Annotated in this window: 35 protein-coding genes and 1 pseudogene; 16 read left to right on the top strand and 20 right to left on the bottom strand. The window is 44.9% G+C overall.

Annotation, left to right across the window (positions count from 1 at the left end):
• On the bottom strand, positions 1-4,612 hold a 4,612-nt coding region (locus tag AB4493_RS14160), incomplete at its 3' end, for a tandem-95 repeat protein (protein ID WP_372155220.1).
• A 402-nt stretch (positions 4,613-5,014) separates the two neighbouring features.
• On the opposite strand from AB4493_RS14160, the gene AB4493_RS14155 reads away from it, so the two are divergent.
• From AB4493_RS14155 to AB4493_RS14140, 4 genes are all read left to right on the top strand, one after another.
• Positions 5,015-6,322, top strand: a complete 1,308-nt coding sequence (locus AB4493_RS14155) for a TolC family outer membrane protein (RefSeq protein ID WP_017062307.1) — start codon at positions 5,015-5,017, stop codon at positions 6,320-6,322.
• On the top strand, positions 6,322-6,939 hold the full coding sequence (locus AB4493_RS14150; protein ID WP_136982597.1) for an OmpA family protein: 618 nt from the start codon (positions 6,322-6,324) through the stop codon (positions 6,937-6,939). The genes AB4493_RS14155 and AB4493_RS14150 overlap by 1 nt, the downstream gene beginning before the upstream one ends.
• A 135-nt stretch (positions 6,940-7,074) precedes the next feature.
• Positions 7,075-7,425 (top strand): DUF2750 domain-containing protein, encoded by a 351-nt coding sequence (locus AB4493_RS14145; protein WP_017062305.1) that lies wholly within the window; start codon positions 7,075-7,077, stop codon positions 7,423-7,425.
• Between the two features lie 162 nt (positions 7,426-7,587).
• Positions 7,588-9,615, top strand: coding sequence for a diguanylate cyclase (locus tag AB4493_RS14140; protein WP_017062304.1), 2,028 nt, complete (start codon positions 7,588-7,590; stop codon positions 9,613-9,615).
• On the opposite strand, the gene queC is transcribed toward AB4493_RS14140, so the two are convergent.
• Together queC and queE are read right to left on the bottom strand one after the other, a co-directional pair.
• The gene (gene queC / locus AB4493_RS14135) at positions 9,575-10,270 is read right to left on the bottom strand and encodes a 7-cyano-7-deazaguanine synthase QueC (protein ID WP_017063822.1); all 696 of its coding nucleotides are present in this window, start codon (positions 10,268-10,270) and stop codon (positions 9,575-9,577) included. The two genes, AB4493_RS14140 and queC, sit on opposite strands and share 41 nt — an antisense overlap.
• Before the next feature lie 58 nt (positions 10,271-10,328).
• Positions 10,329-10,997, bottom strand: a complete 669-nt coding sequence (queE, locus tag AB4493_RS14130) for a 7-carboxy-7-deazaguanine synthase QueE (protein WP_346762947.1) — start codon at positions 10,995-10,997, stop codon at positions 10,329-10,331.
• 184 nt (positions 10,998-11,181) lie between these two features.
• Between queE and AB4493_RS14125 the strand changes: the two genes are divergently transcribed.
• Positions 11,182-11,991, top strand: a complete 810-nt coding sequence (locus tag AB4493_RS14125; RefSeq protein ID WP_017062301.1) for a Cof-type HAD-IIB family hydrolase — start codon at positions 11,182-11,184, stop codon at positions 11,989-11,991.
• Positions 11,992-12,091: 100 nt separating this feature from the next.
• Here the strand turns inward: AB4493_RS14125 and AB4493_RS14120 are convergent, their stop codons facing one another.
• The 11 genes from AB4493_RS14120 to AB4493_RS14070 form a co-directional block, all read right to left on the bottom strand.
• The gene (locus AB4493_RS14120; protein ID WP_372155218.1) at positions 12,092-13,504 is read right to left on the bottom strand and encodes an NUDIX domain-containing protein; all 1,413 of its coding nucleotides are present in this window, start codon (positions 13,502-13,504) and stop codon (positions 12,092-12,094) included.
• 72 nt (positions 13,505-13,576) lie between these two features.
• Entirely contained in the window at positions 13,577-14,056 is a 480-nt protein-coding gene (locus AB4493_RS14115) for a GNAT family N-acetyltransferase (protein ID WP_009846623.1), read from the bottom strand.
• A gap of 215 nt (positions 14,057-14,271) precedes the next feature.
• A complete protein-coding gene (locus AB4493_RS14110; RefSeq protein WP_017062298.1) occupies positions 14,272-14,673 on the bottom strand; it encodes a glycine zipper domain-containing protein in 402 nt (133 codons plus the stop codon).
• 236 nt (positions 14,674-14,909) lie between these two features.
• Positions 14,910-15,356 (bottom strand): hypothetical protein, encoded by a 447-nt coding sequence (locus AB4493_RS14105; RefSeq protein WP_050648228.1) that lies wholly within the window; start codon positions 15,354-15,356, stop codon positions 14,910-14,912.
• Positions 15,357-15,503: 147 nt separating this feature from the next.
• The gene (locus tag AB4493_RS14100) at positions 15,504-17,408 is read right to left on the bottom strand and encodes a propionyl-CoA synthetase (RefSeq protein WP_372155216.1); all 1,905 of its coding nucleotides are present in this window, start codon (positions 17,406-17,408) and stop codon (positions 15,504-15,506) included.
• A 118-nt stretch (positions 17,409-17,526) separates the two neighbouring features.
• Positions 17,527-18,699 carry a 2-methylaconitate cis-trans isomerase PrpF gene (gene prpF, locus AB4493_RS14095; protein ID WP_372155238.1) on the bottom strand — a complete coding sequence of 391 codons (1,173 nt, stop codon included), beginning with the start codon at positions 18,697-18,699 and terminating at the stop codon, positions 17,527-17,529.
• Positions 18,700-18,708: 9 nt separating this feature from the next.
• Complete coding sequence (gene acnD, locus AB4493_RS14090; protein WP_372155214.1) at positions 18,709-21,345, bottom strand: Fe/S-dependent 2-methylisocitrate dehydratase AcnD; 2,637 nt, start codon at positions 21,343-21,345, stop codon at positions 18,709-18,711.
• 101 nt (positions 21,346-21,446) lie between these two features.
• Positions 21,447-22,661, bottom strand: a complete 1,215-nt coding sequence (gene prpC, locus AB4493_RS14085; protein ID WP_372155213.1) for a 2-methylcitrate synthase — start codon at positions 22,659-22,661, stop codon at positions 21,447-21,449.
• A 146-nt stretch (positions 22,662-22,807) separates the two neighbouring features.
• Positions 22,808-23,704 (bottom strand): methylisocitrate lyase, encoded by an 897-nt coding sequence (gene prpB, locus AB4493_RS14080; RefSeq protein WP_017062292.1) that lies wholly within the window; start codon positions 23,702-23,704, stop codon positions 22,808-22,810.
• A gap of 96 nt (positions 23,705-23,800) precedes the next feature.
• The gene (locus tag AB4493_RS14075) at positions 23,801-24,520 is read right to left on the bottom strand and encodes a GntR family transcriptional regulator (RefSeq protein WP_372155236.1); all 720 of its coding nucleotides are present in this window, start codon (positions 24,518-24,520) and stop codon (positions 23,801-23,803) included.
• 393 nt (positions 24,521-24,913) lie between these two features.
• Positions 24,914-28,087: an HD domain-containing phosphohydrolase gene (locus tag AB4493_RS14070; RefSeq protein WP_372155211.1), complete on the bottom strand. Its 3,174-nt coding sequence runs from the start codon at positions 28,085-28,087 to the stop codon at positions 24,914-24,916.
• Between the two features lie 499 nt (positions 28,088-28,586).
• Between AB4493_RS14070 and AB4493_RS14065 the strand changes: the two genes are divergently transcribed.
• The 5 genes from AB4493_RS14065 to AB4493_RS14045 all read left to right on the top strand — a co-directional run bounded on the left by AB4493_RS14065 (position 28,587) and on the right by AB4493_RS14045 (position 33,204).
• Complete coding sequence (locus AB4493_RS14065; protein ID WP_017062289.1) at positions 28,587-29,558, top strand: tripartite tricarboxylate transporter substrate binding protein; 972 nt, start codon at positions 28,587-28,589, stop codon at positions 29,556-29,558.
• A 245-nt stretch (positions 29,559-29,803) separates the two neighbouring features.
• Positions 29,804-30,304 carry a tripartite tricarboxylate transporter TctB family protein gene (locus tag AB4493_RS14060; RefSeq protein WP_004733594.1) on the top strand — a complete coding sequence of 167 codons (501 nt, stop codon included), beginning with the start codon at positions 29,804-29,806 and terminating at the stop codon, positions 30,302-30,304.
• Positions 30,305-30,314: 10 nt separating this feature from the next.
• Entirely contained in the window at positions 30,315-31,835 is a 1,521-nt protein-coding gene (locus AB4493_RS14055; protein ID WP_012603793.1) for a tripartite tricarboxylate transporter permease, read from the top strand.
• Positions 31,836-32,027: 192 nt separating this feature from the next.
• A complete protein-coding gene (locus AB4493_RS14050; protein WP_372155209.1) occupies positions 32,028-32,786 on the top strand; it encodes a sulfite exporter TauE/SafE family protein in 759 nt (252 codons plus the stop codon).
• A 226-nt stretch (positions 32,787-33,012) separates the two neighbouring features.
• Positions 33,013-33,204, top strand: coding sequence for a hypothetical protein (locus AB4493_RS14045; protein ID WP_017059711.1), 192 nt, complete (start codon positions 33,013-33,015; stop codon positions 33,202-33,204).
• A gap of 117 nt (positions 33,205-33,321) precedes the next feature.
• On the opposite strand, the gene AB4493_RS14040 is transcribed toward AB4493_RS14045, so the two are convergent.
• Positions 33,322-33,735, bottom strand: a complete 414-nt coding sequence (locus AB4493_RS14040) for a VF530 family DNA-binding protein (protein WP_010438513.1) — start codon at positions 33,733-33,735, stop codon at positions 33,322-33,324.
• Between the two features lie 428 nt (positions 33,736-34,163).
• On the opposite strand from AB4493_RS14040, the pseudogene AB4493_RS14035 reads away from it, so the two are divergent.
• Positions 34,164-35,324, top strand: a pseudogene (locus tag AB4493_RS14035) (HD-GYP domain-containing protein).
• A 132-nt stretch (positions 35,325-35,456) separates the two neighbouring features.
• Here the strand turns inward: AB4493_RS14035 and gnd are convergent.
• The 5 genes from gnd to AB4493_RS14010 all read right to left on the bottom strand — a co-directional run bounded on the left by gnd (position 35,457) and on the right by AB4493_RS14010 (position 41,995).
• A complete protein-coding gene (gene gnd, locus AB4493_RS14030) occupies positions 35,457-36,905 on the bottom strand; it encodes a decarboxylating NADP(+)-dependent phosphogluconate dehydrogenase (protein ID WP_017059712.1) in 1,449 nt (482 codons plus the stop codon).
• A gap of 28 nt (positions 36,906-36,933) precedes the next feature.
• Positions 36,934-37,668 (bottom strand): 6-phosphogluconolactonase, encoded by a 735-nt coding sequence (gene pgl, locus AB4493_RS14025; RefSeq protein WP_372155235.1) that lies wholly within the window; start codon positions 37,666-37,668, stop codon positions 36,934-36,936.
• Entirely contained in the window at positions 37,665-39,167 is a 1,503-nt protein-coding gene (gene zwf, locus AB4493_RS14020) for a glucose-6-phosphate dehydrogenase (RefSeq protein ID WP_017059714.1), read from the bottom strand. The genes pgl and zwf overlap by 4 nt, the downstream gene beginning before the upstream one ends.
• Before the next feature lie 410 nt (positions 39,168-39,577).
• Positions 39,578-40,273, bottom strand: coding sequence for a response regulator (locus AB4493_RS14015; protein ID WP_065583602.1), 696 nt, complete (start codon positions 40,271-40,273; stop codon positions 39,578-39,580).
• Positions 40,274-40,342: 69 nt separating this feature from the next.
• Positions 40,343-41,995 (bottom strand): sensor histidine kinase, encoded by a 1,653-nt coding sequence (locus tag AB4493_RS14010; RefSeq protein WP_032546322.1) that lies wholly within the window; start codon positions 41,993-41,995, stop codon positions 40,343-40,345.
• A gap of 617 nt (positions 41,996-42,612) precedes the next feature.
• Between AB4493_RS14010 and AB4493_RS14005 the strand changes: the two genes are divergently transcribed.
• The 5 genes from AB4493_RS14005 to AB4493_RS13985 all read left to right on the top strand — a co-directional run bounded on the left by AB4493_RS14005 (position 42,613) and on the right by AB4493_RS13985 (position 47,951).
• Positions 42,613-42,840, top strand: coding sequence for a hypothetical protein (locus tag AB4493_RS14005; protein ID WP_009846577.1), 228 nt, complete (start codon positions 42,613-42,615; stop codon positions 42,838-42,840).
• A 215-nt stretch (positions 42,841-43,055) separates the two neighbouring features.
• Complete coding sequence (locus AB4493_RS14000; RefSeq protein ID WP_017063805.1) at positions 43,056-44,495, top strand: TolC family protein; 1,440 nt, start codon at positions 43,056-43,058, stop codon at positions 44,493-44,495.
• Between the two features lie 3 nt (positions 44,496-44,498).
• Positions 44,499-45,473 carry an HlyD family secretion protein gene (locus tag AB4493_RS13995; protein ID WP_017070946.1) on the top strand — a complete coding sequence of 325 codons (975 nt, stop codon included), beginning with the start codon at positions 44,499-44,501 and terminating at the stop codon, positions 45,471-45,473.
• A 7-nt stretch (positions 45,474-45,480) separates the two neighbouring features.
• Positions 45,481-46,782 carry an ABC transporter permease gene (locus AB4493_RS13990; RefSeq protein WP_372155207.1) on the top strand — a complete coding sequence of 434 codons (1,302 nt, stop codon included), beginning with the start codon at positions 45,481-45,483 and terminating at the stop codon, positions 46,780-46,782.
• Positions 46,779-47,951, top strand: a complete 1,173-nt coding sequence (locus tag AB4493_RS13985; protein ID WP_017059721.1) for an ABC transporter permease — start codon at positions 46,779-46,781, stop codon at positions 47,949-47,951. Before AB4493_RS13990 ends, AB4493_RS13985 begins: the two co-directional genes overlap by 4 nt.
• The last annotated feature ends 19 nt before the right edge of the window (positions 47,952-47,970 follow it).

The following is a 47,970-nucleotide window of genomic DNA, read 5'->3' as shown; positions in this document are numbered from 1 at the left end:
CCGCCAACTGCGCCACCGTGAAGCTGCTTGACGCGACGCCGTTCACTAAGATTGTGCCGTTGCTCGCGTTGCCGACCGTGAAGGTCACGCCTGTGTCTGTATCGTCAACGTCTGTATAACCCAAGTCAGCTGCCGAGATCGTGTAGCTGCCTGCCTCGTCCACTTCCGCCGCCAGATCGCCTGTCAGCTCCGGCGCATCATTCACTGGCGTCACCGTCAAGTTGAAAGTGCTGTCTACCGGTGTGCTGCCATCTTCGTTACCGTCTTCAACGTTAATATTGAAAGACGCCGACGTGGTTTCGCTGCCGTCATGTTTAAACGTCACTTTACCCGCCGCCAACTGCGCCACCGTGAAGCTGCTTGACGCGACGCCGTTCACTAAGATTGTGCCGTTGCTCGCGTTGCCGACCGTGAAGGTCACGCCTGTGTCTGTATCGTCAACGTCCGTGTAGCCTAAGTCCTCAGCCGTAATGGTGTAGCTGCCTTCTTCATCCACTTCACCCAACAAATCACCTATCAGCACTGGTGTATCGTTCACAGGAGTAATATTAAGCGTAACTTCTGCTTCGTCTTCCCCACCGTTCCCATCGGTCACTTTATATTTAAAAGTTGCCTCCCCGTTATAGTCGGTATCCGGTGTGAATATAATTGTATTGTTTGTGTAGTCGACAAACAGCTCACCATTAGTCGCGGAGGTAATTGAACCCACAACAATTGAGAGCTCATCACCATCAATGTCAGTATCATTCGCCAACAATTCATCAAAAGAAATCGTGATAGACGTGTCTTCAGCAGTAACAAGTTTAGATTGATTAATACCTGTCACTGTAATGTTATCTAACAACGCACCGTAGCTATCTGAAGCTCCAGCGCCTGCAAATGTAAGGTCCGTAACGTCCCCTTGGACTTCGAACTCAGCCGTGATCTTATACCAACCATTTGCGTCAGGTTGCCCTATTTGGACATTAAGTCCGTCGGCACCCGATAGAGATCCATCTGCGTGAACAGTAACTAACGTGTCACCGACTTTAAACGTCATGTCAGAAGATGAATTACCGTCTCGTCGAGGGTTGTAATCAAATTCAACACGCACGCTATCTTGGTCTGACGTATTAATATTTGTTGTGATCGCGGTGTTTTGATGAGCATCAAGCTCAGCGAGGTAGTCACCGTCTGTCGCTTCAGCTATGAGACCGTCACGCTGAATCTCTAGACCATTTGTTGCTTCCCAATCATCTAGTTCGTCGCCAGTTACTACAGTCCAACGACCTGTGTTTGTCATGTTTTCAAAGGACTCAGAGAAGAGCAGCGTCTCACTATGAGTTTCATATGTGTCATCAATCGCTACTGGACCGTCGTTGGTGCCTGTCACGGTAATGGTTAAGGTATTGGTTTGGTTGACCGTGCCATCGCTTGCGGTGTAGCTGAACACCACGTCCGCGGTCGCTCCTGTGGCCAACGCTTGAGAATCGCTGCCGTCCGCCACAAAGCTGTAGCTGCCATCGCCACGAATGGTCAATGTGCCGTAATCATTGCTTATCACTGTGTCGCCACTCTCTGCCACTGCGGTTGCGGTGCCCGTAGTACCGTTCAAAATACCCGTGACGTTCAATGAGTCGCCATCGACATCGCTGTCATTGGCCAACACGCCGTCTTCTGCACTGACCGTTAAGGTCGCGTCTTCATTCACCTCGCCCACATCGGCGGTTAACTGAGGCGCATCGTTGGTGCCTGTCACGGTAATGGTTAAGGTATTGGTTTGGTTGACCGTGCCGTCGCTCGCGGTGTAGGTGAACACCACTTCCGCGGTCGCTTCTGTTGCCAACGCTTGAGAATCACTGCCGTCCGCCACAAAGCTGTAACTACCGTCAGCACGAATGGTCAATGTGCCGTAATCATTGCTGATCACCGTGTCGCCACTCTCTGCCACGGCGGTCGCGGTGCCCGTGATGCCGTTCAAAATGCCCGTGACGTTCAATGAGTCGCCATCGACATCGGAGTCATTGGATAGTAAACCGTTACCAGCACCAACGGTTAAAGTTGCGTCTTCACCAACCTCGCCGGTATCGACATTGAGTTCGGGCGCGTCGTTTACAGGTGTGATATTTAATGTCACTGTCGCTTGGTCTTCGCCACCATTTCCATCAGTGACTGTATATTGGAATGTGGCCTCACCGTTGTAGTCTTGATCTGGTGTGAATGTGATCGTTTCGTTTACATAGTCAACCGATAATGTGCCATTGACCTCAGACGTTATTGAACCAACAACAATTGAAAGAACATCACCATCGATATCAGTATCATTCGCTAACAACTCTGCGAATGGGATCGTAATAGGCTCATCTTCACGCGTAACGAGCTCAGGTTGGTTGATCCCCGTTACAATAACGTTGTCAATCAAAGCCCCAAGACTATCTGAAGCACCATCTCCTGCAAATGCTAACTCCGTACTATCAGCTTGCACCTCCAGCTCGGCGGTAACACGGTACCAACCATTAGCATCTGGTAGGCTTATTTGAATATCAAGTCCATTAGCACCGGAAAGGGTCCCATCCGCATGTACCGTGACCGAGGTGTCACCGATTTTAAAGACCATATCAGAAGACGAGTTACCATCTTGGCGAGGGTTATAGTCAAATTCAACCCGAATACTATCTTGACCTGAAGTGTCTATAATCGTTGAAATTTCAGTGTTTTTGTGAGCGTCGAGTTCAGCAAGATAGTCACCATGAGTTGCATCAGCAATTAGACCATCACGCTGAACCTCTAGCCCGTTGGTCGCATTCCAGTCGCCAAGATCATCACCAGTCACAACTGTCCATCTGCCAGTGTTTATCATTTGTTCAAATGACTCGGAGAAAAGTAACGTCTCGCTACTTTCGTTGTAACTATCATCAGTTGCTTTTGGTCCATCATTTGTGCCAGTGACCGTAATAGTTAAGGCCGCAGTATCCATCCCCCCCTTACCATCACTTATCGTATAAGTGAACGTTTCAGACACCTGCTCACCAGCTTTTAAGCTATCCGCATTATCAGCAACGTAGTTGTAACTACCGTCTTCGTTAACAATCAGAGTACCAAAGCTACCGGTTAATCCAGATCCTACAGTTCCAGCTGTGCTATTTGATGCATTTTCGGCACCTGTCCGAATACCAATGACTTCGAGGTTATCGCCATCAATATCGCTATCATTTTTCAGTAACCCTATTGATGCATCTACTGCTAAAGTCGCATCCTCGTTAATAGACCCACTGTCATTGCGAGCGATTGGCCTGTCGTTAGTACCGGTGACAGTAATAGTCGCGGTCGATGTGATCGGCTCGCCACTTTCATCGCTCATCGTGTACGTCACCACGACTTGCTCTGTTACACCTACTGGCAGGTGATCAAAATCTTCGCCAGTCGCTTCAAACACTAGTTTATTATCAACGATGGTCACCAGACCTTTGTCCGAGCTCACATTGTCTAAGGTAAAGGTCGCACCATCGTCTAAATCGGTGTCGTTAGCCAACACATCTACGGTTACTGTGCTGTTTTCTTCCACTGCACTAGTGTCGGCGTTTGCGATTGGAAGGTCATTAGTGCCTGTGACTGTGATAATTAACGTTGTTGTATCAGTTGCACCTTGGTCATCAGTTACTGTGACTGGTACTTCAATCTTTAGTTCTTCACCTTCGGATAGATAACCATAAGAAGACGCATCGAATTCATAACTACCGTCTTCGTTTAAAGTTAGACCTTCAACTAAGGTGTCCGTAGTAAACACTAGTGGTTCACCTACAGGTTGATCTACATCCGTAGCATTGATGCTACCGCTAATAACCTGGTCCTCTAATAAGGAACGGTCCTTAGGCTCTGCTACTGGCGCATCATTCACTGGCGTAACATCAATTGTGACAGTTAACGTGTCTGTCAGACCAGTTTCATCCGTCACGATAACTTGGAAGCTATCTGGACCGTTATAGTTTGCATCTGGAGTGTATTGCCAAGAGCCATCTTCATTTAGGGTAAGGCTACCGTTAGAAGGGCCCGATTCAACTGAGAAGGTAAGAAGGTCATTATTTGCATCGGTCGCAGTTAACTGGCCGCTTAACAAAGTATCTTCTGGAACAGATGCACTTAGTGCATCTTCAAGCGCGCTAAAAGAAAGGTCTACAAAGATTGGCTCTTGTTGTGCGAAACGGAATTGCTCTAGAAGGCTCAGGCTTTGAGTTCGCGACATGCCCAGCGCTTCAAATCCCGTTGTTATAAATTCGGTTGCTGGGATCGTTTCTTCACCGTCTCGCTCTACAGTCCCACTAGTTGCCAAGCTAGAACCATTTTGACCAGCAGCGGTAGCGAACTCATCTCCTAACTCAGTAGGGTCTTCACCTTCTTCTAATGCGGCAAAAATATTTGCGATATCCTGGTCTAGTTCAACTTCACCGTCTTCAGGTGAAAAACGCTTAACTGATACCTGAGGTTCATTAGGTCCATTTTGAGATTCAAGAGTTACATCTCCAGCCTGTAGAGGCTCTCCATCTTCGAGTACTCTAACCGTGCCATCAACTGAAATAACCATGCGCTGACCCAATGCAAGAGCACCGGTCAAATTCAATGCTGTAATGTCCATATCAACCCCTAAAAACCATTTTCGCTTGTCACGTCAACTTTGTGACATCTTATTTATAATATTAGCCGAAATATAACATTTAACATCACATAATTCCTAGTTATGAATCGTGCATTTAACATACCGAGTGACAAGGTAATGACGCTGATCACATCACACAATAATGAAAGTGCTCACACTATCAATATAAGTTATTGTGTTTGCGAAAAATAACAGAGCTAAAAACGTAAAATTGACGTTCTAAAAATCATCATAAAACGCACAGCAAACTGTTAACAACTTTACAACCATTTACGGTAGCTTCTCGAGCGAACGTTATTTTTTTGGCGGTTCATCTAAATTTCGTATCTAGCACATTAAAAAGCGTAGGTTTAGATGCAGTCCAATTTGGAGAGATGGAAATTGAATTACATTCAAACGACAACATTAGGGTTAGCTATAGCGCTAAGTTTGCCGACAACAGCACAAACCTTAGAGCAAGCCGTTGCGTTTACATTAGAAAGCAACCCTGAAATCAAAAGTGCTTATAACGAATATATCAGTAAGCGTTATCTTAACGACGCTTCTGGTGGTGCTTATCGACCAAGTATAGACTTAGATGGTGGGATTGGTTATGAACATACTGATCTAGCAACCAACCAAGACACTACCGATCTGACTAGAAAAGAAGCAACGATCACCTTGACCCAGTTAATATGGGATGGCGCTAATACATCCAATGATATTGACCGTACTGCGGCTGATGCAGAGTCCGTGCGCTATCAACTACTATCTAACGCGCAAGACATCGCTTTAGAAGTAACAAAGGTTTATCTTGATGCAGTGAAAGCCTATGAAGTGCTTTCTCTTTCGGAAAGTAACTTAGCGACGCACAAAGAGATATATAACGATATTCGTAAGCGCGTGGAATCAGGTATTGGTTCAACCGCAGATATGTCACAAGTTGAAGCTCGTATTGCGAAAGCGCACGGGAATTTGCTTGCTGCTCAAAACAACCTTTTTGATACGCATACTCAGTTTAAAAGACTTGTTGGTCAATCTCCTTTAGGGTTAACTTTCCCTCGCGCAGATGCGGGTGCAATTCCTTATACCGTTGATGGTGCGTTGGCAAAAGCGTTTAACCAGCATCCAGTCATTAAGATTGCACAAGCCGATGTTGACTCAGCGAAGTTCCAATACAAACAATCTAAGAGTACCAACTACCCGACTGTTTCTTTTGAAGCCGCTCAAACTTGGCGTGATGACGCCGGTGGTACAGAAGGCAGCAGCGATGAGTTTTCTGCCATGGTTCGTTTAAGATACAACCTTTACAATGGTGGTTCGGATCAAGACCGCACAGAAAGTGCAGCCTACCAACTCAACAAAGCCAAGGACCTTCGCGAAAGTACTTACCGCAATGTAGAAGAGAGTCTACGTCTATCATGGAGCGCACTTGATTTAACGGTTCAGCAAAAAGAGTTCCTATCTGACCACGTAGACTCGGCATCAGACACGGTAATCTCATATGAGAAACAATACCGTATCGGTAAACGTACCCTTCTCGACTTACTTAACACTGAGAATGAATTATTCGAAGCTCGTAAAGGCTATTTAGATGCTAAGTATGACGAGCAATACGCAAAATATCGCGTAATGAACGCAACTGGTAACCTACTCATCGGTTTACGAGTTGAGATCCCAGAAGAATGGAATGAAAAGGTGGAATATTAATGAAGCTTACCAACACAGTATTATCGCTTTGCTTCATGGTTGTATCTGCCAATGTTTTAGCTGAAAACAACGAAGATGAATTCGAATATCGCGCTCTACCACCGGCCACTCAAATTTACGATCTTCAAGATGATGACAATGACGGTGTAATAAACGCGCGAGATTTATGTCCCGATACACAAATTGGTGCCGAGATCGATAACGACGGTTGTGGATCATATTTCGAGTCATCGGAAAAGAAAGAGCTGCATATACTCTTCGCTAATAATTCAACGGAAATAAACCCTGTCTTTCTAGGGCAGATACGCCAAATGGCGGCATTTTTAAAGCGCTACGAAAGTACCAGCATTGAATTGCAAGGTTATGCCAGCAAAGTAGGTAACGCGGAACATAACCTAAAGCTTTCGAAAGAACGTGCATCACATGTAAGACGAGCGCTAATTAGCAACGGTATTCAGCCATCTAGAGTCAGCATCGTAGGTCATGGTGATTCTGAATTCAGCAGTGATGACACCCAAATCAATCACGCACTACATCGAAAAGTTGTTGCTTCCGTTGTTGGATTTAAGGGTAATATCAAAGAAGAATGGCACATCTTCACCAAAATTAAAAAGTAGGCGTACCCAGCTTTTACCATACTGAAACGTTATCTTAAGTTAACGTTTCAGTATGGTGATAATTCCTTGAATAGCATATACCTAAGCCGTCTATAATGTTAATCTTGCCACGTTATCAACATAGAGAATTAATCCATGAGCAAACTAACAGCTGATACTCAAGCAAATCTAGAACTTTTCGTTTCTGAAACACAAGAAACTAAACTGGTATGGGGCCTTCGCAACGAAGAAGGTTGGCTAGCATGTGACTCAAGTGAATTCGAAAACAGCGAAGTGATGCCATTCTGGTCTTCAAAAGAAGATGCTCAAACTCACAACGTTGAAGAGTGGGCTGACTTCGAAGTATTAGAAATTCCACTAGATATCTTTGTAGAAGATTGGTTACTGACTCTTGCTGAAGACGGCGTTCTTGTTGGTACTAACTGGAATGCAACATTAGAAGGCAAAGAACTTGAGCCTTCTGACCTAGCGAAATTATACATCTAATTTCCGATATCGGTCGCACGATTCGCGCGACCGATATACCTCTGATTAGTATCAATAAATTAGAGACCTACCTCGCATAACCACGTAGTCGCACCATTCAAAATTTGAAGCAACATCAAACTAATAATAGAATATCGTTCTTTATCTGATTGATCGTCTCTTGTGAATCACTTCGTTTTTGTTACCTTTCTACTATTCATTAGCTTTTGTTCTTATAGCCAAGTATCAACATCAGATCGTGACCACAATTCACCAGTCTATACCTCCAATCTAAGCTCTACTCCAAATGCTGATTGGAACGCGCTTTATCTCTCTACTTTAAACCACTCTCCTGAGCGCGCATTAAACATGCTGCAAACACGCTACATCGGCTCAACGGTTTATGGAGATAAGCTTTACCTTGCGTCTCTTCTGTATCAATACATGAGCCACCGAGATCAGCCGTTCTACGGAATCGCTTCAAACGACAATGACTACCAAGCGATAGAAACAGCGTTTATTTCTGCTCTGAGGAAAGACGGCAAAGGCCAATATGAACAAGCACAACAAGGCTTTCTAACACTTTTGGCGAAAATGCAATCTCGCAGTGATTTAACTGGTAAAGCCTTACTAAAGTACCAGCTATGCCGATCGCTTAACGAGCAAGCTAAATACCATCAAGCGAACTATTACTGCTCTGCCCTTCAGTCAGATTTACATGACATCGCTGACCCTGTATTACCAAAATTCGGGACTTATCGAGTCATCGCGAACAATCATCATTTCCGCAGTGACTATCAAGCTGCACTAGACACCTACCTATCACTAATAAACGTGTTTCCACAAGGGCATGATATTTCAGGGGTTTACAACGATGTGGGTAACTTGCTCAAAGAATTAAAGCAATATGAAAAATCGGCGGAGTATCTAGAGCAAGCTCTCATTCTCAGAGTAAACGCTTCAGATTTAATGAAAGCACAAGTGCATCACAGCCTTGCGGATCTCTACCTTAACCAAGAGCAAAGTGAACTAGCAATTCACCACTTTCAGACAGCAAGAACACTGCTGAGCTCAACGTCGCATAGCTACGGTATTGCACTCACAAGTCTTGGCTTAGGAAAAGCGTACACTCAAACGAAAAACTATGATGTGGCGAGAACCTACCTAATTGAGTCTCTTTCAGCTTCGAGCGAACTGAGCAATGATGTCATTCGCATCAATGCTTACTTGGCGATCAGCGATATGTTCGAAGAACAGAAACTGCCAACGGAAGCACTCAACTATGCTCAACAAGCGCTAGAATTAGCTGAACAAGTCACAAGGCATAAATACATCGCGCAGTCACTTCTTCAGCTTTCTGATATTCATCAATCACTCAGCGATTACCAACAAGCTTTCTATTTCTACCAGCGATACTCGTCAATACAAATGGAAGCTAGAGATATCGACAATCGACTCGCACTCGAAGCGCTCGGCCTGACGCACGCCAAATATGAACAAGAACTAGAAAGCTCTTTCCTGACACATCAGACGAAACTCGACCGCGTTCAAATTGAAAAAATGGAACATCAAAGATGGATGTACAACATCGTTGTTATTCTGTTGCTTTGCGCTGCAAGCTTCACGGTATTGATAAACAAAACGGTTCGCGCAAAAGCAGCAATTGATGGCTTAACGAAAGCATATAGCCGAACTGAGATAATTCGAAGAATCAAAAGAGTGAAACGCTGTAAAGGGACGGACAAACAGCATGTGCTCGTGCTGCTCGATCTAGATAAGTTTAAGAAGATTAATGATGAGCATGGGCACCCTACTGGTGATCGGGCACTGGTCCATATTAGTGATCAAATTAGAAAACACTTAGTGAATGGTGAATTGTTTGGTCGCTTAGGGGGTGAAGAATTTGTCATCATGTTAACCGATACCCCACCAGCAGAGGTACGAGAACGCGTTGAAGAGTTGCACTACGCCATTTCAAGCACTGTCTTTTTATCAGAAAGCAAAAAGTCACTTAATGTGACCGCGAGTTTTGCTTATCTAGCAACCTCAAACGCATTAAGTGACTTTGATGACTTGTATTCAGTGCTCGACCAAGCACTCTATCAAGCCAAAAGCAACGGCCGAAACTGCATTATTGATGCATATAACGAACCGATTGATTTACCTGAAATTATTTATTCTCAGCCTGTTTGCGAACCAACTCAGCCATGATGCTTTCGCGATCACCGAGGTAATCGTTAAGGCCAACTTTACGCAGTTCACATGCCGGACAATCGCCACAGCCATCACCAACAATGCCGTTGTAACAAGTCAGTGTTTTGTTTCTAACAAGTTCAAGTGCTGAGTACTGGTCTGCTAGCGCCCATGTCTCAGCCTTGTTTAACCACATTAGCGGTGTTTTGATATCAAGCTGCTTGTCCATACCTTGTACAAGTGCAGAGTTCATCGCCTTCACAAAGTCATTACGACAATCAGGGTAACCAGAAAAGTCTGTTTCACACACACCTGTAATCACGGTTTCAGCACCGATTTGGTAAGCGTAAATACCCGCTAGAGTCAGAAATAGAATATTACGACCAGGAACGAATGAATTCGGCAGCCCATTCTCTTGCAGCTCATGAGACACAGGAATATCGTCACGAGTCAAAGAGCTGATAGCCAGTTCATTCAACAGAGTCACATCCATCACTTTGTGCGCTTTCACACCAAGCTCTTTCGACAATGACTCAGCAACTTCAATCTCGAGTCTATGGCGCTGACCATAATCAAACGTAATCGCATGAACTTCATCATACTCTTTTAATGCTTGAACAAGACACGTTGTTGAGTCTTGACCACCACTGAATACTACCACTGCTTTTTTCATCTTAAATCCTTACGAGAACCTTCTACTAGCGACTTATCTTGCCCAGTAAAAATACAACCTATGCGATGCTCAAATATTTGTGAGTTTGTATTGATAAGCGCCAATTGCGCTCAATGCAGGTATCAATACAAAGCTGAGTAGCGCGGTCTTTTTGGCTGATTGGTTGCAGAGCTATAACAGTGTCGTTAGGAACTGCTGCTCGCTCCAATAAACCGTCAAGTTGTTCGATGTCTTTGCTTGTACCTACTGGATGCTTAATTTCGTTAGCACGTTGCAAGGCGCTATCTAAGATTTCCAGTTTCGCTTTCATCGCCACTTTCGGTGACACCGTAACCCAAGTGTCCGGTGTGGCTTTAACTTCTGATGTTCCGCTAGTCTCAATCTGACAGCGACAACCGTGCTGCTCAAACGCTTCAGTAAGAGGAACAAGATCATAAATGCATGGCTCACCACCAGTAATCACAATGTGCTTAGCAGTGTAACCTTGCTTGATATATTCATTCACGATTCCTTGAGCATCGATTGCTGACCAAGTAGGTGAATCTTCTGTCTTAACCATAATATCGCCAAGGCTGGTTTCCTCTTCTGGCAACGCTTCCCAGGTCTGCTTGGTATCACACCAAGAACAGCCCACTGGGCAAATTTGCAGACGAACAAAAACAGCGGGAACGCCAGTAAACACGCCCTCACCCTGAATGGTTTCAAACATTTCATTAATCTTGTACAACTTTCCCTCAGCTCAATCATTTGATGAAATTAATCAACCGCAGACCTTAAAGCACTTCCCCCTTTTGGTCAAACAAATGAGTACTGATAAATGAGTTGATCAAAGCCCTAGCCTGAACTTTCAAGTTCCCTTATCCTTTCGCCCATAGATTTCGTTAGCTTTTAATTTTTTAGTAAGGAACAACATGTACAAACTGATTGCTCTTGATATGGATGGCACACTACTCAACAGTGAAAAAGTGATTTCTCAAGAGAACAAAGACGCAATCGCCAAAGCACGAGCTGCAGGTGTGAAAGTAGTTCTCGCTTCTGGTCGCCCTTTAGAAGGCATGCAAAGCAAATTAGATGAGCTTTCGATTGACGGCGAAGATGACTTTGTACTCTTCTACAACGGCTCTATGGTTCAGAACGTATCGACAAAAGAGATCATTCACAGTGAGATCAGCAACGGTAAAGCCGCAAAAGAGATTGCTGCCCTCGCTGAACAGCTTGGTGGTTATGTCCATGCTTTCAGCAAGATCCACGGCTTAATCACACCTGAGAACAATGAGTACACTGGTATTGAAGCGCGTATTAATTGCTTAGATATAACCGAGTTCGACTTTTCTCAACTAGAAGATGACCACGAAATCATCAAAACTATGATTGTCGCTGAACCAAGCAAGCTGACTGAAATCATCGGTAAGTTGCCACAAGAGCTTAAGACTCAGTTTACTATCGTACAAAGTGCACCATTCTTCTTAGAGTTCCTAAACCCGAAATCAAACAAGGGTGTCGGTATTGAAGCGATAGCGAAACACTTAGGCATTAAAGCGGAAGAAGTCATCTGCATGGGTGATGCTGAAAACGATCACCATATGCTTGAATACGCAGGCCTTGGCATTGCAATGGAAAACGCAATGGAAGAAACCAAGAAACTGGCGGATCACATCACAGCTAGCAACGACGACCATGGTGTAGCGGTCGCGATTGAGAAGTTTATCTTCAACTCATAAACGCTCAACAGGTTCTAATAAGAATTACTTTTTGCTTGTTTCAGAAATGACAAAGGCTGTGCACTGCACAGCCTTTTTGATTTTGTGTTAGTCGAGTCGCTTACTCTCTTTTCCATGGCAGACGAAATGCCACCACACCAAACAGAATCAAGATTGGGAAACGTAACGTTTCAACAATAAATAAAGCAATACCGCTGAAAGAGACAAAGCTTCCAGCCCAGCTAATCAGCAGATTTCCCGCTAACAACATCGCCATCACTCCAAGAACGATCTTGAATGAGAACTGACCAACCAAAGGTTTCGAGTCTGTTAACGTCACTAGGCATGCAATCGTCATCAAAATCGCCACCCAGAATGAGAATGTTGGCAGTGGCCATATCACCGTCAGAACAATCGACAGTAAGCACAATGCCCACCAAACACCTTTAGAACTCAATAAGGCGCTAATATCAACATCCGGTTTCGCGTCTAATCTCACGATATGCCACGTCGTTAAAGCGCCTAATACGCCACCCATTAATACATCACTAAAAAACGCACTACCTGAATAAGACTTAAATAGCATGATCCACAGCAGGCCAGCGAGCACTACCAGAATGGCTTTTTGCTCCAAGAGGCGCTTTAGTTTCCAAAAGACTAACAAGGTTAAACTGACCCACAAGGCAGCCAACAGACTTGGAAAACTATACCCACTGCTCATCACCAGTTTCAATGTTGGCATGTAAGCGTGTGGACGTGGAAAACCAAAACCTTGGTGCGCGATTAAAGTAAGTAGTGTCACCGAGATCAAAGTGAAGCCAAACTTCAACGCGAAGTTACGGCCAAAGTACCAAGCAATTAACGGCAATATCACAATGAAGACCCATGGCTTGGCCAACAAGTCAGTCAAAAGCACAGTATTCGCAAATACGCTTGGCATCTTATCGAACGTGTTTTGAAGTGACACAATCCAATTTAATTCAACTTGATGGACTTTGGGTGCCGCGCCCACCAGCTCAGTCACATACGTCACCGGTTGATCTGTCGCAGATAAAAACAGCTCGTTAATCTCAGACCACTGTTCTGGGTAGCGGTATTGGTGATCTTGCAATTCAGTAGGAGGAAGTAACATCGCTCGGCTGACTTCCACGCCATAATGAGGAGCAAACCAAATCGGCAGCTCAAAGCCACCTAACTCATTTCGAGCCTTGTAACTGATCACTTCAGAGTCAGAAATACAATCAAACACGACGGCACTGTCGGTATAACCTAGCACATCACCGACCGTTACCGACAAACCAGCCTCTTCCCACGTTTCACGTTGCGCCGCGACGGCTGGCGGCTCACCTGAAACAACAGTGCCTCCCGGTAGAGACAATTGACCGGTGATCAATTCATCAACCAATACGATTTGGTTATCGGCACGTACTACACACAAGGCGCCCGCGATATGATCGGGCAAAGTGTTGCTTGCCCAAGCGGAAGTAGTACTCAAAAGAGATAATATGAAAACTAATAAATGTCGAATAGCCAACGAGTTTACCTAAAAATAAGAGAAAAAGTTAAAGACTACTCTAGTGTAATCAAACACGCACAAAATCGCTGTCTACGTTTTGTGCAAAGCCTTCCTCATCCATTGAATGTGAGGTGTGAACCCCATTTTTTGGTAGAAGTCCTTGGCAGGTGAATTAAAGTCCCAAACTTCTACAAAGACTTGTTCAACCCCATAATCATCAAAAGTACTTTCAACTTTGTTAAACAACTTTTCAGCAATCGATTCTTTTCGATAATCAGGCAAGACAAACAGTTCATCGACACTTCCCATCGGCACTGGTTTGCTGACCGTTGAGATAAGCTCACAAAAATGCCCAGAGATAAAGCCAACAATGAGCTCTCCTTTTAATGCCACATAAACCAAACATTCAGGGTCATCCAAGTATCGTGCAATGCTTTTTTCCTGCTCAATCTCTTCTGCCGTTTTAAAGTGCTCTGGGCTAGCAAGGTGGTGGTGATGGTGGAGATCGAACATTAACTCGTTAAGTTGTTCTAAATCCGCGTGCTTTGCGGCCCTTAAGGTGACATTCATGACTATTGCGCTTCTCAAACCAAATTAATATCTAAACTGAGTCTAGTTTACTTGGCGTGAGTATCTATACAAGTTATTGAATTAATTCATTGTTTGAAGTGTGTATTTTAGATACAAAAACGGCCACATTACGTGGCCATTCTGTTTGAATGATTTTGAATTAAACGAATATCGAAGCTATGGTTTTTGCTGTGGCTTTTGCTGTAGCTTCAGCTTTATGCACCGTTATCTTCTTTCTCTTCTTTGAGATCAGCAAGCTGTTGTTCCAGTTCAATAAGCTTAATTTCCGCCTCTACTTCCGCAACTCGCTTTTCTGCATCAGTGCGATTGTCTTGCGCTAGACCATCAGCAGTAACTTGGGTTCGTTGTGCGTTTCTTGCATCGTCCGTATCTTTCATTGAACCCGCAACACCACCGGTCACACCACCTAATGCAGCGCCCTTAACGGCTAAACTCGCATCTCCAGTTAGAGCGCCGGCTGTTGCTCCTAATAAAGCACCACCTACCGCACCACGATTACGTGCGGCATTCTCATTTTCGTTATCCATTGCTGGTGATGCGCAACCAGAAAGAGTCACAATCAGTGTCGCTAAAAGAAAAGGTTTAGTGAATTTCATAGGAGTCTCGCTTAGTTCTTCGTTTTGAGTAGAACCATCTTAAGCAGAGCCGTTAATAAGATAAATAAAGCCACGTTTAGACGATACATCATGTTCAGCTATGTATTATTCAGCCATCGCATAACTGATTAATGATATATAGCTTTGAGCTCGCTTTATCCTCACCAACAAAAAAGGCGACCAATAAGGTCGCCTCAATCGCGCTTTCTCTATAATTCTTGCCTTTCACATATCTCTTAGCCTTTAGACCAAAAGTTTTGCATGTTTGCTACGCTAGGTGGTGGCCTAACACCACAATCTCGATAATGATTTTTATCGCCGATCCCCAGTATCTTGCCATTTTCGTCATCAATCATAGCCGCAACTTTAACACCGTCTCCCACATGGCGAGTTAACACGACAATTTCACCAGCTCTTTCAGACCTTACTGCGCCTAAGATTTGATATTCGTAGCGGCCTTTCCTTGAATTAACGATCATCTTCGAGTTAATAGGGTCGGCTTCATATCCCACACCAATATCAAAAACCGCTTGATAGAGATCGACGCCAGTCTTTGATACACATTTAAATACCTTGGGATGACTCAAAGGTTCTAACAACGCTCTACTCGCTTCATCCTTTGAAATACTGGCACTAGCAGCACCACTGACCAATAAAGCAATCAACAAAAAGTACGCTCGCATAAAAAGACCTCAATATGTGGGATTCATAATGAGGTCATAGTAAACGCAATGGATAAGCGGATGAATAAAGTAGAGTTTAGGTAAACCATCACGCCGGATTATGTATAAATCAACAAGCCGAAGGTGAGATTACCTAAACTGCGACGTCTATTTGCCGAGCTTTTCAGCAATTTCAGTTAAGCTGGTAGGGTCGTCAATAGTTGAAGGCACCACATATTGTTCACCTTCTGCGATCTGCCGGATCGTTCTACGTAAGATCTTACCTGAGCGTGTCTTAGGTAACCTCTCAACAACCAAGGCTTGCTTAAAACAAGCTACCGCGCCGATCTCATTACGAACCTTGCCAACCAATTCCCTTTGCAACTCAATGCCATCGACTTTTACGCCATCTTTTAACACAACTAGACCTAAAGGAAGTTGTCCTTTCAAGTCATCGTGAATCCCGACTACCGCACATTCTGCAATGGCTGGGTGACCACCCACGATCTCTTCCATTTCTCCAGTCGACAGACGGTGTCCCGCTACGTTTATCACATCGTCGATACGGCCCATAATAAATAGATACCCATCTTCATCGAGATAGCCACCGTCCCCAGAAACATAATAGCCTGGGAATTGGCTCAGATAGCCAGATTCAAATCGATCATGATTACGCCAAACCGTTGGCAGACAACCGGGTGGTAGTGGACGTTTGAGTGCAACAAAGCCTTGCTGATTTGGCTGTGCCGTTTCACCCAATTCATTGAGGATCTCCACTTGGTAACCGGGTACTGGCTTGGTTGAAGAACCCGCTTTTACAGGCAAAGATTCAAGCCCTGTCGGATTGGCAGAAATAGCCCAACCCGTTTCGGTTTGCCACCAGTGGTCGATAACCGGTTTATTGGTATGAGACTCGACCCAATCCAATGTTGGCGGGTCTAAGCGCTCGCCAGCCATGAAAATCGACTTGAGCGATGATAAGTCATACTTGGTGAGCAACTCGCCTTCAGGATCTTCTTTCTTAATGGCCCTAAACGCTGTTGGCGCAGAAAACAATACATCGACGTTGTACTCTTCACACACTCGCCAGAATGCGCCGGGATCTGGCGTTCTGACTGGCTTACCTTCAAACAGAATCGTAGTACAACCATGAATCAATGGTGCATAAACAATATAAGAATGCCCCACTACCCAGCCGACATCAGAAGCCGCCCAAAATACGCCATCTTGCGGCATATCGTAGATAGTGCTCATCGAGTATTTCATCGCGACCGCGTGACCACCATTATCGCGCACCACGCCTTTTGGCTTACCCGTCGTCCCTGATGTATACAATATATATAGTGGGTCAGTCGCTAGAACAGGCACACACACATGAGGCAAAGCATCATCAACAGCTTGTTGCCAAAGTACATCGCGTTCATTGTTCAACTCGGCTAGAGATTGCTCTCTTTGGAATACCACCACTTTTTCGGGCTTCCAGCGGCTGTCCATGATCGCCCTGTCGACCATCGGCTTATATGGCAGAACTTTATTTATCTCGACACCGCAGGAGGCAGTAATCAAGACCTTCGGTTCAGCATCTTCGATACGAACGGCAAGCTCATGAGGAGCAAAACCACCAAACACCACCGAATGCACCGCGCCTAGTCGAGCACAAGCCAGCATTGCCATTGCCGCTTCAGGAATCATTGGCATGTAGATCACCACACGATCGCCTTTGGTCACGCCTTGCGTGGCTAACATACCTGCGACTTTTGCCACTTGGTCACGCAATTGATTGTAAGTGTATGAGGATTGATTTCCTGTAACTGGAGAATCGTAAATCAGCGCGGTATTGCCACCTCGCCCATTTTCACAATGGTAATCAAGCGCGAGCCAGCAGGTGTTCATCACCCCATCAGGAAACCAACGTTCAATACCGTTATCGTCAGTTTGTAATATCGTTTTTGGTGGTTCAAACCAATCTATCGCTTGTGCTTGTGTTTCCCAGAACGAATTGGGGTCTTCCCTAGCCCATTGATACTCGGTGATATAATCGGTTTTTCTTTTCATTCGATTCGTAGCAGACATAGTGCCTCCTCCATGATTTATCCATTAGTCCAAGCGCCTAGCTTTTGGCAGTGTCACTTGGGTGCACTCTTTTCTCAGCGTTGTGTTCGTGAACATTTGACCGTTCACGACAATCGCTTTACTTAGGAAAAGGCACACGGATGGCACCTTCCATGATCACTCGGGCACTACGACTCATAATCGCCCGTTCTATTTGCCAACCGCTTTCCGTCTGCAAAGCTTTAGCTCCGACCTTTAAGGTTCCTGATGGATGACCAAAGGTCACAAAATCTCGGGAACCCTCACCGACTGCCAAGTTCACTAACGTACCTGGCACACTCGCCGCTGAAGCAATCGCGACCGCTGCCGTGCCCATCATGGCGTGGTGCAGTTGTCCCATAGACAAAGCACGTACTAGAAGGTCAGTATCTTCGACAGCAACCGATTTACCACTGGAAGCTTGGTACGCTTGAGGCTTAGCAACAAACGCGACTTTAGGTGTATGTTGACGTGATTCAGCTTGTTCTAAAGAATCAATAAGACCCATTGCTACTGCACCATGTGCTCGTATGGATTCAAACAGAGCCAAGGCTTTGGTATCACTATTGATATCTGATTGAAGTTCAGTGCCTTGGTAGCCAACCGATTCAGCATCAACAAAAATGGTGGGTATCCCAGCATTAATGTATGTCGCTTTGATGCAACCCAGATCGGGAACATCTAAAAAATCGACAACATTCCCTGTTGGGAACATAGAGCCACTCGCATCGGCGGGGTCTAGGAAATCAACTTGGATCTCAGCGGCGGGGAAAGTCACACCGTCGAGTTCAAAATCACCTAACTCTTGAACTTCGCCACCAGCGATAGGTACATGAACAATAATGGTTTTCTCTATGTTCACTTGCCATACTCGCACCTCGACCACACCGTTTTCTGGAATACGATTCGAGTCGACTAGGCCACTATGAATAGCAAATGGGCCCACTGCAGCAGACAGATTGCCGCAGTTACCGCTCCAATCAACGAACGGCTTGTCTATTGCTACTTGGCCGAATAGGTAATCAACATCGTGATCGGCTTTACTACTTTTCGAAACAATAACGGTTTTACTGGTACTGGATGTTGCACCACCCATGCCATCGGTTTGTTTGCCATAAGGATCTGGACTACCAATCACGCGCAGAAGTAATGCGTCTCGAGCTTCTCCGGCAACTTGCGCAGCCTCAGGTAAGTCACTTAAGTTGAAGAAAACGCCTTTGCTTGTTCCGCCCCGCATGTAGGTAGCAGGTACTTTTATCTGTTTATTTGTCATCATAAGCTCCTACTGTGCGAGAAAGTCTTTAGCGAAACGTTGCAATACGCCACCAGCGCTGTACACATTCACTTCGTCTGCCGTGTCTAGTCGGCAGGTCACAGGAACATCCAGCTTGTCACCGTTTTTACGAGTGATGACTAGAGCCAAATCAGACCCTGCTTCAATGTCGCCGTACACGTCGTAAAGCTCGGTGCCGTCCAGTTCTAAGGTATTGCGATTGGTTCCCGCTTTAAACTGCAAAGGCAACACACCCATTCCAACTAAGTTGGTTCTGTGGATTCGTTCAAAGCCTTCGGCAACAATCACTTCAACACCCGCCAAGCGCACCCCTTTGGCTGCCCAGTCACGTGATGAACCTTGTCCATAATCGGCACCCGCCACGACAATCAAAGGCTGTTTACGGTTCATGTAGGTTTCTATCGCTTCCCACATTCGCGTAACTTGACCTTCTGGTTCAACTCTTGCTAGTGAACCTTGCACAACTTCTCCAGCGTCCTTAACCATTTCGTTATACAGCTTAGGGTTGGCGAATGTTGCTCGTTGCGCGGTTAAGTGATCGCCTCGATGGGTCGCGTAAGAGTTAAAGTCCTCTTCCGGCACTTCCATTTTGGTGAGATATTCCCCCGCAGCGCTCGAAGCGAGAATCGCATTTGAAGGGGATAAGTGATCTGTAGTGATATTGTCACCCAGAATCGCTAAAGGTCTCATACCAGATAGGCTTCGTTCTCCCGCAAGAGCACCTTCCCAATAAGGTGGTCTTCGGATATAAGTACTTTGAGGTCGCCAGTCATAAAGCGGTTCAGTCGTCACCTGCTCCTCGTCTGGCTGGAACATTTTTACGTAGATCTGTTGGAATTGCTGAGGCTTAACGTGCTCACCGACAACAGCATCGATCTCGGCATCACTCGGCCATAAATCACTTAAGTAGATTGGCTTACCATTGTTGTCGGTACCTAAGCTGTCTTTCTCGATATCAAAGCGAATCGTGCCAGCCAACGCGTAAGCAACCACCAATGGCGGTGAGGCTAAATACGCTTGTTTGGCATAGGGATGGATTCGACCATCAAAGTTTCGATTCCCTGACAACACAGCGGTTGAATACAGGTCGCGGTCGATGATCTCTTGTTGGATAGCAGGATCTAGGGCTCCGCTCATACCATTACAGGTAGTACACGCATAGCCGACGATACCGAAGCCTAGCTTTTCCAGCTCAGGTAGCAAACCTGCCGACTCAAGATAGAGCTTGGCAACTTTAGAGCCCGGCGCAAATGATGTTTTCACCCACGGCTTACGAACTAATCCAAGTTGATTGGCTTTCTTAGCCACCAATGCTGCGGCGACCACATTTCTTGGATTACTGGTGTTAGTACAAGAGGTAATCGCTGCGATGATTACGGCACCATCAGGCATCTGATCATCCCTGTACTGCTTAGCATGCTGCTCTTTCCAAGATGTTTGACTGATACCTTGTTCAGCCAGCTCTCTGGTTGGCAAACGGCGATGAGGGTTAGACGGCCCTGCAAGATTGCGCTCAACCTTCGATAAATCAAACTCAAGTACACGCTCATATTGAGCAGAATCGAGATCGTCAGCCCATAGCCCAGTTTGCTTGGCGTAGCGTTCAACTAGTTCAACCTGCTCAGGCTCTCGACCAGTGAGTTTCAGGTATTGAATAGTCTGCTCATCGATATAGAACATACCCGCTGTCGCACCATATTCTGGCGTCATGTTAGATATCGTTGCGCGGTCACCAATAGTCAGAGCACGAGCCCCTTCACCGAAGAATTCCAAATAGCTTGAGACCACTCTCTCATTGCGAAGGAACTCAGTAATCGCAAGCACAATATCCGTTGCGGTTATCCCTTCTTGTCGTTGACCCGTCAGTTTAACGCCTACAATATCAGGCAATCGCATCATCGACGGACGACCGAGCATCACAGTCTCAGCTTCCAAACCACCTACACCTATTGCAATAACACCCAGAGCGTCAACATGAGGAGTATGACTGTCGGTGCCGACACAGGTATCAGGAAACGCGATTCCTACTTTAGATTGAATCACTGGAGACATTTTCTCCAAGTTAATCTGGTGCATAATTCCATTACCCGCAGGAATCACACTCACGTTTTTAAACGCGATTTTACACCAGTCAATAAAATGAAAACGATCTTCGTTTCTGCGTTCTTCAATCGCACGGTTTTTATCAAAGGCTTCACTATCAAAGCCTGCATGTTCCACAGCTAAAGAGTGATCAACAATCAGTTGGGTTTCGACAACGGGGTTCACCTTGGCAGGGTCTCCGCCTTGGTCGGCAATCGCGTCTCTTAATCCAGCCAAATCTACTAGGGCTGTTTGACCAAGAATGTCATGACACACCACACGCGCAGGATACCAAGGGAAATCAAGGTCACTCTTGCGTTCAATGATCTGTTTTAAGCTGTCTTCAAGGGTTTCAGGATCACAGCGTCTTACTAATTGCTCTGCCAATACTCTCGACGTATAAGGCAAGGTTTTATAACTGCCCGGAGATATCGCTTCTACCGCTTCGCAAGCATCGTAATATTCTAAATGAGTTCCGGGTAAAAGTTTTCGGTACTGATTTTTATCAAGGTACTGAGCTTGTTCAAGTTTCACATCAGACATACATCCACCATTATCTGTTAAATTCTATTCGTTGGTTCTTGAGGCCTTGTCGTATGAAGACGGAAGTCACCTCAAGACATAAGTCGGCTCGATATAGAGGACTAACGTAAATGGATTGGCAGCCAGTCTTGATGCTCTGGCCCAGTGTAGTCTGCGCTTGGGCGAATGATGCGATTGTTTTCTCTTTGCTCGAACACGTGTGCCGTCCAACCCGTAAGGCGGCTCATCACGAAGATAGGAGTAAACAATTTGGTTGGGATGTCCATGAAGTGGTAAGCAGAGGCGTGGAAAAAGTCCGCATTACAGAACAGTCCTTTCTCGCGCTTCATTACCGCTTCAACACGCTCAGAAACGGCGTAAAGCTGTTCATCTCCCACCTCTTGAGCTAGCTCTTTTGACCAGCGCTTGATTAGAGCATTTCGTGGGTCGCTTTCGCGATAAATCGCATGACCGAAGCCCATGATTTTGTCTTTGTTAGCAAGCATCTGCATGATGTTAGTTTCTGCTTCATCAGCGGTTTTCCAATCTTGGATCATTTCCATTGCCGCTTCATTCGCACCACCATGCAGCGGGCCTCTTAGTGTGCCAATTGCTGCTGTAACGCACGAATGAATATCAGACAGGGTTGATGCACAAACCCGAGCCGCAAAGGTTGAAGCATTAAACTCGTGTTCCGCGTATAGGGTGAGCGAGCAATGCATCACCTTCTTATGAAGTTCACTTGGAGTTTTGTCTGTTAGCATTTTCAAGAAGTAGCCACCCAGACATGCTTCGCTTTGATCTTCAGTGTCAATGCGCACGCCATCATGACTAAAGCGGTACCAGTAACAAATAATCGCAGGGAAAAGCGCAAGCATTCGCTCAGTCGCAGACAGTTGCTCAGAAAAATCTGACTCTTGCTCTAGATTACCTAGCATTGAACAACCCGTTCTCATCACATCCATTGGATGAGCGTCTACAGGGATAAGCTCTAGTGCTGCTTTCAAAGGTTGAGGCAAGCCGCGCAAACCAATCAACAACGTTTTGTAATCGTCTAACTCTTTTTCACTGGGCAAATGACCTCTTAGTAACAGATGCGCCACTTCTTCGAACTGAGCATGATTAGCAAGGTCGGTTATGTCATAGCCACGGTAGGTCAAACCCGTTCCTGACTGGCCTACCGTACATAGCGCCGTGGTTCCCGCACTCTGCCCACGCAGACCAGCACCACCGATGGCAGGTGCGCTGGCTGAGTTGCTTGCTGTTTTTTCGCTTTGTTGTAGATTTTCTGTTGAAGCCTTATCGACAGCTGCTTTATCACTCAAAGATACAGACATGGTGAACTCCTTTTCTGTGTTAGTCGCCTGCACTCTTTGGTGCTGCCTGTTTATGTATCCGATGATCTTTATCATCGGTACTGGATATGGCGACTAACCATTTCACGTTATTGGATTAAGTTGATTTTTGATTAATTGAAACCGGTTTACCCTTCGCTTGAAAACAACTGATCAAGCTTGTTCTCGTAGTCGTGGTAATTCAGGTGTTCGTAAAGCTCTTTACGGGTTTGCATTGAATCCAACAAAGCTTCTTGATTACCTTCAACTAACAAGTGTTTGTAAACATTCTCCGCCGCTTTGTTCATCGCACGGAACGCACTCAATGGATAAAGCACCATGTCGACACTTGATTGGGCTAACTCGTTACAGCTGTAGAGTGGTGTTTGGCCAAATTCAGTGATGTTCGCAAGAATAGGCACGTGCTTGCCCGTTGCTGATTTCAGCGCTGCCGAGAACTTCACGTATTGATCGAGTTGATTCATCGCCTCAGGGAAGATCATGTCTGCGCCCGCTTCAACACAAGCTATCGCTCGCTCAATTGCGCTATCAATGCCTTCAACCGCCAATGCATCCGTACGTGCCATAATCACAAAGCTTTCATCGGTTCTAGCATCGGTTGCCGCTTTGACTCTATCGACCATCTCTTGCTGACTTACAATCGCTTTATTTGGTCGATGACCACAGCGTTTCTGGGCCACTTGGTCTTCCATATGGATTGCTGCTGCGCCTGCCTTCTCCATAGCGCGAATCGTACGTGCAATATTGAATGCGCCACCAAATCCCGTATCGATATCCACCAGCAATGGCAGATCACACGCGTTGGTAATACGTTCAACATCTACCAACACATCGTTCAATGTGGTGATGCCTAAATCAGGCAACCCATAAGACGCATTGGCGATGCCTCCGCCAGACAAATAGATCGCCTGATGCCCCAAGTTCTTTGCCATCATCGCGCAATACGGATTCACCGTACCGACGATCTGCAATGGGTCGTTGTCTTGCACAGCTTGTCGGAACTTAGCTCCTGCTGATAACTTCATAATGACGCTCCCTGTTAATTGTTAATTTCTAATCTTTATGACTACTGATGTTTAGCTCTCGCCAGCGAAGAACCGCTAGCAAATACCAGTCGCCAATTAATCAAGACCTTTGGATTGAATTTGTTGCTCTATAAGTAATCGGCTTCCCGAGATGTGTCTTCGCATTAGTATTTCTGCTAGCTCTTCATCACGGTTGCGAATCGCTTGTAGGATGTATTTGTGTTCATCGAGCGCCTCTTTGGGCCGAGACTGAGCCCTAGGCGATTGATAGCGGTACATGCGTAATAGGTGATAAAGCTCATCACACAGCAGCGAAATCAGTTTGCTGTTACGACTCGCTTTAATAATGCGGTAATGGAAATCGAAATCCCCATGTTGATGAAAGTAAGAAGAACCTTCGACTTCATCGATGTATTTTGAGTGTGTCGACAATAATCCTTCAAGCCCGACAAGCTCTTCTTGTGTGATATGTCTTGCTGCTAAGCGAGCCGCCATGCCTTCCAATGCCTCTCGCACCGCGTACAACTCGAGTAGTTTGTCTGCCGAAAAAGTAATAACTCGAGCCCCTACATGAGGAATGCGTTCAATCAAGCCAAGCCCTTCAACACGCATTATCGCTTCACGTAATGGGCCTCGGCTTACCTCAAAGCGTTTAGCCAGTTCAGGCTCCGAGATCTTACTGCCCGGTGCTAATTCACCGTTAACAATCGCCTCAACGAGGTACTCAGTGAGGTTTTCTGATTTAGTGTTCTCTTTATCGTTCACACGTGTCTTCGTGTTTGCATTTAAGCTGAGATCTTTTATCGCAGTATTCATATTCACGCTGCTCACTTCTGATTGCTGAACCCTAATTGTCAACAATTTCATAACATGAACATAAAATACACGATTGAATTGTCGACAATCAAGCAAATTGTCGACAATTTAGACTAAGGTAGTATTTTTCATAGACGATTAAAACTAATCCAAAAGGACACTACAAACAACTCAACCATCTGTTATTTATCGATTTAATCAGAGTAAGAGTCACTAACCCCCTATCTACCCTAAAATCATTTGAAATCGATATGTCGACAACTTATAGCCGAAACTTGTCAAAAGCAGCCCCCTTCGTATCTATCCACCAGCTCACCGATAAACAGATATAAAAAAGGCGCACTCATGTGCGCCTTTCATTCATCGAACCCGTTCTAACAAGCCAACCTTTAATCAAGCTATCTGACGAGTAACTTCTAGGTATTTGTTGATATCAACGAAATCAATTTGTTCCGGTTTGAGATACTCTTCTGCATAACGCAGGTGAGTACCGCTGGTTAAGAACAATCTAAACAGTTCGATATCGAGATGCTCGTCCAACGCCATTTTGTACATGATGTCGACAGCAACACTGATTGGCTTCGCCTTCTTATAAGGCCTATCCGCAGCAGTTAACGCCTCAAAAATATCGGAGATCACCAGAATACGTTCTGGGATTGAAAGGTCATCACCAGTCAGCTTCCTTGGATATCCCGTACCTTTGAGTGTTTCATGATGCGTCGAAGCATAGCGAGGAACACGGCTTAGCTCTTTCGGGAATGGCAGATTCTCAAGCATCTTAATCGTGCCAAGCATGTGCTCGTTTATCTTGAATCTGTCTTCTGCAGTCAACGTGCCGCGTGCAATACTCAGATTGTAGACTTCGCCTAGGTTATATAAGTGCTCAGGTACATCCATTTTGATTTTATGTTTCGGGTCAAACTCTAACGGCCTATCTCTTCTCACTATATGTTCAGGTTTATCACTTAACAGTGGCTCTGTCGCAGGTAAACTTGCACTCGGTTCTCGGTTCAACGCCTCTATCGGTGATAAACCAAGTTGATCATCAAAGTTACGCGTCCAAGTCGTCTCAGCTATCGCGTGAATACGAGCGACTTTGTCTTCACTCATGAATTCACCACCAACGTTCGATGTCGCGATAAAAGTAAAGTCATCTTGTAGCTGTTGTTTGGTTGTCGCAAACTCATCTGCAATTTGCTGCGTTGATAGCGTACCTTCAAGTTGCTTTCTCAAAGCGGTGATTTCCGCATCACGCCAAAGTACTTCAAATCGAGTTCTCACCTCGTGAATTCGGTTGTAGTTCGCTTCTAGCTTCGTACCTTTATCGACGATGTGTTCGGGTATCGTGATCTTGCCACAATCGTGAAGCCAAGCCGCAATTCTGAATTCACGACGTTCATCATCATTTTTAAACTCAAAATCTTTGAAATGATCGGACTGTGATTTCTCAACTGCATCAGCCAACATCAAGCCGAGTTTTGGTACACGATTACAGTGCCCTGCCGTATAAGCAGATTTATCATCGATAGCTTGGGCGATAAGCTTGATAAACGACTCCACAAACGCCTCTTGTGTCTGTTCATGCTGCTTAATCTCTGCCGCCATGCCTTTCACTGCCACAGACAGCTCCCATACTTCTTTGATTCGAGTGTCAACAAGCTCGACACTATCATAATCACGCATCTTGATCTTATGAGTCTCCTCCTCTAATTGACGAATAGGACGCACTATCGGTGCACCAAAACCCCAAGCAATAGGCAACGTCAAACTCATCAGTAACATCGTTATACCAACAGAGGTTGCTAGACGTTTATTGACTGTACTAAAGATTTCAGATTCGGGAATCAATACCGCAAAATATTCAGAGTAGTGTTCGCCCGTGTCTATTTTCTTTAAATAGAGATGCTTGATCTCGCCATTCAACTCTACCCTTACCATACTGCCTTCAACCGTTGCTTCCTTAGTCAAATCATAAAGTTCAATATAAGGAACCGTCGTATTCGTATTAAAGCCGGTATCATGGAGCCACTTTTTCGCTAAGGTATCAAGTTGTTCATCACTTAACCTGCCGATAGCTTTGTCAATAATTGGAAGCAATTGCTTATGCTTGCTCTGCAACACCAAATGGAATTGATTTGAGTAGTTCTGTTTTAGATCTTCTAGAGCCCCATTTACAACAAGGCCTGGTTGGAAAAACCTATCTAATGCAAACGAGAGTACGGGTTCAGCGTCTAAGAATGCAAAGTTCTCTCCGCTTTCAATTGAATCAAATGCGGACTCTAGGTTTTCAAACTCAACTAAATCAATATTCGGAAAGTCTTCCCTTAGCTTAGGAATAATTGACCACCCAGATAAAATGGCCACTTTTTTATCCTCAAGCTCGGCATAATTAGTAATAATCTTCGCGTCTTCTCTGGTCACGATAGCAAACGGTAAATCATAGATTGGAGTGGTGTAGAGGCCGCTTATGCCATTATTTTTATAATTTTGCACCGATTGCAGCCCATCTATAGTTCCTTCTTGAAACTTATTAACAAGCTCTCCCCAAGAAAAACCATTCACAAATTCAAACCTGATCCCAGTCATACCACCAATCATTTTGAGAAGGTCTATCGCATAGCCGTCTGGTCTTCCCGCCACTGAAAAGTCCATCGGCCCCCAATCATTTTGATTAGACACTAAAAGCGGAGGAGTATCATTAACCAAGGCTTTTTGCTCAGATGATAGCATCAGTTTTGATACATCAAACTCCGATTCCTGATTATTAACCTTGAGGTTAGACGCAATAATGTTACCCGATTTCGAATATAAGAAAGACTCAACCTTACTATCTTCTGCTAATCCAAGCGCCGTACCTGATAATTTGTTAGCCAAAGAAGACAGCACAATATCAATACCAATCACATGTTGAATTTCAGATTCGATTTTCGACTCAAACGCTAAAGAATAAGTTTGTCCGGTAATTTGTAAATGCTGAAAAAGATATGGCTGAGTTTTTTCGACCGACAGAACATTGGCAGCAACATACCAAGGCCTGGTCGTTGGAAAGTAGTTGCTCTGCTCCGTAGTTGAGCTTCTGAGGGAAAACTCTTGGTCAAAGTATTTCGTTGTCCGGACTCGCTCCTGCCCTATATTTTGAATCTCAACCACAACCCAACGATCCGTTTGTTGTGCTCCTATTTTTTCTCTAACGACAGGGGCAGATTCTAGGTTAATAATTTGGAAGAAATTTTCATCGGATGAGCCAATGTAAATACTATAAAAGAGAGGGTTATCTTTAATGGCTTCAGAAAGAATACTACGCGACTCTTCTTTCGATATTTTGTTACTGATAGATAGTTTCACTGTAGCAAGTAAACGCGCGGTGTTGGCTGCGTCAGAGTCAATCGCGCCGATATAATCACTCAGGTCATGAGATACCATCGTCAACTTTGACAGAGTATTCTCCGTCGCCATTTTTTTACTGAAGTAGTATTGAAGAGAGACCGCAACCACAGCCGTTAGCACAGTCGCGAGTATGAACATTGTTCCAACGGTAAAGCGTAACGAAATTTTTTTTAATGCCATTATTTCATCCTTGAATAATCGCCAACTCCAAAGTTAACAGCCTAGCGCAATCAATACCGCTTAAGTTGCATATCAACTATAGTAACTCATTATTCCACATCTAAAATCTAACACCTCTATACACCTGACTCTTTTGCAGAAATAGTTATCGTAGTCACATCTAACAATATAGACCAACAACCAATGCACTCGAGTAGAAAACGCTAGTTAAATCCAACCTTTGTCAATGAATTCAATCATTCTGAGACAATAACTACGATTTTAGAATCCAGATATCATTCAACAGTAAATGGACAAAAACACGTTACCGTGAACTTTATGAACAATATTAATCCAATGTTCTTTATTCTCAATATCGCCGCATTACAGACATTTCATTAACACACCGTTAACTTTAGCTTCATCTGCTAAGCAATATCCTACTCATCTGTTTAGTAGCTGGAAATAAAACATAAGTTTCTCTCCATTGAAGAGATCCCCTACATAAGGAACGTGAACCATGTTCAAGGCACTGAAACCTACTCTTGCGGCTTCTATCATCGCAGCAACCTTTTCTTTCAACACTTTTGCTGCTGACGTAGAAAAAATCCACTTCCTAATCCCTGGCGGCGCTGGTGGTGGTTGGGATATGACAGCTCGTGGTACGGGTGATGTATTGGTGAAATCAGACATCGTAGAAAATGTCTCTTTCCAAAACCTGTCTGGTGGCGGTGGCGGTAAAGCGATTGCTCACCTAATCGAAACAGCACAACGCCAAGAAGACACGCTAATGGTGAACTCAACGCCTATCGTTGTTCGTTCACTAACAGGTATCTTCCCTCAATCTTTCCGTGACCTAACTCCGGTAGCAGCAACCATTGCCGATTACGGCGCAATCGTCGCTCCTGCGGATTCTAAGTACGACACTTGGGAAGACGTCGTTAAAGAGTTCGAAACCAACCCACGTAAAGTGAAAATTGCTGGCGGTTCAGCCCGTGGCAGCATGGATCACCTTGTGGTTGCGGCAGCGTTCAAAGGCGAAGGTTTTGATGCGAAGAAAGTGCGTTACATTGCCTACGATGCTGGCGGTAAAGCGATGGCGGCACTGCTTTCTGGCGAAACACAGCTGCTTTCAACGGGCCTTGGTGAAGTACTAGAGATGTCTAAGTCTGGCCAAGTAAAAGTGCTTGCTGTGACGGCTCCAAAGCGTCTTGACGCTGCGCCTAACATCCCAACACTGACTGAATACGGCAACGAGACAGTATTTGCTAACTGGCGTGGTTTCTTTGCGGCACCGGGGACAAGCCAAGCAAAAATCGACGAGTGGAATGTAGCGCTTGGCAAAATGTACAAAACCGATGAGTGGCAAGTGGTTCGTGACCGTAACGGTTGGATCGACAACTACAAAGCTGACAAAGATTTTTACGCCTTCCTAGAAGATCAAGAAAAACAGATGGGCGACCTAATGCGAGAGCTTGGTTTCTTGAAATAACCAACAACCATAGAGGGCCTATGTGCCCTCTTACTCTTTCCTTGTTTCGCCGTGCATGAGTTAACTTCAAACTCCTTTGTTTATTCGTAGACGTATTACTAACGCTTGCCGATTCGTTGTAAACGCAAGTGGCTGATAAACCAGTACCGTAATTCGCTTACCTTTGGTTAGTGATCCCAGACATTTCATTGACTCGCTCATGTACGGCTTTTTTACTTTTTATACCACCCCAAATGGAGTTGGATATGTCGGACTTACCAACCAAATTTCTGAGTAAGGAATCTTTGCTTTCGAAGGATCGCATCGGAGCCATGCTCTTTATGCTTGCATGTTTATGCTATGGCTACCAAACCACGCTGATTCCTTTGTTCCCCGGTGACGAGTACGAACCCTTCACAGCAAGAACCTTACCTATCCTGCTAACGTTTATCGGCATTGGCCTTTCGTTGATCCTGCTTATAACCGGACAGCCGGATAAAAAAGTTACATGCGACACTACGCCGCTGAACTGGAAACTGCTTATTGGCTTCTTGGTGTTAATGGCTCTGTACGGTGTTGGACTGACTTATCTTGGCTTTGTTTTAGCAACCAGCTTCTTCTTACTTGCAGGCTTTTACCTACTGGGTGAGCGCCGCAAAGCTGTCTTATTTGGCGCGTCGTTTCCTTTCGTTATCGCGTTCTTTCTTTTATTAACTCAAGGCTTAGATATCTACCTAGAGCCTGGTTTAATCTTCACTCTTTGGTAGGGATAACATTATGTTAGACGGAATTTTACAAGGACTTTCTACCGCCGTGATGCCAATGAACATCATGATGGTAATTGTTGGCTGTTTTGTTGGTACCTTTATTGGAATGCTACCGGGACTCGGTCCAATTTCAGCAATCGCGTTGATGATCCCGATTACATACGGCCTAGATCCTTCTTCTGGCTTAATCTTGATGGCTGGTGTGTACTACGGCGCTGTATTTGGTGGCTCGACGTCATCCATCTTAATCAATGCTCCGGGTTGTTCTTCAACGGTAGTAACCGCGTTTGACGGCTACCCGATGGCTCAAAAAGGCCAAGCAGGTAAAGCACTTGCTCTCGCGGCTTACTCTTCTTTCACAGGCGGTACGCTTTCAGCAATCATGCTTTTGATTGCCGCACCGGCTCTAGCAAGCGTGTCACTGAGCTTCCAGTCTTCAGACTACTTTGCGTTGATGCTATTAGGTTTGTCCGCTGTAGCGGCGTTTGCAGGCCCAGGTCAGGTAATCAAAGCGTGGATGATGACTATTCTTGGTTTGATGCTATCAACTGTAGGTATCGACAAAGGTGTTGGCGTTGAACGGTTCACTTTTGGCCTTACGGATCTGATGGATGGCTTTAGCTTCCTATTATTAGCGATGGCAACATTCGCACTGGGTGAAACCTTGATGGGTATTCTAAAACCAGAGCAAGACACCAGCGCGGAAGAAAGCCAAAAGATGTCGGATATTGGTAGCATGAAGGTCACCAAAGAAGAGTTCAAAGAAGTGGCACCAGTTTCAATTCGATCTTCTATTCTCGGTTTCTTTACCGGTGTTCTACCGGGCGCAGGTGCCACTATTGCGGCATTCCTAAGCTACGGTATGGAGCGTAGCCTCGCGCCAAAAGACAAGCAGAAAGAGTTCGGTAAAGGCAGTATCCGTGGTCTTGTTGCTCCTGAATCAGCAAACAACGCCGCTTCAAGTGGTTCATTCGTTCCGCTACTAACGCTGGGTATTCCGGGCTCTGGTACAACTGCGATTATGCTTGGTGCATTGATTGCCTACGGTATTCAGCCTGGTCCTCGCTTGTTCGTTGAACACCCAGACGTATTTTGGTCAGTCATCATCTCTATGTACTTTGGCAACATCGTACTGGTTATCTTGAACCTGCCTTTAATCCCTTATATTTCTAAACTGCTAGCGGTACCTAGAACGGTTCTACTGCCAATGATTATCTTCTTCTCAATCACTGGCGTGTACTTGGTGTCATTCAACACGATGGACGTATTTGTGATGCTACTGGTAGCGATGGCTGCGATAGCATTAAGGCTAGCCAACTTCCCATTGGCACCATTACTGTTAGGCTTCATATTGGGCGGCTTGATGGAAGAGAACTTAAGACGAGCATTGATGATCAGCGATGGTGAGTTGAACTTCTTATGGGAACGCCCTATTACGATGACCTTCACTATTCTGGCGGTATTGGTGCTGTCTAGCCCGATTCTAGTGAAACTATTTAAGAGTTTTAGAGCGAAGCCAGTAGAAGTGTAAAGCTTTATCGAATCAACTAAACCTCAACGAAAGGAGCCATTGGCTCCTTTTTTCATTTAAAGCCTCAATTAAAACCAGCGGTTAAAGATGGTAGCAAACTCACAAACCTATCTTTACAACACACATGGCGCTGATATTCATAACAAATTCAAGTAAGGTAACCAGTTAGTTAACGTATTGGATTCTAAAACTATGGATTGGTTGATTCTATTCTTATCAGGGGTGGTTGGCGGTGTGCTTAACTCCATTGCGGGTGGCGGCAGCTTCATCACTTTCCCTGCTTTGTTATTTGCTGGCGTTCCACCAATAGCAGCCAACGCGACCAATACCTTTGCTTCGTGTGCTGGATACATTAGCGGAGCCTACGCTCTGCGCCACGAAATTCAATCTGGTACTAAGCAGCTAAAACTGACTATAGCTTTATGTGTGATTGGCGGTGGTATCGGGGCATTTTTACTGCTGCACACACCAGAAGCTCTGTTCACTCAATCTGTCCCTTGGCTGTTGCTGTATGCTGCTCTGCTTTTCACGTTTGGCGGCACGCTCAATAAATGGCTTAAACAAGCTACAGCAAAACATAAGCACGCCACTAGCGCAGGCGCATTCTTTTCCGCTTTATTACTTTTGATTGTCTGTATCTACGGTGGGTATTTTAATGCAGGTTTGGGCATTGTGACATTGAGCTATTTGGCGCTGGCTGGTTACACCAACATCAACGTGATGAATGGCATCAAACTGCTCGTGTCCGCGTGTGCTTCCCTCGCAGCGATCGTGTTTTTTATCGTAAATGGTTCGATTAATTGGCCGTCTGGCATGGCTGTATTATTGGGTACATTGGTTGGTGGTTATTATTCAGCAAAAATCTCTCGCCGCATCCCTCAACACTATGTTCGAACCACAGTGATCATCGCGAGCTTTATGATCACCGCTTACTTTTTCTATGCTAATTAGACGTTCGGTTTAATAAGACTTGCAACTGAAAAGATAAAGCCAAAAGACTCCACCCTGCTCATACCGATTTGGCTATTTTATTACTTATAAAATAGCCAAGCCAAAATGTGTGAGACGAGTCCTTCAATTAGCAAATTTGATAACAATTTAGACTGTTTTTTAGCCTTTATTTTGCCAAAGGTAGGATAATTCTCCTGTCGAAAGTGAGACTTCATTAGGAGGCGTTATGAACACTAAACTCGGTCATGTCATGTCATCAAGTCGACTCATTTGCTTTGTCGCTTTTCTTGCTGCCACATTCGCGTGGATCTTAAAAATGCCCGCTCTGTTTTCTGTGTCAGCGCTATTCTTACTGGTCAGTGCGATCGTTTATGTCACCGATCTTTGGAAGAATCAAAGAAAGAACCGCGAAGCTTAGCCAATTACGGTTTAATCGAACGAATTAAAAAAAGGAGCTCATAGGCTCCTTTTGTGTTTTTCGCTTATCTAATTAGGCGTACTAATCGTCGACGCCTTATCTAACGACGCCTTCTTATTAACGACGGAAGTTACGACCGTTACCGCCGCGGCGCTCTTTAAATGCAGACGCAGCTTTAGCTTGAGAAGCGTGGATAGACTCAACCGTTAGTTCCATTGGCTCACGAGGCTCTAGCCCATGGCGGAATGTACGTGAACGCGGAGGCATCTGGTATTCGATGTCCGATGCTTTAGGCATGCGCTTGAAACGGTAAAGGTAGAAGTTTTCAACCTTCTCACGAGCCCATTCGGTTTTCTTCAGGTATTTAACTGCGCTTGCCACTGTAGGCTTAGTGTTAAAGCAGTTCATACGCATTGCCGCATCTAAAATTTCCCAACCATAATGATCCACTAATTCAGTGATCATGGTTTCAAGCTTTAAGCCGTGTAGCGGGTTATTTTGTTGCAGTTCGATTCTTTCTTCTTCAGTCATAACATTACCTTTTTCAAGGCAACTAAAGGCCTTGAATTTACTCTAGAACACCGTCATCACTGACCATTTCTAGCTCAATCACTTGGGCATTACATCCATTGCCCTTATTTATGCCTTTATGATGGCATAAAGCATACTCGTTATCCTATTTATCTTTGAAATTAATTTCGAATTGGTCACTTAACACCCTACCTTAGCTCGCTATACGGACTAAGACATTCTGTGAACAAAATTTCCCCTTAAAGATTATGAGACTGGTTTAACTTAACAAAACCTACGGTAACCGTATGCAAAAGCCATATATTTAGTGATGATATTAAAGTTTTTCAGTACGCAGTATTACATTTTAATAACACAGTGCTATGGTTTTATTGAATATCGAAACGGTAAAAAACCCGATTAAACAGTGGCATAATTATAATTAAAGGTTGGCTTGCCACATGTTTGACTACTCCCATTTCAGTAGAGCAGCGGCCCAAGACAAAGACATCGTCGCCATAGTCGATGCTCTCTTCCAGCTAGCTCGTGAACACTACCCCATATTATCTCGGCTATCCGTGGTGCTGTGCAGTGAAAATAAAGCATCGAATTATTTTGTATCGGATTCACTGTGCCAAAACGCCAAGCATCATTACATCGAACAGGAGATCAAACCCAACTCTGCGTTGAGTCGTCTGGCTGAATCATTGGAAACAAGAATTGTTGATGACCTCTCTTTGATGAATCCGACTAAACAAATCTCTCATCTACTCGAGCTTGGTCACCAAAGTAGCTACACCACTCCAATCCACTACCAAGAGAGTAACCTTGGGTTCGTTTTCATCAACGCCTCATGCACTGACTTTTTTGCTAAGCAGACAATACAAAGCGACATCGCCTACCTCACCCAAGCGATTTCGAACCTGTTTGTGCAACTCTTCGAACGCCAGAGACATTTTCAGTCCTCATTAGCCATCGCCCTAAACATGGGGCACGCACGCGATCCTGAAACCAAAGAGCATCTGATTCGCATGGGAAAATACAGCGAACAGCTCGCACGTACGCTTTCGCACAGTAACAATGAGATTACCCACCAATTCGTTCACCGCATTCGCTTGTATGCCCCGTTTCACGACATAGGGAAGTACCGAATCCCAGACAAAGTGCTCTTCAGTACTGAGCGTTTTTAGGAAGAAGAAAGAAACATCATGAACAATCACACGATATATGGCGAAGAGATGATTGATGACGTGGTTGCCCTTTCCCACCACAGCTCAATGTGTAGCGAAGAAGTTCAGTTCATCAAGAATATTGTACGTCACCATCATGAACGGTTTGATGGCTCAGGGTTGCCAGATGCGCTCGTTGGAGAAGCGATTCCACTGGAGGCAAGAATTGTAACGCTAGCGGATGTGTTCGATGCTTTACTGAGTAAACGAGCTTACAAACACGCATGGTCAGCATCTAAGGTAATGGACTACATTGAAGCGCATACAGGGTTGATGTTTGATCCAGAGTGCGTCTCTGCGCTGAAGCAAAACCTTGATTACTTCATGTCGATACGAGAGCAATACAGTGATATGCAAAGTCCACAAGCTGCACTCGCTTAACGGGTTGTATTAAATTTGCTGTCTGTGACTCTCTTGCAGAACCAACAAAAAAGGATGCCAGTTGGCATCCTTTTGTTTTCTAGTTTACAGCTAATAAGAACAACAAGGTTCTTAACTGATTCTAACTAACGATTATACGTCGTAAGTTGTAGAAGCAGTATCGCCGCCTGTACCAGTCCAGTTTGTGTGGAAGAATTCACCACGTGGACGGTCAGTACGCTCGTAAGTGTGAGCACCGAAGTAGTCACGTTGAGCTTGAAGCAGGTTCGCTGGTAGACGTGCAGTTGTGTAACCGTCTAGGAAAGATAGCGCAGAAATCGTACATGGCATTGGGATACCAGACTCTAGAGATTTCGCTGCTACTTTACGCCATGCCACTAGGCTGCCTTGTAGGATGTTTTTGAAGTACTCGTCAGAACCTAGGAACGCGATGTCTGGGTTTGCTTCGTACGCATCACGTATGTTGCCTAGGAATGCAGAACGGATGATACAACCACCACGCCACATTAGCGCTACGTTACCGTAGTTTAGGTCCCAGCCGTTTTCGTTCGACGCTTCACGCATTAGCATGAAACCTTGAGCGTAAGAGATGATCTTAGAAGCCAGTAGAGCTTGACGTAGTGCATCAACCCACTCTTGCTTGTCGCCTTCAACTGGAGTGATTGTCTTCTCAAACAAAGCTTCAGCTTCAACACGTTGGTCTTTAAGAGCAGACAGGCAACGAGAGAATACAGACTCAGAGATCAGTGTTAGTGGGATACCTAGGTCTAGTGCGTTGATACCCGTCCACTTACCCGTACCTTTTTGGCCTGCAGTGTCTAGGATCTTCTCAACTAGCGCTTCACCGTCTTCATCTTTGTAGCCAAGGATGTCAGCAGTGATTTCAACTAGGTAGCTGTCTAGCTCAGTCTTGTTCCAGTCAGCGAATACTGCTTGCATCTCGTCAGCAGACATACCTAGGCCATCTTTCATGAACTGGTATGCTTCAGTGATAAGCTGCATGTCACCGTATTCGATGCCGTTGTGTACCATCTTAACGAAGTGACCAGCACCGTCGTTACCAACCCAGTCACAGCAAGGCTCACCAGCGTCAGTTTTTGCCGAGATACCTTGGAAGATTGGCTTAACCGCTTCCCAAGCTTCAGCCGCACCACCTGGCATGATTGAAGGACCGAAACGAGCACCTTCTTCACCACCAGATACACCAGTACCGATGAAGTGGATGCCTTTCTCACGACAATGCGCTACTCGACGGTTAGTGTCTGGGTAGTTAGTGTTACCACCATCAATGATGATGTCGCCTTCGTCTAGAAGTGGGATTAGATTTTCGATGAACGTGTCTACAACGTCACCAGCACGAACCATAAGCATCACTTTACGTGGCGCTTCTAGCTTCTCAACTAGCTCTTCTAGAGAGTAAGCACCAACAATGTTAGTACCTTTAGCTGGGCCTTCTAGGAACTCGTCTACTTTAGCAGCAGTACGGTTATGAGCCACAACTTTGAAGCCGTGGTCGTTCATGTTTAGGATAAGGTTCTGACCCATTACTGCTAGGCCAATTACACCGATATCACCTTTCATTATTTTATCTCCTTGCGGCTATTCGCACTTATGCGATAGCACTTGCTGCATTTGAATCTAGGAACCACTCTGTTTCGCCAGTTTTAGACTGGATTTTCGCTGCCGGGTAAGGCAGTTCTGAAGCAGGAGTTGTATGAATTTCTTTAACGATCTCAACTTTACCTGCACCCAGTACTAGGTAGCTGATTCGTTTTGCTGCTTCTAAAACTTTCGCTGTTTTAGAAACACGGATTTGACCAGACTCAGGGTGAGAAGCTAATACAGATAGGTTCTCATCTTGGTAGTTGGTTGCACCTGGGAATAGTGAAGCTGTGTGGCCGTCTGCGCCAACACCAAGCAGAATCCAATCGAATACAGGCGTGCCGTTTTCTGTTGGGATTACGTCTGCCATCTCTTTTGCGAAACGCTCTGCTTCTGCTTTTGGTTCATCTTCACCACGGATGCGGTGGATGTTTTCAGCAGGAAGGTTTACTTGAGTAAACTCTTTTAGTTTTGAAAATAAGATCGCGTTTGCTTCACCGAAATTGCTTTCAGCGTCGTCTGGTACAACGCAACGTTCGTCGCCCCACCAGAAGTGAAGGTTATTCCATTGAATACCTTCCGCGTATGGCGCCTGTGCTAAAAGTTTGAAAAGCATTTTTGGCGTGCTGCCACCAGACAGTGAAATGTGAACAGGTTTGCCCTGCTCGCTGTATGCTTTCATTTCATTTGCTAGGTTTTCAACAACCAGTTCAGGCGTTGCAAAGATCTTGTGATTGATCATAGTTCGCAGTAATCCGTGTCTGTTAAGTTTTTGCATGGGAAACGCCATGCGCGGCCATCACGTTGCAGAAGTTCATCTGCTTCCTGTGGGCCCCAAGTACCACAAGCATAGCCAAACAGTGCTTGAGGATCTTGCTTGAAGTCTAAGATTGGTTGAACGTACTTCCAACATGCTTCTACCGCATCGGTACGTGCAAACAGAGTCGCATCACCGTTCAGTGCATCAAGAAGAAGACGCTCATAAGCCGTCAGCATCTGAGTTTCAGGCAAGTCAGAGTAAGAGAAGTTCATTTTCACTTCTTTTGCTTTGAAGCCTGCGCCTGGCTCTTTCAAACCAAAGCTCATCTGAATACCTTCATCCGGTTGGATGCGGATAATCAGCTTGTTCTCTGGTGCATCTTGACCAAATACTGGGTGTGGCGTGTTCTTAAAGTGAATCACGATTTCAGTCACACGTGTTGGTAAGCGTTTACCTGTACGTACGTAGAAAGGAACACCATTCCAACGCCAGTTATTGATGTGAGCTTTCAAGCCGATGTAAGTCTCGGTACGAGAATCATCCGCTACACCATGCTCTTCACGGTAACCTAGTAGGTGCTGACCACGAACATCTGATGCTGTGTACTGACCTAATACTAAGTCTTTACGCAGATCATCTTCTTCTAATGGTTTCAGACACTGAAGCACTTTAACCACTTCATCACGAATAGAATCAGCGTTAATTTGTGCAGGCGGCTCCATACCTACCATCGCTAGCACTTGCAGCAGGTGGTTTTGGAACATGTCGCGAACTGCGCCAGAACCGTCGTAGTATCCGCCACGCTCTTCAACGCCAAGGAACTCAGCACCTGTGATTTCAACGTATTCAATGAAGTTACGGTTCCACAGTGGTTCAAACATCGCGTTTGAGAAACGAAGCACTAGAAGGTTTTGAACCGTCTCTTTACCAAGGTAATGGTCGATACGGTAGATCTGGTGTTCTTGGAAGTGATGATGGATCTCTTCATCCAACGCTTGAGCTGATGCTAAGTCGTAACCAAATGGTTTTTCGATGATCAGACGACGCCAGCCGTTCGATTCATCGTTAAGGCCATGCGCAGCAAGGTTTGCTGGAATCACACCGTATAGGCTTGGCGGGGTTGCCAAGTAGAACAATGTGTTATGGTTTTCGAATTGGTAGTCTTGCTCAAGCTTGTCTAGACGTTGTGCTAAGCGAGCATAGTCGTCTACATCTGAAGTATTGATCGCTTGGTAATGCAGATGTTCAATAAATGCATTCAGCGTCTCTGGTTCAGTTTTTTCCATTTCCTGAAGAGACTTCTTCAGCTTCTCACGGTAAGACTCATCGCTGTACTCAGTACGGCTCACTCCAAGAATCGCAAAGGATTCTGGTAGTTGATTGCTAGCATACAGGTGGTATAGAGCAGGAATTAACTTGCGGTAAGTTAGATCTCCCGACGCACCAAAAATAACGATGCTGCTGTTTTCAGGTATTACCATCATCTTTCCTATAAAAACAAGGTTTTTAGTATTCGCCAAAGGTATCAGCGACATACGAAAATAGATAATAGGTCTTAACTATTACATCAATAGTAAGCGCCTATTAAATTTGAGAATGCGTTTGGTAAACGAGGGTGAAAGCTATCACCTCTATTCGGGACAGTATTGTCTATGACTATTTGATTTACATCAACCACTGTGAAAGCAATCGATTAAATATTGACTCATTTCGAACAAATTCTAATCGATAGTTCCGTTCATTTAACCCACGGGTGAAGCAAATCGGCATTCTCAAACAGTGTAGTCAAGAAAGAACGGTATCTGGTCGGTGGAGTGAGCAATAGGAAGGGGAGAAAAAGGTAAAACCAGCTTATTCAACTGGCTTTATATTTATTTTGATGGTGTCGTGTTTATCTTTGCGCTTTGTTGTAGCAGCGCTCCGGGCGACCTACGGTACCGTAATTTAAGTCTGCGACTAACTCACCAGTGGTAATCAAAAATTCTAAATAGCGTCTGGCGGTGGTTCGGCTAGCACCAATTCGTTCTCCGGCTTCATCGGCGGTAATATTAACGGCATCAGCTTGCTGAAAAATGGCTCTGATCTTATCCAACGTTACGCCATCAATTCCTTTGGGCAAGGTTGATACTTTTCCTGAGTCCGCTTTGGCATTGGCTTGCAGCATCTTATCAACCAAACCTTGGTTCAAATCAGACACGCTTTCGAACTCTTGTAACTGTGACTGATACTTCTTCAGTGCTGCTTCCAAACGAGGGAACATTACTGGTTTCAATAGATAATCGACCACCCCACCACGCATTGCTTGCTGCAGCGTATCGACATCCCGAGCAGCAGTAATCAAGATAACGTCGCAGCCTTGATTGCTCCCTCTTACGTGATTAAGAATATCGAGCCCACACCCGTCCGGCAGATACACATCCAATAACACCAAATTCGGTTTTAAGATGTCCAGTTGCATCAGCGCTTCAGACTGTGTAGTGGCAATGCCGACCACGTCAAAGCCGCCCATCTGTTCTAAATAACGATGGTGTAGCTCTGCAATCGCAATATCATCTTCAATGACCATGACTCTCGTGATTGCGTTCATTTATGTTCTTCCTTTAACCATGTTTTTTCCGTCACGATGATCTTCACAAGATCGCTTCGTGCTTAATTATTATTGTTCTTCTTTTGGCAAATAAACCGTCATTCGCGTGCCAAAATCTTGGTTGTCGACCATTTCAAGCTGCCCTTGATATCGGTCTGCCAGCTGCTTTATCAGATACAAACCCACACCACGATTTTGCTTCGCTTTGCTCGATACGCCTTTTTCGGTGAGTGCTTTGGTCGCCAACTCTTTCGGCAAACCGCACCCTTTGTCTTCTACTTCTACGATAATTTCATTACCAAAATCACTGATTGAAACTTCAATAACCCGACGCGCTGGCGCAATTTGACCCTCTTGCTTAATCGCCGTCATGGTGGCGTCAAAGGCGTTATCAATCAGGTTGCCAAGAATTGTGACAACGTCATCCGCGTTTAACCAGCTAGGCAGAGCTTCAAGCCTTGATCCCTCTTCCACTTTAAGCTCTAACCCAATCTCTCGAGCTCGCTCTGTTTTGCCTAAAAGCATGCCTGCAATAAGAGGGTCTTTCACCGTCTCTCTTAAGAACTCAATTAAGCTCTGGTAATGAGCGGTTTCTTGACCAATCAATTGTTGAACAGAATCCAACTCGCCCATCTGAATCAAGCCACTAATAGTGTTAAGCTTGTTTTGATGCTCGTGGGTTTGTGAACGCAGTAGATCAGCATATTCTTTGGTTTGTGAGAGCTGGTCTGTTAAATCGTTGATTTCATCTCGTAATCGGAAACTCGATACCGCCCCGACCACCTCACCTGCCACTATAATCGGGCTTCGGTTAGCAATGATTCGCTTATTGTTTAAATACAACTCAACATCGTGGTCGGTGTCGCCGGTTGATAGCAGTTGTTCTAAATCACTGCCTGGCAATACATCAGAAAGGCGCTGTTGATTGAGTGCTTTATCCCTGTCTATCGATAAAATATCGCAGGCACTCTTATTAATTGAACGTAAAATGCCGTGCTTATCGATGCTCAGAATGCCCTCTTTCACGGTACTCATGGTTACATCTAGCTCAACATACAACCGGCCTATCTCTTCAGGCTCAAAGCCCAAAATAGCGCGTTGAAAACGGCGAGATACATAACTCGAAATCAAAGCGTTGACCGCAACCACCAGCAACGCCATCACAATCAAAAAGGCTAAGTAAGGTTCGATTCGATCTTGCAACGAATCCAATAAGTAACCAACTGACACCACACCAATAACGGTACCTTGGGTGTCTTTTACCGCGGATTTACCACGAACTGAAAAACCCAGCGATCCTTTGGCTGTCGACACATAAGACTCGCCCAATACCAATGCTTTTTGGTTATCGCCACCACGCATGGGTTTACCGAGCCTGTCATCATAAGGGTGAATCAGGCGGATACCTTTATCATCTCCAACAACGATGAACGCCGCGCCAATGAGCTGAGTAAGGTTACGAAATTTAACTTGGGTTTCTTCAGACAAAACGTAGGGAACGCCATTAGGGTCCAACGTTCCATTTTCTTGAATAATGCTGGTGACAAGCGGCGATTCAGATAGAAATTCAGCAACACCTAACGCTTTCAAACCCATCTCTTGTTCTTGAGATTGTTTGATGTAGTAAAAACCAGCAGCTGCAAGAATCAAAAGTTCAACGAGGCCAGTGACCGTCATGATAATCAGTAACCTTTTACGGAAACTGATACTGCTCCATTTCATATTCCACCGTCCCTAGTGTTAGACGATCAATGTTAACACCAAGTTAATCGCATGACCTTTCTAGGGGCGTGAATTTGTGACTGCTACTCAACTAAATAATTGAGCAGATTGTTAATTGATAATCCTTTACGTTGTTCATCTCGATTAATCGTTCATTTTTAGGACTGATTAGCTTAAAAACCAAAATAAACGAATAAATATTGAGCTAGATCACTAAGCTTTTAGGTGTTTTTTAGGTTGTTTAAAATAAATACAATTATAATGGTTGCATATGAAGAAGTTTATTGTTGCTAAGCCATAGGTCATGATTTTCAGACCGCGCTTTGAATCGAAACTTCGATTAACAAAATAGCAACAACCCTTCGCTCGCTGGACGTATCTATAACTAAAAGTTGCACGCTCGCCGTTACGAATGATGAACAAACGGATTAAGTATTCTCCCCTATTCATCCATCGCTATTTCAAACTCGGCTAGCCAGACAACGAAGAGGTGACTGATAAAAGCATCACCCAATAATAAAACATTGATGAGCAGGAAGTATCGATCAGTGGCAACGTCCAATAGAAACAGGATAACAAACATAACGTATAAACATTGTTGAAAAGGAAACAAGGCAATGAAACGCGATAACTTTGGAATTTGTCTTACTAAGACTATGCTGTTCAAACACTTACAATCGACTTTTACTCACGTAAGAGCCTATGAGAAAGATGGCACCTCCCCACTCGATCTCAAGGTATTGTTAGCATTCCCGCAAATGTCAGGGAGAGATTTATTACAAACAATGCAAGGTTCAAGACAATTGGTATGGCGCGCCGATCACCATTGTCCTAGCTTTAAATAAGCCACTTCATTTTGTAAAAACACTTCTATACTGAACTTAAAGAGCACGCTTATGCGTGCTTTTTAAGTTTCATTTATCTTTGATATTCACGTCACTCAATCTTATTTACACTTGATTAACGAGTTATGAAAATTTCTATTCATATGAGACAATCTATTCAAGACAAATGACTATCGCCCTGTTAACATTAGAGTTAATACTCTAATTGGTATTTAATGCAGATGACCAAACCAAAATTCCGATACCTTGCGATCGCCAGTATGCTTCTCGGCACTATGGCTTCGCCAGGCTATGCAGCTCCGCTCACTTTTTCTGAAGCGTGGCAAATATTGCAAGAAAACAACAACTCTCTTGCGGCTCAACAAGCCAACGTTGAACGTTATCAACACCTTCAGAACTCAACAAGTAGCCTCAATCTTCCTTCTATTACCTTAGGGGCTAACTACACGCACCTTGATAGTGATGTGACGATTAATGGTGAACAGTTTTCAGATAGCTTGAGTGGAGTAAACCCTGCTATATCCGCGATTTTGCGCCCTCTAGTTGGTGGCGTTACCTCAACGATTACCGAACAAGACATCTTTAGCTCTTCCATTCGTGCTGTGTGGCCTATCTTCACTGGTGGTCGAATAACCGCTGCGCAAAATGCGGCTGAAGGTAAAAGCGAAGAAGCGCAAAGCCAACTGTTGATGGAGAAACAAGCTCGCTACGAAGACTTAAGTAAGTATTACTTCTCGGTGATCTTAGCGGAAGACGTGGTGAGAACGCGTCAAGCCGTTGAAGCAGGCTTAACTCAGCATCGTGATTTCGCCATCAAGCTTGAACAGCAAGGACAAATCGCCCGAGTAGAACGCCTACAAGCCGATGCTTCTTTAGATAAAGCGATTGTAGAGCGCACGAAAGCTCAGAACGATCTTAAAATTGCGCAATTGGCGTTGACCCAAATCCTTGGTCAAAATGAAAGTGTAGAACCCTCTGAACAACTGTTTATCAATAAGAACCTGCCTCATATGGACGTGTTCATTGACCAGACACTCATGACCTACCCCGGCCTTAAGATTCTTGATGCAAAAGAGAAACAAGCAAGCAGCTTAATTAAAGCCGAGAAAGGTAAATACTACCCAGAGGTTTACCTTTATGGTGATTACAGCCTGTATGAAGATGACTCTCTAGCCAGTGAAATGAAACCCGATTGGTTGGTTGGCATTGGTGTGAATGTGCCACTGCTTGATACCTCTGGCCGTTCCGACAAAGTCGCTGCGGCTCACAGTGCCGTATCACAGGTTCAATTCCTTAAGTCACAAGCTAAGCAAGACTTAACCGTGTTGGTACAAAAGACTTACCTTGAAGCAAACCAAGCCATTGAAGAGGTTCAAGGCCTAAACTCGAGCTTGTCTTTAGCTCAGGAAAACCTATTACTTCGTAAAAAAGCCTTCACACAAGGGTTATCTAACTCATTAGAAGTGGTTGATGCCGAGCTTTATCTTGCGAGCATTAAAACCCAGCAATCTGCTGCTCGCTTCAAATACCTAATCTCTCTCAACAAGCTGTTAGCGCTAACCAGCGAAATGAATGCTTACTCCAGTTACTTAACCTCCTCTGTTCCGTCTGATTTCGACTCAAAAACAGACACCGTTAGCCAGTCAAAAGGATAATTCATGAAACCTATTAAGCCCCTTCTTCTATCTTTAGTTGGTATCGGCGTTATTGGCTGGGTCGGATACAGTTTCTATCAAGCTTATCAACCTCAGCCGGTTAAGCTTCAAGGTCAAATCGATGTGCAGCAATACAGCATCTCATCGAAAGTACCTGGCAGAATTGATGAAATATTCGTGCGCAAAGGCGATTCGGTTGAAAAAGGCGAATTGATCTTCTCTCTACTAAGCCCTGAGATTGATGCGAAGCTAGAGCAAGCAAAAGCTGGTCAGAAAGCCGCTGGTGCATTAGCACAAGAAGCAGAGAATGGCGCGCGTACTCAACAGATCCAAGCGGCTAAAGACCAATGGTTGAAAGCCAAAGCAGCTGCCGATCTGATGGACAAAACCTACCAACGTGTAAACAACCTTTACAACGATGGTGTGGTTGCCGAGCAGAAGCGTGATGAAGCCAAAACACAGTGGCAAGCGGCGAAGTACACCGAAAGCGCTGCATTCCAAATGTATCAATTAGCGCAAGAAGGTGCGCGTGACGAAACCAAAGTGGCCGCCGCTCAAAAAGCGTTAATGGCAGCGGGTGCGGTAGCGGAAGTTGAAGCTTACGCAAAAGACACACAGATCCACAGCTGGTTTAATGGCGAAGTCTCTCAGGTTCTATTGAGCAGTGGAGAACTTGCACCACAAGGCTTCCCTGTTGTGACTGTTATCGACACCAAGGATGCTTGGGCTGTGCTCAATGTTCGTGAAGACATGCTTAAGCATTTCGAGAAAGGCAGCCAGTTTGAGGCGTACCTACCGGCTCTGGATAAATCATTAACTTTCCAAGTAACTCACATCGCCGTAATGGGTGATTTCGCAACTTGGCGCTCAACAGACGCAGCACAAGGCTTCGATTTACGTACTTTTGAAGTAGAAGCACACCCTGTCGATACGAGCGAAACACTGCGTATGGGCATGAGCCTAGTGGTTGAGCTTTAGGTGACTTATGTCTGCTAACTCTCAATATACTGGATCGCAATCTAGAGGCTCGCAATCAACTGAGCATCATAGAGCGAAGAATACCTTGCTTCGGCAGTGGGCGATTGTCCGCAAAGACAAATGGTTGTTGTCTTGCCTAACTTGGATTCCTTTGCTGCTTGCTGCCAGTATCTGGCTGATTTTTTCACAAGGGATCGCTCGTGACTTACCGGTCGCAGTTGTCGACCTTGAGCACAGTCAAATCTCGCAACAGTTCACACGCCTTGTTGATGCGTCACCAACGCTGCAAGTCACTCAGAAATACAGCTCTGCGAGTGATGCGGCGAAAGCGATGATCGAACGTGATATCTATGGTTATGTTGTGATACCAAGGCACTTCGACCGAGACCTTCTGCTCGGCTTGAATCCGCAAGTGTCTGTATTCTATAACAGCCAATTTATCTTAATCGGTAAGCTGGTGAACTCTGCCTTGCTGCAGGCTCAAGGGACTTTTAACGCGCAACTTGAAGTCGTGAAACAGCTGTCACACGGTGATACCACGGTGCAATCCGCATTAGGCCAAGCAGTAACGGTACAAAGCCAGATCACGCCGCTGTTCAACAAGAACACCAGTTATGCACAGTTCTTGGTGTCTGCGGTTATTCCTGCACTGTGGCAGATCATGATTGTGGTGGGCACGATATTGGTTTTGACGGCGAACGTTAGAGCACGTGGCCTTCAAGCTTGGTTATCCAACGCACCTATGAAGTCGCTAACCTCAACATTAATACCTTATGCTGTCTTATTTTTAATGTTTGGTATCGCGTTTAGCTTTTGGTTCTATGCTCTCTTAGACTGGCCATTTAATGGCAGCTTTGTAGCATTGACCATTGCCCAAATACTGACAGTGATCAGTTGTATCATCATGGGTTGTTTGTTTTTCTTCTTAACACTTGATCCTGCAAGGGCGATGAGTTTCGCAGGTGCCTTTACTGCACCGAGTTTCGCGTTCATGGGCATTACCTTTCCAGTGACAGACATGAACACGGCTGCTCAAATTTGGAGAAGCTTATTGCCCGTGAGTCATTACATCGAAGTACAAACGGCGCAGTCTAGTTATGGTGTGAGCGCAGCACAGTCTTTGATCAGCCTCTCTTCTATGTTGTGGTATGCAGTTCCTGCTTTCGTGGTAATGTTGCTAATTAAGAAACACTTGGCGCAATCAACTCTAACTGCACAAGCAGATCCATCTACAAAAGCAGCTATATCTGCAAAAACAACGCCGTCAACACAGCCAGAAGCATCAGCACAACAAGGAGTAAAACGATGAGCTTTACTCAACTGCTCAAGCAAGAACTCTTAGCGGTATTGCGCAACCCTGTCGTGCTTCTTACGGTATTTGGTGGTGTGGTCTTCTATTCCTTCTTGTATCCATTGCCTTACGCGAACCAAGTTCCTCAACAACTGAAAGCTTCGGTTGTGAACTTGGATAAGAGTCAAAGCAGCTATCAATTAGAGCGTATGGTGGATGCCACCTCTCAGATCGAATTGGTCCGTCGAGACTCCACCATCGCCGATGCGAAACAAGCCGTGCTTAACCAAGAGATTGGCGGATTCCTTGTCATTCCAGAAGATTTCTATAAAGACTTGTTGCTCGGTAAGAGCCCGACACTTTCTTACGCTGGTGATGCTTCTTACTTTTTGGTCTACGGAACCATTGTTGAAGGGCTTGCCAAGGCCGGTGGTACGTTAGCTGCGCAAGTTAAGGTCAGCCATTTGTTAGTCGAAGGTGTGCCTTTAGAATCGGCAGCCAAAGGCTACAGTGCATTCAGCTTGAACCTGAAACCAACGTTTAATAGTCGCATGGGATACATCGATTACGTAGTTCCAGCCGTCTTTGTGTTGATCCTGCAACAAACCTTAGCCATGGCTTCTGGTTTAGTGGGTGCAACCCAAAACGCTCAATCGACATTTGGCTACTGGAGTAAGACCTCTCCAGCGAAACTGATGCTTGCCCGCTGTTGTACCTTAGTCGGCATTTATTACCTGTTGTCGATGTACTATTTCGGCGCTAGCTTTTCGATGTATGGGATAAACCAGCTCGCCTCAACAACACAGATCTTAACCTTACTTCTGCCCTTCTTACTGGCCAGTTGTTTGATCGGGATTTTTATTGGTGAGTTAGTGCCACGAAGAGAGCTAGTCACGGTTGTAGTGTTAATCAGTTCAATGCCACTGATCTTCTCTTCAGGTTTTATCTGGCCAGTTGAAATGATGCCCGAATGGTTAGTTCTATTATCACAGCTGTTCCCAAGCACACCGGCTATCCAAGGCTTCTTAGCACTTAATCAGATGGGTGCATCTTGGCAAGAAGTGGCATCTCAATGGACATTACTCTGGGGACAAGTTTTGTTGTGGGGTTCGTTATTGGCACTTAAGCTCTACCACAAATCCAGCAAAAGCACGGTTGGCAATAGCAATAGTGATCGAGCCGTTTAGTTTTATGTTCTAGCGGAAA

It is taken from the genome of Vibrio sp. 10N.222.55.A1 (assembly GCF_041473835.1).
Taxonomy (GTDB): domain Bacteria; phylum Pseudomonadota; class Gammaproteobacteria; order Enterobacterales; family Vibrionaceae; genus Vibrio; species Vibrio crassostreae_C.
This window is presented reverse-complemented; position numbering and strand designations above follow the sequence as displayed.

Bases quoted from the DNA above. Each gene is read 5' to 3' on its own strand.
- AB4493_RS14150 (WP_136982597.1), top strand. From the start codon at position 6,322: ATGAAGCTTACCAACACAGTATTATCGCTTTGCTTCATGGTTGTATCT.
- AB4493_RS14145 (WP_017062305.1), top strand. From the start codon at position 7,075: ATGAGCAAACTAACAGCTGATACTCAAGCAAATCTAGAACTTTTCGTT.
- queC (WP_017063822.1), bottom strand. From the start codon at position 10,270: ATGAAAAAAGCAGTGGTAGTATTCAGTGGTGGTCAAGACTCAACAACG.
- AB4493_RS14125 (WP_017062301.1), top strand. From the start codon at position 11,182: ATGTACAAACTGATTGCTCTTGATATGGATGGCACACTACTCAACAGT.
- AB4493_RS14115 (WP_009846623.1), bottom strand. From the start codon at position 14,056: ATGAATGTCACCTTAAGGGCCGCAAAGCACGCGGATTTAGAACAACTT.
- AB4493_RS14110 (WP_017062298.1), bottom strand. From the start codon at position 14,673: ATGAAATTCACTAAACCTTTTCTTTTAGCGACACTGATTGTGACTCTT.
- AB4493_RS14105 (WP_050648228.1), bottom strand. From the start codon at position 15,356: ATGCGAGCGTACTTTTTGTTGATTGCTTTATTGGTCAGTGGTGCTGCT.
- AB4493_RS14100 (WP_372155216.1), bottom strand. From the start codon at position 17,408: ATGTCTGCTACGAATCGAATGAAAAGAAAAACCGATTATATCACCGAG.
- prpF (WP_372155238.1), bottom strand. From the start codon at position 18,699: ATGACAAATAAACAGATAAAAGTACCTGCTACCTACATGCGGGGCGGA.
- acnD (WP_372155214.1), bottom strand. From the start codon at position 21,345: ATGTCTGATGTGAAACTTGAACAAGCTCAGTACCTTGATAAAAATCAG.
- prpC (WP_372155213.1), bottom strand. From the start codon at position 22,661: ATGTCTGTATCTTTGAGTGATAAAGCAGCTGTCGATAAGGCTTCAACA.
- prpB (WP_017062292.1), bottom strand. From the start codon at position 23,704: ATGAAGTTATCAGCAGGAGCTAAGTTCCGACAAGCTGTGCAAGACAAC.
- AB4493_RS14075 (WP_372155236.1), bottom strand. From the start codon at position 24,520: ATGAATACTGCGATAAAAGATCTCAGCTTAAATGCAAACACGAAGACA.
- AB4493_RS14070 (WP_372155211.1), bottom strand. From the start codon at position 28,087: ATGGCATTAAAAAAAATTTCGTTACGCTTTACCGTTGGAACAATGTTC.
- AB4493_RS14065 (WP_017062289.1), top strand. From the start codon at position 28,587: ATGTTCAAGGCACTGAAACCTACTCTTGCGGCTTCTATCATCGCAGCA.
- AB4493_RS14060 (WP_004733594.1), top strand. From the start codon at position 29,804: ATGTCGGACTTACCAACCAAATTTCTGAGTAAGGAATCTTTGCTTTCG.
- AB4493_RS14055 (WP_012603793.1), top strand. From the start codon at position 30,315: ATGTTAGACGGAATTTTACAAGGACTTTCTACCGCCGTGATGCCAATG.
- AB4493_RS14050 (WP_372155209.1), top strand. From the start codon at position 32,028: ATGGATTGGTTGATTCTATTCTTATCAGGGGTGGTTGGCGGTGTGCTT.
- AB4493_RS14045 (WP_017059711.1), top strand. From the start codon at position 33,013: ATGAACACTAAACTCGGTCATGTCATGTCATCAAGTCGACTCATTTGC.
- AB4493_RS14040 (WP_010438513.1), bottom strand. From the start codon at position 33,735: ATGACTGAAGAAGAAAGAATCGAACTGCAACAAAATAACCCGCTACAC.
- gnd (WP_017059712.1), bottom strand. From the start codon at position 36,905: ATGAAAGGTGATATCGGTGTAATTGGCCTAGCAGTAATGGGTCAGAAC.
- pgl (WP_372155235.1), bottom strand. From the start codon at position 37,668: ATGATCAATCACAAGATCTTTGCAACGCCTGAACTGGTTGTTGAAAAC.
- zwf (WP_017059714.1), bottom strand. From the start codon at position 39,167: ATGGTAATACCTGAAAACAGCAGCATCGTTATTTTTGGTGCGTCGGGA.
- AB4493_RS14015 (WP_065583602.1), bottom strand. From the start codon at position 40,273: ATGAACGCAATCACGAGAGTCATGGTCATTGAAGATGATATTGCGATT.
- AB4493_RS14010 (WP_032546322.1), bottom strand. From the start codon at position 41,995: ATGAAATGGAGCAGTATCAGTTTCCGTAAAAGGTTACTGATTATCATG.
- AB4493_RS14005 (WP_009846577.1), top strand. From the start codon at position 42,613: ATGAAACGCGATAACTTTGGAATTTGTCTTACTAAGACTATGCTGTTC.
- AB4493_RS14000 (WP_017063805.1), top strand. From the start codon at position 43,056: ATGCAGATGACCAAACCAAAATTCCGATACCTTGCGATCGCCAGTATG.
- AB4493_RS13995 (WP_017070946.1), top strand. From the start codon at position 44,499: ATGAAACCTATTAAGCCCCTTCTTCTATCTTTAGTTGGTATCGGCGTT.
- AB4493_RS13990 (WP_372155207.1), top strand. From the start codon at position 45,481: ATGTCTGCTAACTCTCAATATACTGGATCGCAATCTAGAGGCTCGCAA.
- AB4493_RS13985 (WP_017059721.1), top strand. From the start codon at position 46,779: ATGAGCTTTACTCAACTGCTCAAGCAAGAACTCTTAGCGGTATTGCGC.